The organism is Mesobaculum littorinae, from assembly GCF_004011175.1.
Classification (GTDB): Bacteria; Pseudomonadota; Alphaproteobacteria; order Rhodobacterales; family Rhodobacteraceae; genus Tranquillimonas; species Tranquillimonas littorinae.
Map to the genome: position 1 here is coordinate 1 of NZ_RQXX01000006.1, position 57,671 is coordinate 57,671.

Here is a 57,671-nt window from a genome sequence, read left to right on the forward strand (position 1 = left end):
CGCCACCGGCGCGCCCGACATCGAAGTCACCTCGCCCGAGGGCGATGATGTTGCAGATGGCGGCACCGACGGCTTGGGTACAAGTTCCGCGGCGGGCCAACCCGCGAGCATAACCTACACCATCACCAACTCCGGTAGCGTTCCGCTGATGCTTGCCCCACCAAGTGTCGCGGGGAACGTGGCCAATGCCAGCAACGTCACCGTCGACAGCCTGGTTCTCGGCACGACCAACATCGCGCCAGCATCCTCGACGACGCTGACCGTCAGCTACACCCCGACGATGGCCGGAGATTACGGGTTCGATCTGTCCTTGACCGATCCCGGAGGCACACAGATCATCCGCTTCAGCGCGTCTGGCCGTGCCGCTGGCAGCCCCGAGATCGCCGTTTCCTCTTCCGAGGGCGGAGCGGTCGCGAATGGCGGGACCGACAGCTTTGGCTCGACGCCAGCCGCGGGCACGTCGGCGCGCGTAACCTACACCATCACCAACTCCGGCACCGACACGCTGTCCCTCTCGACGCCCACCGCGGCGAACGAAAGCAACGTCACCATCGACAGCCTGACCCTCGGGTCCACCGGCGTCGCGCCCTCGGAATCAACGACACTCGTGGTGACCTACACGCCGACCACGGCGGGCGCCTTCGGCTTTGATCTGTCGCTCGGCAACAACGACCCGGACGAAGGACCGTATGAAATCGCCGCCTCGGGCACGGCAGCGGGGCGGCCGACGGTCGTGCTTTCGGGGGCGCCCGGGGAATTCGCTGGCACGGCCACGTTCCGCGTTACCGCCACCTTCAGCGAAACCATGACCGGGTTCGATGCGTCGGACGTGGCGGTCAGGGGCGGCTCTGCCAAGCGCGTCGCAGGCACGGGCGCGGTCTACACGCTGACCATCGCCCCAGACGGCAACGACCTCGTGTCGGTCTCGATCCCGGAGGGCGGCGCTATGGGCCGGTCGGGCCTGACCAACCTCGCCTCGAACGTCGTGACGGTGGAAAACATGACCGCCGAGATCACGCGGGCCGAAATCGCCGAGTTCATGGGCCAGCGCGCCAGTCTTCTGATCGCCAGCCAGCCGGACCTGCATCGGCTTGTCTTCGGGAAAAGCCGCGGCTCCTTCTCCGTGTCCACACGGGGCGACACGAGATCGCTGGATTTCCACACCGGGTCCGAGCGGCCGGTCTGGATGTCGCTGCAGGGTTCCTGGGCGACCGCCGATGGCGCGGAAAGCGACTATGTATTCGGCGCCGTTGGGGGGCACACCTGGCTTGATGACAACACCGCCCTGGGCGCGATGGTCGAGTTGGACAGCATCACCCGAGAGGATGACGACGTGCGGATCGAAGGCCAAGGGTGGCTGGCCGGCCCCTACCTGGCGTTCAAGCTGCCCGACCGCCCGCTGTACCTGCAGCACTACGTTCTCTACGGGCGGACCTACAACGAGATCTCGCCTTTCGGGACCTACACCGATGACTTCGAAACCGAGCGGTTCCTGGTGCATGCCGAGCTGACGGGAGAGTACGAGCGCGAGCGCATGACGTGGTACCCCAGCCTCGCAGCCTCCTATACCTCTGACAGGCAGCTGGACTACACCGACAGCCTGGGCAACGACATCGACAGCCAGCGGATCGAGCTCGGTTCCCTCGCCCTGGGGCTCGATTTCGACCGTGCGCTTGGGCAGGGGATCACGCCGTGGTCCCTGGATGGCGGGGTTCAGGCGTCCTACACCTACAGCTACGGGGCGAACGGGTCGTCCACGACGCTTGAAACCTTCGAGGGCGCCCGCGCCCGGGTCGAGCTGGGCGTAACGCGCGCCACCGAGAACGCGAACCTGAGGCTCTCCGGCTTCTATGACGGCTTGGGCGCCTCGGACCTCGAATTCTTCGGTCTGGCATTCACCTACGACCTGGACTTCTGAGGCCTGAAGCCGCGCGGTCCAGGCACCGCGCGGCTTCAAATTCGAACAACCTAAAAGCGTGTATTGCGACAAGTAACTCACTTATATGTTGAAACTCCTTTCGGTTGACGCAAAGGTAGCGGGATAACGATCGTACGCTCCCACCGCCCAGCCGCGGGCCGCCATCCAGCGACCGCATTTCAACAGGAGGCAACAGTGTCCGACCCTTTCCTTGCTGAAATCCGCATGTTCGGCTTTGATTTCGCGCCACGGGGCTGGGCGTTTCTCGACGGCACCATGCTGCCGATCGATCAGAACCAGTCCCTCTTTAAGCTTCTGGGGACCGCCTATGGTGGCGACGGACAGAACAACTTTGCCTTACCAGACCTCCGGGGCAGGACACCGATGCATGTCGGAAACGGGCTCGCACGCGGCGAGAGAGCCGGGATCGAAAACGTCACCCTGACCACACCCGAGATTCCGGCCCATATCCACATGGCCTTTGCCTCGACCCAGACCGGCAATAAGAGCCAGCCGGAGGGAAACATTCTGGCTGCCGAGGCCGCGCCGGACATGGCCTATGGCACCTACGCCGACACGTCGCTGCAGGCCGGCACCGTGGGCCAAACCGGCTCGGGCATGGCACACTCCAACATGCAGCCCTTTCAGACGGTGAATTTCTGTATCGCGATCCAGGGCATTTTCCCGCCGCACGAATGAGAGATCGGAGGCACGTCCATGTCGGAACCATTCATCGGAGAAATCCGAATGTTCGCAGGCAACTTCGCGCCCAAGGGCTGGGCCTTTTGCGAAGGCCAACTGCTTCCCGTATACACGTACCAGGCATTGTTTTCGCTGATCGGTACGACTTATGGCGGCGACGGCAGAAGCAGCTTCGGCCTTCCCGACATGCGGGGGCGCCTGCCTGTCGATCAGGGGTCAGGCCCCGCCCTTACCCAACGTACCATCGGTGAAAGATCGGGGTCGGAAACCGTGACGCTGGGCGTGGAAAATATCCCTCCGCACATCCACGCCTTCCGGGCAAGCACCTCGGACGCGACGCTGACCGAGCCACAGAATGCGCTGCCCGCCAAGGGCGTCGGGGTCCAGTTCTACCGCGAAGAGTCAGCTGACGTTCCGATGGCGGACTCGGCGATCGGCGTCGCGGGCGGCAATCACGCTCATTACAACATGATGCCTGCGCTTTGCGTGACCTTCATCATCTCGCTTATCGGGATCTATCCCAGCCGTTCGTAGGAGGCGAAGCCATGTCCGACCCATTTGTTGCCGAGATACGGATCTTCGCAGGCGATTATGCCCCCCGCGGCTGGGCCTTCTGTGACGGCCAGATCCTGCCGATCAGCGATAATATGACGCTGTTTTCGCTGATCGGCACGACCTATGGCGGCGACGGCATGACCACGACCGCCCTGCCCGATCTGCGTGGTCGCGCGCCAATGCACCACGGGAAAGGTCCTGGCCTTTCCCAGCGCCAGCTGGGCGAGCAAAGCGGCACTCCCTCGGTGACGCTGACCGAAGCCGAGCTTCCGCAGCACAGGCACCCTATGCGCGCTACAGTGGACACGGGCAATGTGGCGGCCCCCGGCGTAACGACGTCCCTGGCGAACTCAGGCTTCGGCGATCGGCTGTATCAGAGCGACTCGTCGCAAGATCTGACAAACCTGAGTGTCCAGACAGTGTCTTCCACTGGTGGGGGCCAGCCACATGATAACATGCAGCCCTATCTCGCGATGAATTTCATCATCGCATTATACGGGATCTACCCTCCCCGCCCCTGACCGGCGACCGTCGTGACGCGCTCGCGATCTCCCGGTCATCAGGACCACTTGATGAAAGACCACCCGATCCGTGGCGATGCCGACGCCCTCCCCGCCCTCGGCCACGCGCGGCGGGCAGGAATCGTCTATCGCCCGATGACCGACGCGGACCTGCCCTTCCTTACCGCGCTTTACCGATCAACGCGCGAGGCCGAGCTGGCCCGCACCCCGTGGGATGCGGCCGAAAAGCTGGCCTTCATCGAGATGCAGTTCCGGGCGCAGCACCTCCATTACCGGGCGCACTACCCCCAGGCTCTATGGCTGATCGTCATGAAAGACGGCGACGCGATCGGCCGGCTCTACCTGGACCGTCAGGCCCGCGAACACCGGATCATCGACATCGCCCTGCTGCCGCAGCACCGCGGCGCGGGCATCGGCGGCGCCATCCTGCGCGACCTGATGGACGAGGCCGCAGCGGCCGCCAGACCGGTCACGATCCATGTGGAAACCATGAACCCGGCCATGACGCTCTATCGTCGACTGGGCTTTGTCACCGTCGCGGACAAGGGCGTCTATCACCTTCTGCAATGGCCCGCGCCCGATTGACGGGCTACTCAAAGGCCCCTTAGGTCAGGTAAAGACAGCCTCGTACTGGATCCCTGCCGCGGTCCGCGCCACTGGCACCAGGAACATGTCGTGCGCCCCGACCGTCCGATGCTCAACCCGATAAGTGGCCTGCGTCAGCCGCGGTTCGGGCGGCCCATGGAACAGCAGGCTGAAGCCCCCGCCCCTACGCAACCCCGAGCCGAGCGGCAGGACCTCGATCAGCCTGGCCTCGAGCTCACCCCCCTCCCAGCCAACGGTGACGGGATCGCCCTCAAGCGACGCGAAATCATCCAATGTCAGGGTCTTCGGGTCGCCCATGCGGTCCCTCACTCTGGCCGGAGATAAAACGCACGGCGATTGATGGCCGTATTCGAGCCTATAGTTCCGCAGGTTACCAAGCGCCCCGGAACCATTCAATGAAAACCGGGGACGCATCCAGAGAGATTTGAATGACCGTGAGGGTCACGAGCTAACCCTCGCAGATGACGTTTGCCGCCCCAGGCGATAGACGACACGGGACCTGTGATCGCCGGTCACGGCGGATTGCCGAGCTCGGCGGACCAAGCCGCCCCACGGGGGTGGCTGGCCTAGGGGTCGCAGGATCAGGCGTCTGATCAGCTTGATTTTCGTCCCGATCAGCTTTCTCAGACCTTGGCAACAGCGACGATGTTCGAAAACGGCCGCCATGCCGGCCTGCGCCGGCCGCGCCTGAGCTAGGGTCAGGACCGATATTGGGAAACTCGTTAAGGGTACAATCAGAACTGTTGCCAGGCGTCAGAAGTCGCCGCCGCGCCGGCGGATGCCGCCTTTTGCATCGTGGGGTGAGGCGTTCCGAGCTCAGATTGCTTCCGCGACTGCTTCAGCGACACGACCTTTCCGCCCTCTCCGCCTTTGAAGTGGGAAACCGTTCCGGTCAGAGTTTGCGCCTCGTCACGCATCGCCTGTGACGCCGCTGTCGTTTCCTCGAACATCGCAGCGTTCTGCTGGGTCGAGCGGTCCAGGTCGCTCATCGCGGTGTTGATTTCGGCGATGCCGCTCGATTGCTGCTTGGTTGCGTCGGCGATGTCATTCACTCGCTCCCCGACCGCATTGATGGCGGTCAGGATCCGCTCGAGAGCATCCCGGCTTTTGTTCACCGAGGCCGATCCGGCTTCGACCTGGCGTTGGCTTCCGGAGACGATTGCGTTGATCTCGCGGGCAGCTTCCGATGATCGCTGAGCAAGGCCGCGCACTTCCGACGCGACGACGGCGAACCCGCGGCCTGCGTCGCCGGCGCGCGCGGCCTCCACCCCAGCGTTCAGCGCCAAGAGATTGGTCTGGAAGGCAATGTCGTCGATGACATCGATGATCCTTGAGATCTGCTTGGCCGAGTCTTCGATGCCCTTCATCGCCTCTACGGTTTCGCCGGCGATCTCAAAACTCTCGGCGGCCTCGGAACGAGCGTCGGAGGCAGCTTTCTGTACGGTCTGTGCGCCATCGGCGGTCGACTTGACCGAGGCTGACAGTTCCTCCAATGCCGCGGCGGTTTCCTCCAATGATGCGGCCGATTGCTCTGTCCGGCGCGCGATATCGCCCATCGCGTCGGCGATCTCGTTGGAAGAGGCGTCGATCGTTCCGCTGCTGCTGATGATCTGCAACACGATCGCGGCCAATTTCTCCGTTGTCACGTTCAACTGCGCTGCGATCTTCGCGAAGACGCCGCGGTGAGTGTTGGACACGCGACCTGAAAGGTCACCGTCTGCGAGTTTGTCGAGCACCGCCGCGATGCCGGCAAGACCCTCCTCAGTCGCGCTGCCGATGTCATTGATGCCCTGGCAAAGTTCGGCAAGGACACCATCCTTGTCGTCGGTTCTCAGGCGCTGGCTGAAATCACCATTGGCGCAAGATGCCACGACAGCCGCGATTTCCTGCGCAATTTTCTGTTCTCGCGCTCGCTGTGCTTCTATCTGCCGACGCTCGCTCTCCGCCTCTTCGTCAGCGGCCCGTTGCGCGGCCAGCTCCGCCTGGCGTTGACGTTCCTGTTCTGCCTTTTCCCGTGCGCGGGCTTCGGCCTCCCGGGACTGGGCCGTGATGATCGACTGCCTGAATTGGTCGAGCGCCCCGGCAATCTGCCCCAGTTCGTTTCCTTTCGACTTCGGCAGAGCCACGTCCAGGTCACCGGCTGCCATTGCGGTGGCTGCGCCCGTGACGTCAGTCATGTCGCTGCGGATGGTCCGGGCAATCAGTATGGCCATTCCAAGGCTGAGACCGATAACCGCGATCAGGCCGAGCACGCTGAGAGCGACGACGACACGCGCCGCAAAGGTTCGCTTGTCCAGAAGAGTGAGGAGATCACGCGCGAAGGCGTCCTCCAGATCTTTCAGCAGATCGATCTTCTGTGTTTGCGCGGTAAAGAAGCTGTCGCCGGACACGCCTTGCAAATCGCCCCCGGGGCCCGCATCAAATGCGATGTCACGCATGCGCTGGACGTTCTTCGCCGCCTCTGAGTTCATGATTGTTTCAAAGTCTTGAGCCGCCTCAACCGGGGCATCGGCAAGGAAAAACGAGTAGTAGGCCTCTTGCGAACTGATCAGTTCCTTCAGGCGCAGCAGCGTGGCGAGCGTGAACTCGCCCGTGCTGAAGGCGCTGGATCCGATCGCGCGCTCTATGCCGGCGAGGTCTTTTCCGCTTAGAAAGCTCGCGAATGCGTCAATGGATGAGATTACCGCGCTATCGTCGCTCAAGCGACCGAACTGAAGGATCGCCCCGATGATCCGGTTGTTCAGGCCGGTGTAAAAGGCGACGGCTTCGGCGGGGCTTATTTCGAGCCGGTCGACCTGGGCACGGACCTCCCCGAGGCGGGCCAGTTCCGTCGCGACGCCCTCAAGCGCGCGAGCGACCTCTGCATGTGCCTCGCCACCCGAGATCCGTTCGAGATAAGCAGACAAATCGGAGACCACCAAGCCCCTCCGTGTCTCGGTTACCTTTCGCTGTTCTCTCAACTCCGCGCCGTAGCTCTCACCGGACGTGGTCAGATAGACTGCGGTAGCTCCGCGCTCCTTCTGCTGTTCGTGGACGAGGCTGGACATCAAGGTCGCCAGCTCCGTGGCATCGGATATTTCGCTATATACGAGCGCCTCTTTCACCTTGGGAACTACGATCCAGACCGACAGCGCAAGGAGTCCGACCAGAGGAACGGCAGCGACGTACTTCATCGCTGCACCGATCGAGCTTTCGCGGACAAAGTTGAGAGCCATGGGCACAAGATCCAAAAGAGGTAGCGTTGCAACCATGAGTCCTAGTGGCGGGGAATTACCCTTTCCTGAACGGGCATCGGCCTCTCAGGGACGGGACCCCGGCACAGGCGGATAGCGCAGCCACATCGGGTTAGCTCACGGTGTCGTCCCGGGCGCCCCGCCCATCACTTGGCAAGGATCGTATTCTTGTCGGGCCTTGGGCCACGCACTTGCCCCTAGACCCCGAAAGCACCGATTGGCCGGACCTGTTGACCTGCTCCCTTTGGAGTCCACATTTTATAGTACGCTCTGTTCAGGGTTTGGCCCCCTGTTGACTGTTGGTGTTACTCCCACGGGGTGAGCCCGTCGAGGCTCGTGTGGGGGCGGTGATGGTTGTAGTCGTTGCGCCAGTCGGCGCTCAACTCCCTGGCGTAGCGCAGGTTGGCGAACAGGTGCTCATTGAGGCATTCGTCACGCAGGCGGCCATTGAAGCTCTCGACGAAGCCGTGTCTCACATCGGCTTTCCAGGCGCGATGCAGTGCCACTCGACCTGCCGATCTTCCTGCCATCTCAGAATGGCATTCGATGTCAGCTCCATCCCATTGTCGCTGACAACCATGCATGGATAACCGCGCACCCGAGCGATGCTGTCGAGTTCACGGCCAATGCGCTGCCCCGACAGCGAGGTGTCCACGACCGCGGCCAGGCATTCCCGGCTGTAGTCGTCGATGACGCACATCACACGGAACCGGCGCCCATCCGACAGGCTGTCTTAGACGAAGTCCAGGGACCATCGCAGGTCCGGCCCCTGAGGGATCGCCATCTGCGCCCTCGTTCCGATCGCGCGCTTGCGACTGCCATGCTTGCGCACTGTCAGACCTTCTTCACGGTAGATCCGGTAGATCTTCTTCCAGTTCACCTTCCAGCCTTCGCGGCCCGGCAGGAGGTGCAGCCGCCGATAGCCAAAGCGCCGACCTGCACTGGAAAGCGCCTTGCGCCCTTCTCGCCGCTAGGTATCCGCAGGACTGGCTGAACCACGTCGATACACACGCGGATCGATCCCAGCCAGGGCACAGGCCCGTCGCCGGTTGTAACTTCTCTCGGTCATGGGCCAGTCCACGGCTTTCCGCCTTGCACCGGGCTTCAGAAGTTTTAACCAGCATCTCCTTCAGCGTGGCCACATTCAGCATATGCTCCGCGAGCATCTTCTTCAGCTTCGCGTTCTCGGCTTCGAGCGCCTTCAATCGTTTGACTTCCGACACCTCCATGCCGCCACACTTAGAGCGCCACTTGTAGAACGTGCCATCGCTGACGCCGTGCTTCCGACAGAGCTCCTTGGCGCCTATTCCGGCTTGGTGCTCCTTCGGGATGCCAATGATCTGCTCTTCGCTGACCGGCTTTTCCGCATCGTCTGTCTCCTCGTTTGAGGAACAGGCTAATGTCAAAACGCGGACATTTCAGGGGAGCAGGTCACATCGTCATACCACGGAACGAACAGAACCGAGCGCAATCGAAGTGAAACGAACGCAAATAAGCGTATAAGTCCATGGACTTATACGCTAGCAAGCGCCCCAAGGCCATTCAATGAAAATGGTGGGTGGCGGAGACGAAGGGATTCGAACCCTCGAGACCCTTCCGGGCCTACTCCCTTAGCAGGGGAGCGCCTTCGACCACTCGGCCACGTCTCCGCCGACCCGTGTAGTGATCGCGGGAGAGGGAAACAAGGCAAAAATGCCGTGCCTTCCGCAGCGACCGCCACCATCGCGCCGCGGGCATGGCGCCAGCCGCCCGGGGTACTGGCACCGACCGGCGCCCCCCGGGGTACGCACTCTGCCCCGCGGTTCGCCCCATGCCCGCCAACCGGTGGCGCGGCAAGCATCGGTACAGGCGACAAGGCGCCGTCGCACACGCCTTGATGCGCAGCATGCCGCGCCGCTCCGTCTGCTTCTCGACCGCGACACCCACGCAAAGCTCGAACGACATCGACCGCCTCCTCGGCGTGTCGCGCAGGAACAACGCCCGCGACGGCATCACAGGCCTGCCGACCTACCGCGATCACGGGTTCTTTCAGGTGCTCGAGGGGCCCGACGCGGACGTCGACCTTTGCTTGACGCGGATCGAGACCGATCCGACCCATGGAGATATCCAGCAGCTGTTCGACGATACGGTCGGGGATCGCGGGAGGCCGGGGTGGAAGATGTGGCATGCCCGGCCGGCCACCCCTGCCCTCCGACGTCACCGGCAAGTTGTCGCCCTGGCCGACCCGCGGTGCGGCGGTGAAATCCCCGGCGGCCCGCTGATCCGACCGGTGATCGACGGCGTCTCTCGAAGCCTGCGGATCGGGGAGGCACGCGCCTGACGCCACGCGCGCGGGCGGCTTTTGCAACCGCACAAAGCATGCCAGACTGCCAGCCATGACACATCAGATCCACAGCCCCGACGGCACCCCGATCTCGCCCTTCTGCTTCGGCACCATGCAGTTCGGGGGCGGCGCCGATGCTTCGGAGAGCGAGGCGATGTTCCGCGCCTGCCGCGAGGCGGGGATCACCTTCTTCGACACCGCTTACGTCTATACCGACGGCGCCTCGGAAACGCTTCTGGGCCGGTTCGCCGCGCCGGAACGCGAACGGCTGTGCATCGCCACGAAATGCGACTTTCGGGGCGGATCCTCGGCCGCCCGGATCAGGTCCAGCTTCGACGAAAGCCGCATCAGGCTGGGCATGGACCGGGTGGAGGTGCTCTACCTGCACACATGGGACCCCGACACCCCGCTCGAGGAAAGCTTCGAGGCGCTGGCAGCGATGCAGCAGGAGGGGCTTTTCGACCATATCGGCGTGTCGAACTTCGCCGCGTGGCAGGTGATGAAGGCGCAGGCCGTGGCCGCCCGTTTCGATACCCGCATCGCGATGCTGCAGCCGATGTACAACCTGGTCAAACGGCAGGCCGAGGTCGAACTTCTGCCGATGGCCGCGGCCGAGGGGATCGCCGTGGCCCCCTATTCGCCGCTGGGTGGCGGGCTTCTGACGGGCAAGTATCACCGGGGCGAGACCGGGCGGCTGAAGACCGATGCGCGCTATGCCAAACGCTACGGTCCCGACTGGATGCACGACGCGGCCGGTGCCCTGACCGGGATCGCGCAGGAGGTCGGCGCCGATCCGGCGACGCTGGCCGTGGCCTGGGCCGCCGCGCATCCGGCGGTCACGGCGCCCATCATCTCGGCCCGCTCGGTCGAGCAGCTGAGCCCGTCCCTGGCGGCGATGGACTACACGTTGCCCCAGGCCCTGCGCGACCGCTTGACGGCGCTCACGCCCGCTCCGCCGCCCGCGACGGACCGGCTGGATGACGTGTGACCGGGTTTCCGGCAGGATGATGGAACGAAGGCCCCGCAACTGTCTTGTAGGCACGGGAGGCTGAATCCGTCGCGACCGGCCCCGTCCCGTTTCGAATATATGATGGAACCGAAAAGAGGCGTTCTTGGCCGATACAGACACTGAGTTCGGACCCAAGAGCTTCGGTCCGGTTCTGATCCTCCGCGGCATGTCACGCGACGCCCAAGGTGGCGGCGCGGGACAACTGCGCATCGCAGCCCTGGTCGGACGTCCCTCGGGCGACGCGCCGCCCGAGGTCGAGTCAGACGGGACGACCGTCGCGCCCGTGCGGCTGGCCGAGGGCGCGGGATTTGCGATCTATCGATATGATCTGTCCCTGCCCGCGACCGAGGACGCCTGGTACCGCGTGGGCGACGAGCGGCACAGGCTGAACCTTGCCATCGGCGGCGATGCCCGCATCGCCTTCGTCTCCTGCAACGGGCAGGAAGAGGGCGACCTGGGCCGAGATTTCGAAGAGCGCAACAGGATGTGGCGCCGTCTGGCCGACGAGCACGACGACGCCCCCTTTCAGCTGCTTCTCGAAGGCGGCGACCAGATCTACGCGGACGAGGTCACGAAGGCGCATCCGCTGTCGGAAAACTGGCCGGAGGACTATCCCGACCTCGACGACGCCCAGGCAACCAAGGTGCGCGACGCCTTGCGCGAGGCGTTTTTCGTCCGCTACGCCACGCTTTATGCCGCAGGCGACTTTTCGCGCCTGGCCGCCCGGGTACCGGCCCTGCCGATCTGGGACGACCACGACATCTGCGACGGCTGGGGGTCGCTTCCCGAACCGGCGCTCGATTCACGTCTGGGCCGGACGCTTTTCGACGTGGCGCGCGAAACCTACCTGCTGTTCCAGTTCGCACTGCGCCCCGAAGAGGCGGGCGAGGTCTTTCCCGATGCCACCGGCACCTCGCTGTCGTGGTCGGTCGCCCTGCCGGGTGTCACAATCCTGGGCCCCGACCTCAGGTCGGAACGGCGGCTGGACCGGGTGATGGGCGACACCGGCTGGCGCGTTTTCCGCGACATGGTGCGCAAGATCGAGACCGAGCGCGTGATCCTCGTCTCCTCGGTGCCGCTGTTGGGCCCGCGCCTGTCGTTGCTGGAGCGGACGATGCGCTTTACCGGCTGGATGAAGGATTACGAGGATGACCTGCGCGACCAGTGGCAAAGCTATGCCCACCGGGCGGAATGGCAGGACATGCTGCGCGAGATGGTGGGCCTGATCGAGGGCCGAGGCATCGACGTGACCGTGATCTCGGGCGAAATCCACCTCGCAACCCGCGGCGAGATGACGACGGCGCGCGGCCCGATGCACCAGCTCGTGGCCTCGGGGATTTCGCATCCCGCGCCGACCGAAGCCTATCCGCTGGCCCTGGGGTCGCTGGCGCGGCTGGGAGAGGCCCCGCTCAAGGGTCACAAGATCCGGCTGAAACCCCTGCCCGGCAAACGCAGCATCTACACAGCCGAGCGCAACTTTCTGGTGCTGACGCGCCGCGAGGGCGCGTGGTCGGCAGAGTGGGAGCTTGAGGAGAGCGGACGCACGGCGCCCCTGCCCCTCTGACGCACCCCCTCTGGGCCGCGACCCTCAGGGCGGGACGCCGTCGTGCGCACGGCAAGCAGACTGCAACGGATGCGCGGCGCCGGCCCCCTCCGGCCACCGTCACCGCCAGGCAAGTGGGCTATCCCTTGCAGTAGGCCTGCAAGGTGGCGCGCACGCCATCGGACCACAGGCGGCCCAGCTGCATCGCGAAGGCTTCGGTGAACCGCGAATTACGCGCCAGGGGGCCGAAGACCTCGCCCAGGGCGAGGAAGGCCTGCGGATCGCTGCGGGCCTTCTGTCCCGCGGGGTGCAGGACCTCGGCCCGGTCGTCGGCGATCTCGATGGGATTGCCTGCCTCGTCCTCGCCCGCGCAGTAACGGGCCCAGAGCGCGACTTCGAGCGCGAGGCCCTGGATCGGGCGATCGGCCTTCAGCGCATCTTCCAGCGTCGGCAGAACGAACTTGGGCTGCCGGTTCCAGCCGTCCAGACAAAGCCGGGTGATGGTGTCGCCGACCTCGGGGTTTCCGAACCGCTCCTGGATCTTGGCAAGGTAGGCCTCGTAATCCACACCGGGGATCGGGGCCAGCGTCGGCATGATCTCGCGCCGCTCCAGCGCGTCCAGCCAGGCGGCGACATCCGGGTCGGCCATCGCGTCATGCGCATAGGTCAGGCCCAGCAGGGCCGAGGGATAGGCGATGGCCGCGTGCCCGCCGTTCAGGATGCGCAGCTTCATCAGCTCGTAGGGCACGACATCGGCGACGAATTCGACGCCGACCTCCTCAAGCGCCGGGCGCCCCTGGGGGAAGTTGTCCTCCAGCACCCACTGTCGGAAGGGTTCGCAGACCACCGGCGCGGCGTCGGTGATGCCGAACTTGTCGGCCACCATCGCGCGTTCGCGGTCCGAGGTGGCGGGCGTAATGCAGTCGACCATGCCGTTGGGAAACGCGACCTGCGTCCCGATGCGGTCGGCGAAGGCGCCGTCGTGCAGGCGGGCCAGCCCCACCGTCGCCTGCTGCGCGGCGTGGCCGTTGCCCGGCAGGTTGTCGCAGGACATCACCGTGAAGGGCGGCGTGCCCGCCTCGAACCGGCGGCGCAGGGCAAGGCCGAGGATGCCGAAGACCGATTTCGGATCGTCCGGCGTCGCCGCATCGGCCTGCATATCTGGGTGTTTCGCGTCGAAGCCGCCGGTGTCGGCATCGACGAAATAGCCGCCCTCGGTGATGGTCAGCGACACGATGCGGATCGCGGGGTCGCTCAGCCGGTCGACAAGCTTGAGCGGCGCGACCTCGCAAAAATCGATCATCGAGCCCACGACCTGCGCCGACAGCCCCTCGGGGTCGAGCTCGACCACCGTGTAAAGCCAGTCCTGCGCCGCGAGGCGGTCGCGCATCGCGGTGTCGCCCGGGCGCACGCCGGCGCCGACAAGCGCCCAGTCGTGGTCGCGGCCCGTCTCGAACAGGCGCTGCAGGTAGACGGCCTGGTGCGCGCGGTGAAAGTTCCCGATGCCGATATGCAGGATGCCGGGGGTCAGCGCCGCACGGTCGTAGCCCGGGCGCGTGACGTCCGAAGGCAGGTCGGCCAGGGCGGAGGTGTCGAGTTTGGTTGCCATGTCTCAGCTCATCCAGTTGCCGCCGTCGACGTTGTACGTCTGCGCGACGATGTAATCGGCCTCGTCCGAGGCGAGGAAAACGGCCATGCCCGTCAGGTCGGCGGCGGTGCCCATGCGGCCTGCCGGCACGGCGCGGCCCACCTGGATCTTCTTTTCACCGGGCGCGAGGCCTTCGTATTTCGCGAAGAAGGCATCGACGCCGTCCCAGTGTTCGCCGTCGACCACGCCGGGGGCGATGGCGTTCACGTTGATGCCGTGTTCGATCAGGTTCAGCCCCGCCGACTGCGTCAGGCTGATCACCGCGGCCTTGGAGGCGCAGTAGACCGCGACCAGCGGCTCGCCCCGCCGGCCCGCCTGGCTGGCCATGTTGATGATCTTGCCGCGGGTGCCGGTCTCGATCATCCGCCGCGCCACCGCCTGCATGGTAAAGAGCGTGCCCGAGACGTTGATCGCGAAGACACGATCGTAATCCTCGCGCTCGATCTCGACCAGCGGCGCGGCGGTGAAGATCGCGGCATTGTTGACCAGGATGTCTGGGCAGCCCATGTGCTGCTCGACCTCGGCCACCGCGCTTTCGATCGAGGCGGCATCGGTCACGTCCATCGCCACGGCCATGGCGCCCTGCCCGATCTCGGCCGCTGCGGCCTCGGCCCGCGCGACGTCGATGTCGGCCAGCGCCACGCGGGCGCCTTCGCGCGCATAAGCCTCGGCAAAGGCGCGGCCGATGCCGCGCGCGGCGCCGGTGATCAGCGCGGTTTTCCCCTCGAGCCGCGTCATGCCAGCCGCAGCCCGTTTTCGCCGAAGCGGTGCAGCTTGTCGGCCTGCGGCGTCAGGAACACCCTGTCGCCGTGCCGCAGCTCGACCTCGCCGCTGGCCCGGACGGTGACGATGTCGGCCAGCCCGGTGTCGTGGACATGCAGGAAGGTGTCGGACCCGAGATGTTCGGACACCCCCACCACACCCGACCACTCACCGCTTTCGCGCGACAGGTCGAGGTGTTCGGGACGGATGCCGATGGTATGGGCCCCGTGCGCCTGCGCCGCCCGCCCCTCGAGCAGGTTCATGGTGGGCGAGCCGATGAAACCCGCGACGAACAGGTTGCGCGGGCTGCGGTAAAGGTCGAGGGGCGAGCCCACCTGTTCGATGTTCCCCGCCCGCAGCACGACGATCTTGTCGGCCATGGTCATCGCCTCGACCTGGTCGTGGGTGACGTAGATCATTGTTGTCTTCAGCCGCTCGTGCAGTTCCGAGATTTCAAGCCGCATGCCCACGCGCAGCGCCGCGTCGAGGTTCGACAGCGGCTCGTCGAAGAGAAAGGCCGCCGGTTCGCGCACGATGGCGCGGCCGATGGCCACCCGCTGGCGCTGACCGCCCGACAGCTGCCCGGGCCGCCGTTCGAGGTAGTCGGTCAGGTTCAGAACCTTGGCCGCACTCTCGATCCGCCGGTCTTGTTCGGCCTTGTCCATGTTGGCCATGCGCAGCGGAAAGGCGATGTTCTTGCGCACCGACATGTGCGGGTAAAGCGCGTAGGACTGAAACACCATGGCCAGCCCCCTCTTGGCCGGCGGCACCTCGGTGGCGTCGCGGCCGTCGATGCGGATCTCGCCGCCCGAGACATCCTCAAGCCCCGCGATCAGCCGCAAAAGCGTGGACTTGCCGCAGCCCGAGGGGCCGACGAAGACGACGAATTCGCCATCCTCGATGGTCAGGTCCAGCGGCGGAATGACCTCGACCTCGCCGAAGCGTTTGGTGACCTTGTCTAGCGTGATGCGTCCCATGTGTCTGTGGTCCTTACTTGACGGCGCCGAAGGTGAGGCCGCGGACGAGCTGCTTCTGGCTGAACCAGCCGAGGATCAGGATCGGCGCGATGGCCATGGTCGAGGCGGCAGAGAGCTTGGCGTAGAACAGCCCCTCGGGGCTGGAATAGCTGGCGATGAAGGCGGTGAGAGGGGCCGAGTTCGCGGCGGTGAGGTTCAGCGTCCAGAACGCCTCGTTCCACGCCAGGATGACGTTCAGAAGCAGGGTCGAGGCGATGCCCGGCACGGCCATCGGCGTCAGGATATAGAGGATCTCGTTGCGCAGGGCGGCCCCGTCCATCCGCGCGGCTTCAAGGATGTCGACCGGGATTTCGCGGAAGTAGGTGTAGAGCATCCAGACGATGATCGGCAGGTTGATCAGCGTCAGCACGATGATCAGGCCCAGCCGGCTGTCGAGAAGCCCCACGTCGCGGAAGATCAGGTAGATCGGCACCAGAACCCCCACCGGCGGCAGCATCTTGGTGCTGAGCATCCACATCAGCACGTTCTTGGTCTGCTTGCCCGGCACGAAGGCCATGGCCCAGGCGGCGGGGATGGCGATGATCAACCCGATCACCGTCGAGCCGATCGAGATCACGACCGAGTTCCAGAAGTGGCGGAAGTAGTTCGACCGCTCCTGCACGGTGCCGTAGTTTTCGGTCGTCCAGTCGAAGAACAGGAAGGACGGCGGCGTCGAAATCGCCTCGGCCTCGGTCTTGAAGCTGGTGAGGATAATCCAGAGGATCGGGAAGAAGATCAGCAGCGCCAGCGCCCAGGCGACGACGGTGGTGATCCATTTGCGGCGGGTGGAAACGGCGCGGGCCATGGGCGTCCCTCCTCAGGCGTCGAGGTTCTTGCCGATCATCCGCATCAGGAAGATCGCGACGATGTTGGCGAGGATGACGGCCACGATGCCGCCGGCGGAGCCCGTTCCGACGTCGAAGCGCAGAAGGCTTTCGGCGTAGACCAGGTATGTCAGGTTGGTCGAGGCCGTGCCCGGACCGCCATTGGTGGTCACCAGGATTTCGGCAAAGATCGACAGAAGGAAGATCGTCTGGATCAGCACCACGACCGTGATCGCGCGTGCCAGGTGCGGCAGCATGATGTGGAAAAAGCGCGACAGCGCGCCGGCCCCGTCCATCTCGGCCGCCTCAAGCTGGTCCTGGTCCAGCGACTGGAACGCGGTCAGCAGGATCAGCGTGGCAAAGGGCAGCCATTGCCAGGCCACGATGACGACGATGGAAAACAGCGGATATTCCGACAGCCAGTCCACCGGCTGCGCCCCGAAGAACCGCCAGAGCGACGCCAGCAGCCCCGAAACGGGGTTCATGAACATGTTCTTCCAGACCAGCGCCGACACGGTGGGCATCACGAAGAAGGGCGAGATCACGAGGATCCGCACGATCCCCTGCCCGAACATCGGCTGGTCGAGCAGCAGGGCGAAGAGGACGCCGCCGATCGTGGTGATCGCCAGCACCCCGCCGACGAGGATCAGCGTGTTGACGATGGCCGAGCTGAACGCCGGGTCGGTCAGGAAGTAATAGTAGTTGTCCCAGCCGGTGAAGCTCTCCGTGCCGGGCATCAACAGGTTGTAGCGCAGGAACGAGAAGTAGAGCGTCATGCCCAGCGGGATCAGCATCCAGCCTAGCAGCAGGATGACGGCCGGTGAGATCATGACGCGGGCGGCGGCGCGGGAATGTTGGGTGGCCATCGGATCAACCTCGGCAGCGGTGGGATGACGCGCCGCATCGCGCGGCAGGTCGGTTGTGGCGGTGGGGCCATGGAGAAGGCGGGTGCCGGACCACTGGCCGCAGAGCGACCGCGTGGCAGCAGAACGGCGGCAGCCGGGGTCGCGCCGCGCGGACGCGGCGGATCAAGAGGATAATCGCCTTCGGAACGCCCCCCGGGGAAGGGTCGGCGGAACACGGGGCCGCCGACCCCGGGGGAGAGGACGCGGCGCCCAAAGGCGGACGCCGCGCAAGGACCTCAGCCCCGGATCACTCGCCGTAGCCGGCGCGGTCGATTTCGCGCTGGGTCGAGGTCTGGGCGTTCTGCAGTGCCTGTTCGGCCGAAACCTGGCCCGCAAGCGCGGCCGAGAACTGCTGACCCACGGCGGTCCCGATGCCCTGGAACTCGGGGATCGCGACGAACTGGGCGCCGGTATAGGGGATCTCCTGAACCGACGGCGCATTCGTGTCGACCGCGTTGATCGAGTTCAGCGTCATCTCGGCGAAGGGCGCGGCCTTCTGGTATTCCTCGTTCTCGTAAAGCGAGGTGCGGGTACCCGGAGGTGCGGCGGCCCAGCCTTCCTCCTCGGCGACCATGTCGGTGTAGGCCTGGCTGGTCGCCCAGGCGACAAAGGCCTTCGCGGCCTCGGGCGCGTCGGTCGAGGACGGGATGGCCAGGTTCCACGACCACAGCCAGTTGCCGTGGTTGTCGACGCCGTCCTTGTTGGGGAACTGGGCGAAACCCACGCTGTCGGCGACGGTCGAATCCTCGGGGTCGGTCACGAAGGACGCGGCGACCGTGGCGTCGATCCACATGCCGCACTTGCCCTGCTGGAACAGCGACAGGTTCTCGTTGAACCCGTTCGAGGACGCGCCCGGAGGGCCGTATTCGTTCATCATGGTCAGGTAGTCGTTGACCGCCTCGGTCCATTCGGGGCTGTCGAACTGGGCCTGCCACTCCGTGTCGAACCAGCGCGCGCCGTAGCTGTTGGCCATCGCCGTCAGGAACGCCATGTTCTCGCCCCAGCCGGCCTTGCCGCGCAGGCAGATGCCGTAGATGCCGGCGTCCTGATCGGTCATCGCCTCGGCGGCGGTACGGATGTCGTCCCATGTGGGCTGATCGGGGATCTCGACCCCGGCCTCGTCGGCCAGGTCGGTGCGGTACATCACCATCGCCGATTCACCGTAGAACGGCGCCGCGTAGAGCGTGTCGTCGACCGACAGGCCACCCGCGATCGCCGGAAGGATGTCGTCGGCGTTGTAGTCCTCGGGCATGCCTTCAAGCGGCAGCAGCCAGTCCTGGTTGGCCCAGATCGGCACCTCGTAATTGCCGATGGTCAGCACGTCGAACTGGCCGCCCTGCGTTGCGATGTCCTGCGTCACGCGGCTGCGCAGCACGTTCTCTTCCAGCGTCACCCACTCGAGCGCGATGTCGGGATGCTGTTCGGTGAAGTCATCGGTCAGACCCTGCATCCGGATCATGTCGCCGTTGTTCACGGTAGCGATGGTCAGGGTGGTGTCCTGAGCATGGGCCGCGACGGCCGCGCTGCACAGGGCCGATGCGCCCAGAAGGGCGCGCATGGTGCGTGTCATAGAATCCTCCCAATGCCCTTTATGGGCAATTGTCCTTACGGTGAGCAAATATTCAACATGCTCTGGTCGTAAGTCAATCCCGTTTTCGCCCATCCTTTGATCGCAGGGGTTAACGACGGGTCGAAAATCGCGCAGACAGCCGGCGACCGCAGCCGCGGCGCCGGTCTCGCTTGGGGCGAGCGGGCAGGATCGGAGGGTGTCCGGGGTCGTGCCGTCAGGCGGCGGGTCAGCCGAGGCTCAGCACCCGCTCGGCGGTGGCCTCGTTGGTGACGAGCCCGTTGATCAGGCGTCCGCGCAGGGCGGCCAGCATGGCGGGCACCTTGGGCTCGCCCACCGCGACGCCCAGAACCATGCCGCCCGTGTCGGGCGCGGGATGCAGCGGCGCGCTCAGCACCCGGTCGTGGAACGGGCCCGGCACCAGCCGCCCCTCGGCATCGTAGGGCCAGCTGGTGATCTCGCCCACTGCGCCGGCATCCATCAGCGCCTGCATCTTGTCGCGCGACACGAATCCGTCGACCACCAGCGGCGCGGACTGGTCCATCTGGCCGATGCCCACCACGGTCAGATCCGCCTTTGCGCACAGATCGAAGGTCGCCCGCACGGGCTCCAGCGCCTGCAGGATGCGCAGCTCTTCGGGGTCGCGGGCCAGCACCGGCAGCGGAAACGGATATTGCCGCGCGCCGATGCGTTCCGACATCCGCACCACGGCGTTGTAGGGCGAGGCCGAGCCGTCGGACATCATGTTGCCGAGGCGCGAAACGATGCGGTGCTGCGGACAGGTCATCGCCGGCAGCTGTGCCACGCAGGCCGACAGCGCCCGCCCGGTTCCAAGCGCGACGATCCGCGGCTCGGGTGATTTCAGCAGACGCTCCAGCTCGGCCGCGGCGGCGATTGCGACCCCGGTCAGAAGATCCGGCGCCGCGGGATCGCTTGGCACGATCTCGCACAGGCGCAGGCCGAACCGGTCGCGCATCGCGCGGGACAGCTCCATGCACTGCCCGATCGGATGGTCGAGCCGCACCTTGATCAGCCGCTCGGTCACCGCCAACGACACCAGACGCTGCGCCGATTGCCGCGACACGCCCAGCTTGCGGGCGATTTCGTCCTGCGTGTTGCCGGCGACGTAGTAGAGCCACCCGGCGCGGGCGGCATCGTCGAGCCTTGTGGCGTCGAAGCCCTGTCGTGCGGTCATTCTTCGTATCCGGTCAACACATGAGGCGCGTCGTTTGGTCTGTCGCACTCGCACCGGTTTGTCAAAACCTTGTGGCCGGCGGGCGGGCCCAAGGGCATGGCCGGTGGGTGGACCCGAAAGGCACGGGCGGGTCGTCGCTACAAGGCGCGACCTGCGGTGCCCTGCGCGTCCGTCATCGCGGTTTCGATCTGGTGCCCCATCGTCATGCCGACCACGGCATGCCCGGGTGCCTGTCCGGGCTCGGATGCGGCGGGGCCTGTTTCCGAGGGCAGGACCTGCGCGGGCCGCCGCGGGTCGGACCAGCCCAGCCGGTCGGGCGTGCCGATGGCGGTCCAGCCCAGGACATGGGCACGCGGCCCATCGCCCCCCGCACCCTTTGGACCGTCGCCCGCCCGTATGACCGGTGCGGCGCCTGCGGCCAGGGCGAAGCGCCGCCCCTCGTCGTTCGTGCGCGCAAGCCATATGGACGCACCTCGATGGCCACGCGCGGCAAGCCCGGACAGCACGGCCCCCAGAACCTGCCGGCCCAGCCCCCTGCCCCTGTCGGACGGCGCGATCCAGAGCGTCGTCACCTCGCCCTGGTAGCCGAGGGATCGCAGCCAGGGCGCCCGCTGGGTCGCCCCGGCGCCAAAGCCCACGACATGGTCACCCAGTTCGCAGACCGAAACGCACAGGTTGCCGTAGAATGCCGGCCGTCGCAGCATCTGCGCCCAACCCGCGGCCAGCTCGGCCTCGGGCTCGCCCGGCAGGCCAGCCGACGCCTGCACCCGGGCCAGGGCCCCGGCGTCGCCGGGACCGGCGCTACGGATCCTCGGGGTGTCCCTGTCGCTCATGCCAGCCCTGCCTTCGCTTGGTTCCATACCTCGCCGCAACATAGCGCGCGGCGGCGGCGCGTCGCCTGCCCCGCGGCGCCCGGGCGGCAGACGTCGGAGCTGCCGCGCGCCGCTGCCCCCGAACCTGCCCTCTGCGGAAGGGCCACCGCAGGAAAAGCGCAGACGTTGCGCGCGGGTTTGGGCGAGGTCCGTTGCATCCCGATGCAAGCGGCGGCATAACCACGCAACGCTGGCCATGGCCGAAGGACCGACCCGATGACCCACTACCTCGAATTCGAAAAGCAACTTGCCGAGATCGAGGGCAAGGCCGAGGAACTGCGCGCGATGGCGCAGAAGTCCGAGGCCATGGACGTGCAGAAAGAGGCTGCCGCGCTCGACAAGAAAAGCTCGGACATGCTCAAGGGCATCTATGCCAGCCTCACCCCCTGGCAGAAATGCCAGGTCGCGCGGCATCCCGACCGGCCGCATTGCAAGGATTACATCGCCCAGCTCTTCACCGACTGGACGCCGCTGGCGGGCGATCGCAACTTTGCCGACGACGCCGCCGTCATGGGCGGTCTCGCCCGGCTGAACGACCGCCCGGTGATGGTGATCGGCCACGAGAAGGGGCACGACACCACGAGCCGGATCGAGCATAATTTCGGCATGGCCCGTCCCGAAGGCTATCGCAAGGCGATTCGCCTGATGGAAATGGCCGACCGCTTCGGCCTGCCGGTGATCACGCTGGTCGACACGCCCGGCGCCTATCCCGGCAAGGGCGCGGAAGAGCGCGGCCAGTCCGAGGCCATCGCACGGTCGACCCAGACCTGCCTGCGCCTGCGGGTGCCGCTGGTCACGGTCGTCATCGGCGAGGGCGGATCGGGCGGCGCCGTGGCCTTTGCCTCGGCCAACCGCGTGGCGATGCTGGAGCATTCGATCTATTCGGTCATCTCGCCCGAAGGCTGCGCCTCGATCCTGTGGCGCGACGCCGACAAGATGCGCGAAGCCGCCGAGGCGCTGCGCCTGACCGCGCAGGACCTTCTGAAGCTGGGCGTGATCGACAAGATCGTGCCCGAACCCGTGGGCGGCGCCCAGCGCGACGCCAAGGCCGCGATCACCGCCGTGGGCGAGGCGATCGACACGATGCTGAAAGAGCTCGGCCGCAAGAAGCCCGACGCGCTGATCAAGGATCGCCGTCAGAAGTTCCTCGGGATGGGGGCCAAGGGCCTCGCCGCCTGAGCGGCGGCTCCGTGGCCCCTTCGGATCGGGCCACCTTCGGATCGGACCACGGTCGCCCCACCCTGCGCCCTGCACGACGCGCGCCCGGCCCGTGATCGCGACATCATTCGGCATCCCGTCTCCGCACGGGGCCCAACCGGATGTGCGGCCGCGGTCTAACCGCGCGCGACGCCGAAGCCCGCTTCGGCCAGCAACCTGTCCGAGGCGGTTTCAACCTCGTCATGCAGGCGCGACATGAAGGCGCCCTGGTCGAGGCCGGGACGGATCGGCGGCAGGAACTCGACCACGCCCAGCCCCGGCTTGCGCATCAAACCCGCCCGCGGCCAGAACAGCCCCACGTTGGTGGCAGCGGGCACGCAGGACTGCCCGGTTTCCCGATAAAGCACGTAGGTCCCGACCTTGTAAGGCTTGATCACCCCGGGGGCGAGACGGGTGCCCTGCGGGTAGATGATCAGCTGCCCCGGCGCCGCGCGCCCCCGCTCGACATCCGCGATCATCCGGCGCACGGCGGCGCCGCGCTTGCCACGGTCGACCGGCACGCAGCCGATGCGCATCGCGAACCAGCCCAGGATCGGCGCCCGGCGCAGCGACGACTTCATGATGAACTTGGGCTTTGGCACGACGGAGACGATCATGATGATATCGAGGAACGACTGGTGCTTGGACCCGATCAGCACCTCGCCCCGCGGGATCTCTCCGCGCACCTCGGTGCGCAGCCCGACCATCCAGCGCGCGCTCCACCGCACGTAACGGCAATAGGTGCGCACCGCGGCATAGGCGGCATCCCGGGTGATGATGGCGGGGATGATGTAGATCACCGCCAGCACCGCCATCGCCAGGTACATCTGCACCACGAAAACCAGCGAACGGATCCATTGCAGGGCCTTTGCCATCACGTCACGTCCTTCAATGCCCGGAACGCCGCACCGCGCGTGGCCCAGAAGGCCACACCGCCGGCAAGAAGAGGGATCGGCAGCGGCGCCAGCCACCCCGCCCCGGCAAAGCCCAGCCCGGTCAGGAATCCGCTGGCCTCTTCGGCCGAGGGCAAGGCCCAGATCGCCGCCATCCCGGCAAGCGTTCCCGCGACCGCCCCGGTCAGCGCACGGATCGTGAAGCGGCGCACGAAGGCGCGGGCGATGTAGGTGTCGCGCGCGCCGACCAGACGCAGCACGCCGATCACCTGCGCATTGGCAGCCAGCGCCGCGTTGGCCGCCAGCGTGATCATCGCCGCCGTGGTCAGCGTGATCAGCGCGATCGACACCCAGCCCAGCGACCGCAGCCGCCCCGCCGCGCGCACCAGCGGACGGCGCCAGCGGGTGTGATCGTCGAAGACCGCGCCCGGAACCTCGGCCCGCAACCGCAGGCGCAGGCCCTCGGCAGCGAAGCCGCGCCGCGCCTCGATCACCTCGATCAGTTGCGGGATAGGCAGGCTGTCGACCGGCAGGTCGGCGCCGAACCACGGTTCCAGCAGCGCGCGCTGCTCGTCGGGGCTGAGCGCCCGCGCTTCGGCGACGCCCGGCGTCTGCGACAGGATGCGCAGCGCCGCCTCGGTCTGCCGCTCCATCTGTTCGGCCGGCGCCGAGATGCGGATCGTCGCGCTTTGCGCCAGCTCCGACGCCCAGCGGTCGGCCAGCCGCCCCGTCGCCAGCGACAGCGCCAGTGCGAAGACCGCAAGGAACGCCATCGCCCCCGCCGTGAAAAGCGTCAGCCAGGCGGTAAAGCCGGTGGGCGGCACCACCCGGTCGGCCCGCGGATCGCCCTTGATCAGCGCCCAGACCAGCCGCCAGAGGCGCTGCGCACGACGCGTCAGGCGGGTCACAGGTCGGCCCCCGCGGCAACCAGGTGGCGGTTGCGGATTCGCAGCACCCGGGCGGCCACCTGCGTCTTGGCCTGCCGGATCAGGTTCAGGTCGTGCGTCGCGATCAGCACCGACTTGCCCAGGCGGTTCAGCTCGGTCAGCAGGGTCAGCAGCCGCAGCGACATCTCCCAGTCCAGGTTGCCCGTGGGCTCGTCGGCCAGGATCACGTCGGGCGACATCACGATGGCCCGCGCCAGCGCCGCCCGCTGCCGTTCGCCGCCCGAAAGCTCGGGCGGAAGTGCGCGGGCCCGCGCCTCGAGACCGACCCAAGCCAAGAGCTCGCCCAGTTCCTCGCGGTGCGCTTCGGGCGGGTGGCCCGCAACCGTCAGCGGCAGGGCGATGTTGTCGAGCACCGGCAGGTGGTCGAGGAACCGGCAATCCTGGTGCACGACGCCGATGCGGCGGCGGATCCGGGCGATGCCGTCGCGGCCGATCTCCTGCGCGGGGCGCCCGAACAGCGTGACCTGACCCGAGGTGGACTTGAGCTCGAGGTAGCAGAGTTTCAGCAGCGTGGTCTTGCCCGCCCCCGAGGGCCCGGTCAGGAAATGAAAGGACCCGGGCGCCAGCGTCAAGGAGATGTCGGACAGAAGCGCGTCGCCGCTGTAGGAATATCCGACACCCCGAAGCTCGATCACACGCGATTACCCCCTGCCGCCCCGCGCCCCCGTCACGCGGCCTTCGTCACGCACCTGCAAACGCGCCCGGCGGGGCCGCGGGCGCGCGACCCTTTTGCCTCAGGTCGGGTGCGGGTTCAATCGTCACCCCCCGCGAATGCTTTGATATTCCCCCATAGCTTGCTACCACTGCAGGATCGACGGAAGAGCGAGGCCGGCGTCCGCCTCCTAGGCCAGGGAAGAGCGGCGCGGGGTGGAACAAGATGACGGGACCGCGATGAGGCTGATCTGCCCGAATTGTAATGCGCAGTACGAAGTTGACGCCGCGCTGATCCCCGAGGACGGGCGCGACGTTCAATGCTCGGACTGCGGGCACACGTGGTTCCAGCCCAAGGACGGCCCGGCGCGTCCCGCCGCCTCTGCCGATGTCAGCGCCGGGGCCGAAGCCTCCAAGTCTCGGCCCGCGCCTGCCTCGGAAACCGGGGCCCCGCCTGCGGAGTGGGGCGACACCTTGCCGGAGACGGGGTCCGGGGCGATGGCGGGACCGGCGTCCGACATGTCGGCAGAGGGTCCGACCGGCGGCCCGTCCGCCACGCGCCGCAAGCGGGACGAGATGGCCCTGTCGATCCTGCGCGAAGAGGCGCAGCGCGAAGCCGCGGCGCGGCGGCGCGAGGCCGGATCGCTGGAAACGCAGGGCGATCTGGGATTGAACGACCTGCCCCTGCGCGATGGCGGCGGCAGCGAGGCCGCCGAAAGCGCACTTGGCCGCGCCCGGGCCAAGGCGGACCGGCTGAACGCGAATCAGACCCCCGACACACCGCGCCAAGACGACGAAGCGCCCCGTCCGGCGGATCCCGATCCGTTCGACCCGGCCGACGAGGCGCCGGGCTTTGGCCCCGCCGCCCCCGTTCCTTCGGCCCCCGTTCCTTCCTCGTCTGTCCCCGCAGCCTCCGTTTCGTCTGCGTCCACGTCAGCGGCATCGCCGGACGCCGGGGATCACGCGGCGCCCGCGCATGACTGGCCGCCCCAGGCGCCCGAAGGCCCCGACGTGCAGGCCGCCGGGCCTGCCGGCGACTTCGCTCCCGCGGATCCGACGCCCTCTGACGCGCCCGGGTCCCACGCCGGGCCCTCTGCCTCGGCGCCGACCGCCGAAACGGACCCGTCGGACCCGCCCGCTCCCTCCCGGCCGGTTCCCGCGCGTCCGACCACACCGCGCCCCGGCGCGGGGGCCGCGGATGGCTCCGCGCTCGACGACGGCGCGCCCCGGCCCCTGCTGCCGGCCGAGGCTCCCGACCGGCACAGCACAGATCCCGAGGCGCCGGAAGAGGCGACCGAGACGGGATCGCGCCGCGACCTGCTGCCGGATATCGAAGAGATCAACTCGACCCTCACGCCCTCGGGCGAACGCCGGCCACAGGCCGACCCCGAGACCGACGTCGCCGGTCGCGAAACCCGCTCGCGCCGCGGGTTCCGGATGGGGTTTTCGCTGATCGTGCTGATCGTGGCAGCGCTGCTGCTGGTCTACACCTACGCGCCGCTGCTGGCCGACCGCTTTCCCGGATGGTCCGAGCCGATCAGCCTTTACGTGACATGGGCCAACGGCATCCGCACCGCCGTCGAGGGCGTGCTCGTCCGTGCGGGCACCTTCCTGACGGCACTGGCCGAGTAGACGGCGGGGCCCGCACCGGCGCACCCGGCGACGCACACCGGTGCCCCCACCGACGCCCGCAGGGCGCGTAGCCTCGGTGGTCATGGGGGCGATGGCCCCGCGAAGGCGCGGGGTCAGAACCGGTCCAGCAGGCGGCGTAGGTAGTCGAGTTCCTCGTCCGGCCGCGACTGGTCGCCGGAGCGGCGACGCAGCTCTTCCAGCAGCTCCTCGGCCCGGCGGTAGACATCTCCGCCCTGCTGGAACTCGCCCTCGGATTCGCTGCCCGATCCGCCCGGCGTGCGGCCCAGCGGATCGCGGCGCTTGCCTTCGGCAGAGCTCTCGCCGTCGGAGCCTCCCTCCTGGCCGGGCTGTTGCTGCTGCTGGTCGCGGGCCAGCGCCTCGCCCAAGTTGCGCATGCCTTCGCGCAGACGCTCCATCGCCTGGCTCTGCTCGTCCAGCGCCCCGGCGTAATCACGGTCGCGCAGCGCCTCTTCGGCCCGGTCCATGGCCTCGCCCGCCTCGTCCAGCGACCGCCGCGCCGCGTCGCCCTCGGGGCTGTCTCCGCCGGGCAGGGACTGCTGCTGCCGGTCGAGTTCGCGGCGCAGCTCCTGCTGCCGCTGGGCAAGGGACTGACCGGGATCTTCGGAGCCGGGGCCGCCGTCTTCGCCGCCGTTTTCGCCGCCCTGCTGCCCCTCGCCCGGCTGACCCGGCTGCCGCCCCGACCGACGCCGCGGCTGGCCGTCGAAGGGTTGGGAGGGCTGGCCATATTGCTCCTGCAGATCGCCGAAGGTGTCGTCGGACAGGCCCTGCTGATCGCGCAGCATGTCCTGCAACCCCTCCATTGCCTGACCGCCCTGACCCTGCTGGCCCTCCCCGCCCTCGCCGCGGGTGACGCGCATGTTCTCCATCATCTGCGCAAGCTGGTCGAGCAGGGCCTGCGCCTCGGCCATCCGGCCCTGCTCCATCAGCTCCTGGATGCGGTCCATCATCTGCTGCAGCTGGTCGCCGGTGATCTTTTGCGTTTCGCCCTGCGCCTGCTGCTGGTCCTCGGCGCCCTCGGACTGTTCGGCCAGCTGGCGAATGTAGTCCTGCGTCGCCTCGCGCAGCTCCTCCATCAGCTCGGCGATCTCTTCCTCGCTGGCGCCGTTGCGCATCGCCTCGGACAGACGCTCCTGCGCGCGGCGCAGACGCTCCAGCGCATCCGACAGCTCGCCGTACTCGATCTCGTTGGCGATGTCCCACAGCGCCGCGGCAATCTCGTCCCGCTGTTCGTCCGACAGATCGCCCTCGTCGATCCCGGCCTCGAGCCGGCGGATCGCGGTCCTGAGCCGGAGGTAGATCGCACGCGAGGCGAACACATCCTCGGGCCGGTACGAGGCTGCGCGCAGCACCTGCGCGACCCGCGGCGCGTTGGCGCGGTTCCACAGCAGGTCGCGGCGCTGCTCGGCCACGGCGGCGGCCAGCGGCTGGAAGAAGCGGAGGCCGGGCAGATCGCCCTCCAGCGGATCGGTGCGGCCGGTCTGGCCGGTGGCGTCCGAGACCTCGAAGGTGGCGACGACCGGCAGGTTCGCCCAGGGGTGCTGCGAAAAATTCTCGATCACCACCTCCTCGAACTCGGACCGGCTGCCCGAGATCGGCATCGGCAGGTCGACGATGATCGGCTCCTGGTCCTCGGGCGCGACGGCCAGCCCATAGCGGCGGTCGATCGCGTCGAGGTCAAGCTCGACGATGGCGCGGCCCGAGACCACGCCGAAATCGTCGCGCGCGCGGAAGGGCACGCGCACTTCGCCGTCGGCGGCGCGCTCGGGCTCGGCGGTGATCTCGACCTCCGGCGCCGCGTCGGGCAGCAGTGCCAGATCCCAGCCACGTCCGCCGGGGCCGTCGATCTCAAGCCGTCCGGCCTGCGCGATGTCGAAGCTTTGCTGCGGGTCCGCGGCGCTGCCGATGTCGCCGGTGCGGCCCGACACGGTTTCGTCGACGGTCAGCGCGCCCGGATCGCCGTAAAGCCGCAGGGTGACGCGGCTGCCCTCGGGCGCGGTCAGCCGACCGGCGGCCACGTCAGGCAGGTAGATCGAGGGCTTGCCGGTATGGGCGGGCGGCTCGATCCAGCCTTCCCATGCGGGGCCCGCCGCCACCGCCGCGCCACCGCCGCCGGGGGCCATGCCGCCGACGCTCGCCACCCGCCAGACCGACCCGAACAGCAGCGCCATGACAAAGGCCAGAAGCGCCACGTAGCGCAGTGCGAAGGGATCGCGGTCCGCCAGCTGCAGGTCGGGCCGTTGCGCGCGCGCCGCGTCCAGCCGGTCGGTCATGCGCAGAAGATGGGCCTGCCACACCGCCTGCGAGGCGGCATCGCCCGCGCCCACCGCCTGACTGTCGCCGATGGCCGAGATCGGGCGCCCGGGAAGGCTGCGGTCCAGCCGGTCCAGCGCCTCGGCCCGTGTGGGCCAGCGGAACCGCCACAGGCCAAAGCCTGCAAGCGCGACACCGCCCAGCACCGCCACGACGCCCACGGCCCAGACCGCTTCGAGCGGGGCGTGATCCTGCGCACCGGTCATCAGGAGGGCGAGCACCACCAGCAAAAGGGTCCAGAGCGGCCAGAACGCGCGCGCCGCACGCTCGGCCAAGAGGCCAGCGCGGGTCAGCGCCAGGGGTCTGGCGAGACGCCGCCGTGCGGCATCCGGAAGACTGTCGGTTTCGGTCATGACCCCCGGCCCGGGTCGGCCCGATGCGGCGGAGTCCGCGTTAGAGCCACTCGGGAACCGTATCGCGGTTTATGATCTCGTCAAAGTCCGGCCGCCTGCGGATGACGGCGAAGTGATCGCCAGACACCATGACCTCGGGGATCAGGGGGCGGGTATTGTACTCCGACGACATCACCGCGCCGTAGGCCCCGGCCGAACGGAAGCCCACGAGATCGCCTTCGCCCACCGGCGGCATCGGTCGCGCGCGGGCGAAGGTGTCGCTGCTCTCGCAGACCGGGCCCACCACGTCGTGCGGCGTCATCTCGACCCCCGGCGCGGGCTCGACCACCGGCACCAGGTCGTGCCAGGCGCCGTACATCGCGGGTCGGATCAGGTCGTTCATCGCCGCGTCGAGGATCAGGAACCGGCGACCTTCGCCCTCTTTCACCCAGATCACCGACGCCACCAGCAGGCCGGCATTCCCGGCGACCAGCCGGCCGGGCTCGATCTCGATCTCGCAGCCCAGGTGGCCCACGGTGTCGCGCACCACTTGCCCGTAGTCCAGCGGCAGGGGCGGCGCGGCGTTCGAGCGTTCGTAGGGAATGCCCAGACCGCCGCCCAGGTCCAGCCGACGGATCGCGTGACCCTGTGCGCGCAGCGTTTCGACCAGATCCGCAACCAGCGTGTAGGCCGCGCGGTAGGGTTCGAGATCGGTCAGCTGCGAGCCGATATGCACGTCGACGCCCACGACCTCGAGCCCCGGAAGCTGCGCCGCCTCAGCATAGACCTCGGGCGCGCGGGCGATGGGGATGCCGAACTTGTCCTCCTTGCGCCCGGTCGAGATCTTCTCGTGCGTGCGCGCGTCGACGTCGGGGTTGATGCGCACGGCCACGGGCGCACGTGTGCCCATCTCGACGGCGACCTCGCTGAGTGCGCGCATCTCGGGCAAGCTTTCCACGTTGAACTGGCGGATGCCCCCGGCCAGAGCGGCGCGCATCTCGTCCCGGGTCTTGCCGACGCCCGAGAACACGATGCGCTCGCCCGGCACGCCCGCGGCCCGGGCGCGCGCGTATTCGCCGCCCGACACCACGTCCATGCCGGCGCCCAGCCGCCCCAGCAGCGTCAGCACCGCCTGGTTCGAGTTCGCCTTGACCGAGTAGCAGATCAGGTGGTCCATCCCAGCCAGCGCCTCTTCGAAGAGGTGGAAGTGGCGGGTCAGCGTCGCGGCCGAGTAGCAGTAGAACGGCGTGCCCACGGCGCGCGCGATCTCGTCGATCGACACGTCCTCGGCGTGAAGCTGGCCGTTGCGGTAAAGAAAATGATCCATCGGTACGCCCCCTGCTGCGGGCAGCGTCATACCCCGAGCCCTCGCGCGGGACAATGGCGGGCCACCGCGGGAGATGCGGCAGGGATCCCGGGGGAACGCGGTTCAGCTTTCGCAGCCGGCATGCCGCGACCGCGTCAGGATCGGGGTGAGGACCGCGGCAGCCGGGGGGCAGCCGGGGGGCAGCAGGCCGAGGCGGGACCGAGGCCCCCTCCGTCAGAAGCTGCCGGCGATTCCGACCGAGGCGGTGCCGCTGACCGAAACGCCGCTGCGCGGCACCGGGTCGCCCACGGGCTCGGGCGCGCCGGGCGCACCGCAGCCCGCAACCATCGCCGTCAGCGCGGCCAGCATCATCGCCCGGATACGGGCGGTCGTCGCATCGCTCATGGTCTGTATCCCAAGGAAAGCCCCTGCCCCAGCGCCACGCCAAGCCGCGGCGACACGTCGACCTGCCCGTCGCGCGCCCGCAGCCGCGCATCGGCCGACACGTCGCCGCAGGCGGACAGAAGCGTCAGGCCGCAGACGAGGCCGCAGAGAAGCGGAGCGAGAGAGCGGGATCGGCGGGTCATCGTCGTCTCCTTGGGGCGTGGGGATCGGAGAGATCAGGCCGCATCGTCCACCGTTGCAGGACCGCAGTCAAGCTACGCTCCGCGTACCCGGCACTGCGCCGCCGCCCCGCGCGCGGGCCTGCCCGAACGGGGGCCCGCGACGCTGACGAGGGGGTCGGTCAAAGCCCCAGGACGTCGCTCATGTCGTATTCGCCGGGCTTCTGATCCATCGCCCAGAGCGCGGCGCGCAGCGCCCCGCGGGCAAAGAGCGACCGGTCCGAGGCATCGTGGCTCAGCGTGATACGTTCGCCGTCGCCCGCAAAGATCACCTGGTGCGAGCCGATGATGTCGCCGCCGCGCACCGCGGCAAAGCCGATGTGCCCAGGCTCGCGCGCGCCGGTCAGCCCGTCGCGTCCGCGGTCAGACATCGCCGACAGGCTGATGCCACGCCCCTCGGCCGCGGCTTCGCCCAGCATCAGCGCGGTGCCCGACGGCGCATCGACCTTGTGGCGGTGGTGCGCCTCGACGATCTCGATGTCGTAGCTGTCGTCGAGCGAGGCCGCGACCTGCCGGACCACGCCCAGTAGCATGTTCAGCCCAAGGCTCATGTTCCCCGCCCGCATGATCGCCGCATGCCGGGCCGCGGCCGAGATCGCCGCCAGGTCCGTGTCCGAAAGGCCGGTGGTGCCGATGATATGCGCCAGCCGTGCCTGCGCGGCATAGCCTGCGTATTCCACTGTGGCCGCGGGCGCGGTGAAGTCGATCACCGCCCGGGCGCGGGCGAAGCTTTCCAGCGGATCGCTTTCCACCGTGACGCCAAGCCCCGCGCCGCCCATCGCCTCGCCCACGTCGCGACCGACCCAAGGGTGATCCGGACGCTCGATCGCGCCGGTCAGATGGACCCGTTCGCTTTCGGCGACCATGCGCACCAGCATCTGGCCCATCCGGCCCGACACCCCCGTCACCACGACACCCGGCAGATCGCTCATGCTCCGTCACTCCTTGCTGCGCGTTGCCCCCTCCTCTACCCGCCGCGCGGGGGAGTGGCAAAGGCCCCCGCAGCCCGCTCGCGTCGCCTGCGCGCCCCGTCCGGGTTCCCGACCGACTGCAGGGCCGGCTGCAGGATCGGCGCGTCGCAACGCCGCGGCGCCCGCCAAAGCCTGTCAAAGCACAGCAAAGCCCGTTGCGCAGAGCGCCGCGCGGGCTTAGATCACCGGTATGGCCAAAGCACGACATTCTGACCGATCCGGCCCCTCGCAGCGGCAGCTGCGGGTCGCCGAACTGATCCGCCGCACGTTGTCGGACGTGCTGTTGAGGGGCGAGGTTCACGACCCCGACCTCAACCGCATGTCGATCACGGTGGGCGAGGTCCGCACCTCGCCCGACCTGCGCGTGGCGACGGCCTATGTCCTGCCTCTGGGCGGCAACGAACCGCAGGCCGCGCTGGATGCGCTGCGGCGCAACCGGTCCGAGCTGCGCCGCGCGCTTTCAAAGGAGCTGACGCTCAAGTTCTCGCCCGAGCTGCGGTTCGTGATCGACGACACCTTCGACCGCATGGACGAAACCCGCGAGCTGTTTGCACGGGACGAGGTTCGCCGCGACCTCGACGATACGTGACGCGGATCTTCGCGCTGGCCCTGGCCGCGCTGGGCTGGACGGCCACGCCCGACCCGGGCCGCGCCGCGGCCTGCGAAAAGATCGACTTCGACGGCGCGCCCTTCACCTACTGCGTCGTCGACCTTGATCGCGAAGAGCTGCGGCTGTGGCTCCGCGACGGAGAGGGCAAGCCCTTCGGCAGTTTCCGCAACCTCGATGCCGCGCTGGCCGCGCAGGGCGCCGCGCTGGGCGTGGCGATGAACGCCGGCATGTATCACCCCGACCGCGCGCCGGTAGGCCTTTATATCGAGGACGGGGTCGAGGAGATGCGCATCGTCACCTCGGAAGGGCCCGGCAATTTCGGGCTGCTGCCGAATGGGGTGTTCTGCCTTGCGGGCGACCGTGCCCGTGTGATCGAAAGCCGCAGCTTCGCCGAGACGCCGCCCGCCTGCGACTATGCCACGCAGTCCGGCCCGATGCTGGTGATCGACGGCGCGCTGCACCCCCGGTTCCTGCCCGACAGCGACAGCCGCTATGTCCGCAACGGGATCGGCGTGCGCGCGGACGGGCGCGAGGTCGTGATGGCGATCTCGGACCGCGCGGTAAATTTCCACCATTTCGCCCGGCTTTTCCGCGACCGGCTGGACGTGCCCGATGCGCTTTACTTCGACGGCAACGTGTCGCGCCTGCACGCGCCGGGACTTGGGCGAATCGACGGCGGGTTTCCCATGGGGCCGATCATCGGCACGGTCGTCCCCGCCGGTGACGACGCGGGCCCGGCCAAGCCCTGACGCCGCGGGACGTCTTCGCCCCCCGGACCCGGGCGCGCGGGGGCGCTGATCAGATCAGGACGCCGCCATCCATATCGTCGCCGGTTTCGTTCAGCAGGCGGTCGAAGTCGGGGATCTGCACGGTGCGCTTGCCCTCCAGCACGATCACGCCGTCGCGACGCAGGGCCGAAATCTGCCGGCTGACCGTCTCGATCGTCAGGCCGAGGTAGTCGGCCATCGATTCGCGGGTCAGGGGCAGCTCCATCCGCGTGACCGACCGGCCGGGATCGAGGTTCAGCAGCGCCTCGCGCCGGGCGATGATGGCCAGAAGGCTCGCGATCTTTTCGCGCGCCGTCTTGCGGCCGAGGACCAGCATCCATTCCCGCGCCGCGTCCAGTTCGTCGAGCGTCATCTCCAGAAGCCGCTGCGCCACGTGCGGCGTGCTCCGGATCATCTCCTCGAACGGTTTGCGCCGGAAGCAGCACAGGGTGACGTTCGACACCGCGGTCACGTCGTAGGACGCCGTGCTGCGCCCCGGCCGACCCAGGAAATCGGACGGCAGCAAAAGCCCAACCATCTGGGTGCGGCCGTCCTCCATCGTCTGGCTGAGCGTCGCGACCCCCGATACAACCGACGCGACAAAGTCCAGCTTGTCCCCGGCCCAGACAACGGGCTGCCCGGCCTCGTAGGTGCGGTAGTACTTGATCTGCTCGAGATGCTCGAGCTCGTCCGCCTCGCACCGGGCGCACACGGCGCGATGGCGGATCGGGCAGCTCTGGCAATCGCGTGCGTCAAGGTCGATTTCAGGAAGAAGCGCCGGCATGCTTTGATCCAAATCAATGCTGTAGTGTCATGTTTCCCCAATAGCTAATTGCATGACAGAGCAATCGCAACTCAGGCGGCTGGGGCTATTTGACACCCGTGTCCCGCGTTACACAAGCTACCCGACGGCGCCGCATTTCGGCGCCGGGGTCACCGCCGACACGGTCGCGGGCTGGATGCGCGCGATCCCCGAAAACGGAGAGGTGTCGGTCTATGTCCACATACCTTTCTGCCGAAGGTTGTGCTGGTTCTGCGCCTGCCGCACGCAGGGCACGGCCACCGGCAGCCCGATCGAGGGGTATCTGGACAGCCTTCGCGCCGAGCTTCAGCTTCTGCGCCGCAACCTCGCCCCCGGGGTCCGGCTGTCGCGGCTGCATTTCGGCGGAGGCACGCCGACGCTGCTGTCGCCCGAACAGTTCCTGCGCCTGACGCGCGACATCGAGGCGATCACCCCTCGCGCGCCGGGCAGCGAGATCTCGGTCGAGGTCGACCCTAACGAACTGGACGACGCGCGGCTGGACGCCCTGGCCGAGGCGGGCATGACCCGCGCCTCGATCGGCGTGCAGGATTTCGATCCCGAGATTCAGGATTGCATCGGTCGCCGCCAAAGCTGGGAGGTGACGAAGAGCGCCGTCGACGGTCTCCGGGCCCGCGGCATCACCAGCCTGAACGCCGACATCCTCTACGGCCTGCCGCACCAGACGCCCGAGCGCATTGCCGCCAGCGTGCAGAAGCTTCTGTCGCTGTCGCCAGACCGGGTGGCGCTCTTTGGCTATGCCCACGTGCCATGGATGGCGCGGCGACAGTCGCTGATCCCGACCGACGCCCTGCCCGGCCCCGAATCGCGGCTGAAGCTCTACGAGGTTGCACGACAGCTTTTCGTCTGGGACGGCTATGCCGAGATCGGCATCGACCATTTCGCGCGGCCCGACGACGGGCTGGAGATCGCGCGCCGCACCGGCGGGCTGCGCCGCAACTTCCAGGGCTATACCGACGACCGGGTCGACACGCTGATCGGTCTCGGCGCCTCCTCGATCTCGCGCTATCCGCAGGGCTATGCGCAGAACGCGACCTCGACCGGGGCCTATCAGAAGGTGCTGGCGGCCCACATGCTGCCGATCCAGAAGGGCCACGCCCTGTCGGACGAGGATCGGCTGCGCGGCGCCGCGATCGAGGCCTTGATGTGCGACTTCTCCGCCGATGCGGCCACGCTGGCGCAGCGCACCGGGCTGCCGCAGGCGCGGGCCGCGGCGATCCTTGCCACCCTGCCCGAGCTGTGTCCCGAGATCGTCAGCCATGCCCCCGGGCGGGTGTGGCTGGAGCCGGGGATGCGTCCGCTCGTGCGGATCGCGGCGCGCGCGCTCGACGCCTACGCGATGAACCCCTCGGGGCATTCGCTGGCTGTCTGATCTTCGCCCCGGCCACGCGGGCCGGGTCTCCCCCCATCCGCCCTGCGCCAGCGCAATCCGCCCGCGCAGGGGGCGGGTCGGGTGCGCGGAGCGGCAGGGAAAAGCCGGGCATTGCATTCAGGGGCGCGCGGCGGGCACACTTCTCTGCGTGTGCCACCAGGACCGATCTTTCGTGACCGACACCGCCCCGACGCGCCGCCCCTGCGCCCCGTCCACAGAAGTTATCCACACCCCCGGGACAGGGGTGTTTTGCCCAGTGTCCCCCGGGGCTTGTCGCCCGTCCCTCACGTCCCTGCGACCTCTGCAGGCGCCGACAACCGCCGACCGGCGCGCCCGCGGACGCCCGTCCTTCCAAGACGGGCCGCCCGGACGCCGGGCCAGAGCGCGCAATCGCGACCGTCTTTCCAAAGCCACCCGTCACGGCAGAATTGCCGAGCAAAACAGGGTTATCATTCGAAACGTCGCGCTGTGCGGGTGCAGCGCCCTGCGCCACCGCGAGCGTCCGTGCGCACCCGCACCGCTTCACCGCAATGACGCCGCCCGGACGGGCGCCACGCCCGTGCGGGCGCGGGCACATCTGCGGCGCGTCGGCCCTGCCCCGATGCAGGAGCATTGGCCACCGTCCTGCGATGTCCCCAGCCCGCCCACAGTTTTTCGCGACTTCTCCCACAAACTTATCCACAGACTTGTGCAAAGGTCCCCGGCATGAAAAGCGACCTCGCCATCTACTCGCTCGAAACCGGTCAGGTGACGTCGGTCCTGCAAAGCGACCGCCATATCGAGGCCCCGAACTGGTTCCCCAACGACCGGGAGCTTCTGGTCAACGCCGAGGGGCAGCTCTACCGCGTGCCGCTGGAGCAGCCCGAGCTTCGGCCCGTCGACACCGGCGGCATGGCGCGGCTGAACAACGATCACGGGATATGCCCGGGCGGCGATCGCTTCGCCTTTTGCGACAAGACCGAGACCGAGGCCGCCTGCATCTACCTCGCCGCGTTCGAGGGCGGCACGCCCAGGCGGGTGACCGGGAACGTGCCCTCGTGGTTTCATGCGTTTTCCCCCGACGGTGGGCGGATCGCCTATGTCGGGGCGCGCGACAGGCAGATGGATATCTACACCATCTCGACCGCTGGCGGGACCGAGCTGCGCCTGACCGAGGGGTTTGAAACCTGCGACGGCCCCGACTACGCCCCCACCGGCGCCCATATCTGGTTCAACGGGCAAAAGGACGGGCGCATGCAGCTGTGGCGCATCCCCACCACGGGCGGCACGCCCGAGCAGATGACAGACGACGACCGCGTGAACTGGTTCCCCCACCCCTCGCCCGACGGGCGTCACGTGCTCTACCTCTCCTATCCGCCGGGGACGACCGGTCACCCCGGCGGGGTCGAGGTCGAGCTGCGGCTGATGCCCGCCTCCGGCGGCGAGCCCGAGACGCTGCTGCACCTGCACGGCGGCCAGGGCACGCTGAACGTGCCCTGCTGGGCGCCGGATTCCCGGCGCTTTGCCTTCGTCCGGTATCCCCGGCAGGACGGCTCGCTGTGACCGGCGGTGCCCCTTTGGAGAACGCGGCGGCCAACGTGGCGGCGCCCCGCCAGCGGCGTGGCGATTCGGCGCTGTCCGCCCCCGCGCCCGCCCGCCTCGGGCGCGCCGCCCGCAGGCTGTCCGCCGCGCTGGCGACCGGCGCCGCGGTCATTGCCTCTGCAGGGATGGCGGGCGATGGGCCGGACCTGCCGCGCCCTGTCAGCGATGCCGATTTCGCGACGCACGGAGCCGAGGAGATCGCGCTGGGGCAACTTCTGTTCTACGACCCGATCCTGTCGGGCAACCGCAACATTTCCTGCGCGACCTGCCACCATCCCCGTTTCGCAACCTCGGACGGGCTGGCGCTGGGGGTGGGCGAAGGCGGCGTGGGCCTCGGTCCCGACCGGCGCATCGACCCCGCGAACCCGCCCGAGGACCGGATCCCCCGCAATGCGCCCGCGCTCTTCAACCTCGGCGCCCACGAGTTCACCGTGCTGTTCCACGACGGGCGGGTGGAAACCGACGCCAGCCGCCCCTCGGGCCTGCGCACCCCGATGGAGGACGAGATGCTTCTGGGGTTCTCCGGGGTCCTCTCGGCGCAGACTATGTTCCCGGTGCTGAGCGCTGACGAGATGGCCGGGCATTACTCGGAAAACGACGTCTCGCAGGCGGTGCGGCAGGGCATCGTGACGGGCCCCGGCGGCGCATGGGACAGGCTGTCGCGCCGCGTGTCCGCGATCCCCGACTATGCCGACCGCTTTGCCCGCGCCTACCCGGACATCGCCGAGGGGCGGGAGATCGGGTTCACCGACATCTCGAACGCCATCGCGGCCTTCGTGGCGCATGAATGGCGCTCGGACGACAGTCCCTTCGACGCGCATCTGCGGGGCGAGGCTATGCTCGCCGGGCCCGCGTCCCGCGGAATGGAGCTGTTTTACGGGCCCGCCCGCTGCGCCAGCTGCCATGCGGGGCCGTTCCAGACGGACCATCAGTTCCACCCCATGGGCGTGCCGCAGATAGGCCCCGGCAAGGCGCTGAGCTTCGAATCGCACAGCCGCGACGAAGGGCGTTTCCGGGTGACCGGCGATCCGCGGGATCTCTATGCCTTTCGCACCCCGCCCCTGCGCAACGTGACGCGAACCGGGCCGTGGGGGCATGATGGGGCCTTCGCCGACCTCTCGGCCTTTCTGCGCCACCACGCCGATCCCAAAGCCGGGGATGCGGAATATGCCCCCGACGTGACCCTTCCCGCGGGGATCCCGGGCGACGACTTCGCCCCGCTGGCCGACGCCACGGCGCGCGCCGCGGTCCTAGGCGCGGTTCGCACGCCGCCGGTGGGCTTGAGCGACGCGGAGATCGCCGATCTCGTGGCGTTCCTTGCCGCGCTCGAGGATCCGGTGGCCCTGTCGGGGCGGCTGGGGATCCCCGACAGCGTGCCCTCGGGCCTGCCCGTGGACAGGTAGGAGCGCCGATGGTTTCCGGGCGCGCGGGTGCGACAGGTGATCCTGCGGGCCGTCGGGGCGATCCGGCGCGGCCCGGGCCGCCGGCCGTCAGGGCGCCGGGCGGACCATTCCCTTGCCGAGGTCGAGCATCACCGGCGCGTCGGCCTGCACCTCGACCCAGGGACCAATGTCCCACGCGCCGGGGCGGGGTCCGGGGCGCACGGCACGCAGGCGGGCGGTCCGCGCCTCTCCCAGCCCGAAATGCAGCGGCAGCGCCGCGCCCCCGGCATGGCCGCCACCGACGGTCAGTTCGCGCGTCTGGCGCCGCCCGTCCGACGTTTCCAGTTCGACAAAGCTGCCGAGGCCGCCGGTATTGGGCGGCGGCGCCGTCACCGCGACCGACAGCCAGTGCCCGGCCCGGGTCGCGTTCTCCCAAAGCTCCATCGGTGCCCGGCGGTTGACCACGACAAGGTCGAGCCGCCCGTCGCGGTTCAGATCCGCCAGCGCCGCGCCGCGACTGCGGTCGGTGGTGGCAATGCCCGCGCGATCCGCCGCCTCGGCAAAACGCCCGTCGGGGCGCTGCATCAGCAGGTTGTTGGGGTCCTTTGCCGCGTTCGACGGCATCTGGTCCACGTTGCCCTTGGCGATGAACAGGTCGTCGCGCCCGTCATTGTCGATGTCCCCGAACTCGGCATGCCACCCGGTCGAGGGGCGCCCGTCGTCACCGAACCAGGGACGCTGCGCGTAGGTCCCGATCTCGTAGGGCGCGTTGCGGTAGCCGCCGCCGGGCTCGGCCAGTTGCAGAAGCTGGTCGCCCATCGACGTCGTCATCACCTCGGCCCAGCCGTCGCCGTCGAGGTCGCGCGAGGCGATCCCCATGCCCCAAAGCGACACCTGCGGCCAGCCATCTTCGGGCCCTGCCAGGCGCAGCGGCGCCATCTGCCACAACTGCTCGGCCCCGCCGCGGACGTAGTAGTGCCGGTCGTTCGACACGCGCAGCGCCGCCCGACCCTGGCGCCGCCAGTCGGTGAACAGCATAGACAGCGCGCAGAACCCGGGCGACAGATCGTGCGGCGCGGCATAGCGCCCGCCCGCGCCGCGATAGAGATGATTGACGTCGCAGGTGCCGAACGGACCCTCGGGGTCGTCGCGGTCGACGTAGTTGCCGAAGGCCAGCGTCGGCATATCACGCCCGGGCTCGAAAGTGGCGGCAAAGGCGGTGGTCCAGCGATCCGACCCGTCAAAGCCCCACGTCGAACCCGCATCGCGAAAGCGGCAGTCGCCCTGCCCCTGCAACAAGAGGTTCGCGCCGACGCGCAGGACCGCGAGGTCTAGGATCGCGTCGCCGTCGATGTCGAGCGGGTAGAGCCCGGTGACCCCGTCGATCCGCGGAAACTCGCCCGCGCGGAACGCGAGCGGGGCGCCGGGGCTGGCGGTCGCATTGACGAACAGCCGCGCCGGGTTGCTGCCCCCGGCGGCGGCGAGGTCGGGAAAGCCGTCGCCGTTGCAGTCGAAGGCCGCGACACCGCCACCCACGAAATGCTCCCACCCGCCGGCGTAGACATGCGGACCGGGCAGCGCGGCGGACCGGTCGAGAAAGAGCGGCCCGTCATCGCCCGTGGGGGGCGGTTCGGCCGGGGTTTCGGGGGCCGTCCCGGCGCGCGCCCCGGGGGACCCGAGCGCATCCGTCCCGGGCCCGCCGGTCGCGCCGCCCGTGCCGTGGACCAGCGCGGCAAAGACCACGGTGGCGATCAGGGCCGCGCGCCCCGGCCGGGCACGCCGTGGGACATCTACCGGACCGCACCGGGCCGCCATCCTGGTCCCCCCTCGACAGGTGTCGGAGGCGTGACTGGGGGCTGCGCGGCAAGGGAACCGGCCCTGCGCCCGGTCAAGCGGCGTGCGCCCGCGAGACCCCCTCCAGCGCACCACGAGGCGGCGCCAGAGGCGCATCTTGCGTCCCGACCCGCGTGTCATGTTGCCGCCTCGAGCGTCGCGGTCAGCCGGTCCGGCGTCGCCTCGGCCAAGGCCAGCGCGGCGGCGCCGCGGGCCCAGATCAGATCGCCCCAAGCGTGGATCTCGACCCGCGGCACGGGCCGGTCGGCGCGGATCGCGGCACTCTCCAGTTCGGCCATTACCTCGTCGGCATAAAGATAGTCATAGCGCATGCGCTCGCCGCTCAGGATCACCACGTCGGGGTCGAAAAGGTTGATCACGTTTGCGATCCCCACGGCAAGGTAACGCCCTGCCCGACGAAAGATCGACCGGGCCGCCTTGTTCCCCGCCTTGGCCTCGGCATAGAGCTGCTCCAGCAGCACCGCCGGGGCGATCCCGTCCAGCGGGCTCCAGTCCAGCGCGGTCGAGGCTTCGCGCACCAACGCATAGTCGGCGACATAGGCTTCGAGACAGCCGCGCTGGCCGCAGCGGCACAGCGCCCCGTCCAGCTGCACCTTGGTATGGCCCAGCTCGGTGCCGATCCCGCGCGACCCCCGGAACAGACGGTTGTTCAGCACGAGCCCCATGCCGATGCCGTGCTCGATGGTGACGACGGCGAAGTTCGACACCCCGCGTCCATCGCCGAACCACAACTCGGCCAGGGTGACGAGGTTGGCGTCGTTGTCGAGATGCACCGGCAACCCCAGGTGCCGGGCGGCGGCGTCACGCAGGGCGAAGCCCTCGACCGTCATGATCGGCGACCAGTGCACCAGCCCATGCGCGCTGTCGATGAACCCCGGCAGGCCCAGTCCCACCCCCAGCAGCACGGACCGGTCCAGCCCCGCGCGGTCGAGCGCGACGTCGAGCAGCCGCGCGGCTTCGTCCAGCAGGGCGTCCGGCGCGATGCGGTGGTCGGGCGCAGGGATCGAGGCCTCGGCCACCAGCCCGCCCGCAAAATCCAGGATCACCGCGGTGTGGAAGGCATTCGCCATCTTCACCCCCGCGACATAGCCCGCGTCGGGCCGCACAGCCAGCGCCACCGGCGGCCGCCCCCGACCGGTGTCGCCATCGCGGGGGGCCTCGATTTCCTCGACGACGCCGGCGGCGATCAGTTCGGTCGTCGCCGCGGTGACCGAGGCGGGACTGACACCCAAGAGCCGCGCCGCCTCGGCCCGCGACACCCGCCCGTGGGCGCGCACAGCGTCGAAAACCTGCTGGCGCAGGGGCACCGCGTCCGTGGCCGGGCGCATCGGCGTCAGCGGGCCGCAGCCTGTCAGCCGCGCCGTGTCCACCGGTTCCGACACGACATCAATAACTTCGCCAACCATATCAAATAACCCCGGCCAGACCGACAGCGCGCAATATTTCGGCACATCCTGCGGTCTCGGCGCAGATTACGGACCGGAACGGCTTAGGCAAAGCATTTTTTATTTTGACAGCTGAATTAAGTCCCGCCATGGTGGAGCAGTGTTGCAATAGACTGCCGTCAGTAGAAACGGCGGCAGCGCGCATTTGGGAGGAAACCATGCGTCTTACACTTCTGGCAGCCGCTGCGCTGTCCACGGGGCTCGTGTCGGCCGCCGTCGCCCAGGACAGCCTGACGGTCGGCGTCAGCTGGTCGAACTTTCAGGAAGAACGCTGGAAGACCGACGAGGCCGCGATCCAGTCGGCGCTCGAGGAAGCCGGCGCCGAGTACATCTCGACCGACGCGCAGTCGTCCTCGTCGAAGCAGCTGTCTGACATCGAATCGCTGATCGCCCAGGGCGCCGACGCGCTGATCATCCTCGCGCAGGACAGCCAGGCCGTGATCCCCGCCGTGCAGGCCGCCGCCGACGAAGGCATCCCCGTCGTGGGCTACGACCGCCTGATCGAAGATGACCGCGCCTTCTACCTGACCTTCGACAACGTCGAGGTCGGCCGCATGCAGGCCCGCGCCGTCATGGAGGCGCAGCCCACCGGCAACTACGTGATGATCAAGGGCTCGCCCACCGATCCCAACGCCGACTTCCTGCGCGGCGGCCAGCAAGAGGTTCTGCAAGAGGCGATCGACGCGGGCGACATCACCATCGTGGGCGAGGCCTATACCGACCAGTGGCTGCCCGCCAACGCCCAGCGCAACATGGAGCAGATCCTGACCCAGGCCGGGAACGAGGTCGACGCGGTCGTCGCCTCGAACGACGGCACGGCGGGCGGCGCGGTGGCCGCGCTGACGGCGCAGGGCATGGATGGCATCCCCGTCTCGGGGCAGGATGCCGATTTCGCCGCGCTGAACCGCATCGCCAAGGGCACCCAGACCGTCAGCGTCTGGAAGGACAGCCGCGACCTGGGCAAGCGCGCCGCCGAGATCGCCCTGTCAATGGCCGAGGGCACCGAGATGAGCGACCTCGAAGGCGCCGAGGAATGGACCTCGCCGTCGGGCACCACCCTGTGGGCCGAGTTCCTCGAGCCGATCCCGGTGACGCAGGACAACCTCGACGTCGTCGTCGAGGCGGGCTGGATCGAAAAGGACGCGCTGTGCCAGGGCGTGACCGACGGCCCCGCCGCCTGCAACTGATCCCCGCGCGTGTCGCGCCGCCTGCCCCGGGGTTCCGGGCGGGCGGCGTGGCCTGATCCTGACCTGAAATAGGGCGACATGACCGACACCTCCTCTTCCCCCAGCCCGTCCGCGGGCGGGACCGGCTCGGACGCGCGTCCGGGCGCGACCCCGACGAAACGTGGCCTGTTCTCGCAGCTTGAACTCGACGCCCGCCTTCTGGGGATGGTCGGGGCCTTCGTGCTGGTGTGCATTGCCTTCAACGTGGTGACGGGCGGACAATTCCTGACACCGCGCAACATCTTCAACCTGACGATCCAGACCGTCTCCGTCGCCATCATGGCCACAGGGATGGTCTTCGTCATCGTCACCCGCCACATCGACCTGTCGGTGGGCTCGCTTCTGGCGACCTGTTCCGCGGTCATGGCGATGACCCAGACGTTGGTCACGCCGGAATGGCTGGGGCTGGGCCTGAACCACCCGCTGACGGCCCCGATCACGATCGTCGTTGGCATCGCCGCGGGGCTGCTGATCGGCGCCTTCCACGGCTGGCTGGTGGGGTACCTGTCGATCCCGGCCTTCATCGTCACGCTGGGCGGGCTGCTCGTCTGGCGCAACGTGGCCTGGTACCTGACCAATGGCCAGACCATCGGCCCGCTCGATTCGACCTTTCTCAAGCTCGGGGGGATCGGCGGCACGCTGGGCGAAACCTGGAGCTGGATCGTCGGCATCATCGCCGTGCTGGCGACGCTCTTCGCGCTGTGGCAGGCCCGCCGTGCCAAGATCGCACACGACTTCCCCGTGAAACCCGTCTGGGCCGAGGTCCTGATGGGCGTGGTGTTCACGGGCATGATCCTGGCCTTCGTCGCCATCCTCAACGCCTACCAGGTGCCGTCGCGCCGGCTGGAGCGCGCCTTCGAAGCGCAGGGCCTGACCATGCCCGAAGGCTATACCGCCGGCTACGGCATGCCGATCTCGGTCCTCGTGCTGATCGCGGTCGCCGTGGTGATGACGCTGATCGCCCGCCGCACCCGGCTGGGGCGCTACATCTTCGCGACCGGCGGCAACCCCGACGCGGCCGAGCTTTCGGGGATCAACACCCGGCTGCTGACGGTCAAGGTCTTCGCCATCATGGGCGTGCTCTGCGCGCTGGCGGGCATGGTCGCCTCGGCCCGGCTGTCGTTCCATTCCAACGACATCGGCACGCTGGACGAATTGCGCGTCATCGCCGCGGCCGTCATCGGCGGCACCGCCCTGTCGGGCGGGATCGGCACCATCTACGGCGCGATCCTGGGTGCGCTGATCATGCAATCGCTGCAATCGGGGATGGCCATGGTCGGCGTCGATGCGCCGTTGCAGAACATCGTCGTGGGCGCGGTGCTGGTCTTCGCCGTCCTGATCGACATCATCTACCGCAAACGCCTGGGGGCGAAGTGATGGCTGACAATATCGACCGCAGCGGCACCCCGCTTGTCGAGATGCGCGACATCTGCGTGAGCTTCGGCGGCATCCATGCCGTCGACCATGTCAGCGTCGATCTCTACCCGGGCGAGGTCGTGGGCCTGCTGGGCCACAACGGCGCGGGCAAGTCGACGCTGATCAAGGTTCTGTCGGGCGCCTACCAGGCCGATTCCGGCGACATCTACGTCGACGGAGAACGGGCAACGATCGCCAACCCCCGCGACGCGCGGAAATACAACATCGAGACGATCTACCAGACGCTCGCGCTGGCCGATAACCTCGATGCGTCGTCGAACCTGTTCCTGGGGCGCGAGATCACGACGCCGCTCGGCTTCGTCAACGACGCCGCCATGGAGGCCGAGACCCGCAAGATCATGGGGCGCCTCAACCCCAACTTCCGCAAGTTCGCCGACCCCGTCTCGGCCCTCTCGGGCGGGCAGCGGCAGTCGGTCGCCATCGCGCGGGCGGTCTATTTCAATGCCCGCATCCTGATCATGGACGAACCCACCGCGGCGCTCGGACCGCAGGAGACCAAGATGGTCGCCGAACTGATCCAGGAGCTGCGCAAGGACGGCATCGGGATCTTCCTCATCAGCCACGACATCCACGACGTGATGGACCTGTGCGACCGCGTCAGCGTGATGAAGAACGGCGAACTGGTGGGGACGGAACTGGTGGGCGATGTCACCGACGACGACATCCTCGGGATGATCATCCTCGGTAAGAAACCCGCCCGCGCGGCCTGAGGCGATTGCCCGGGACCCGGGCATTTGCCCCCTGCCCCGGCGAAGGCTAGGCAGGGGGCGATGGCCCGGACCGCAGGAGGCGGCGGGCGCAAGCGACAGGACTTCTTATGTATATCGGACTGGACCTAGGCACCTCGGGCCTCAAGGCGTTGCTGATCGACGCGGACCAGCGGGTGCTGGGCGAGACCACGGCGCCGCTGACCGTCACCCGCCCCCACGAAGGCTGGTCGGAGCAGGCGCCCGAGGACTGGATCACCGCGGCCGAAACGGCGATGGAGGCGCTGCGGGCGGCGCATGACCTGTCAGGCGTCCGCGGCATCGGCCTGTCGGGCCACATGCACGGCGCCACGCTTCTGGACGGGGGCGACCAGGTGCTGCGCCCCTGCATCCTGTGGAACGACACCCGCAGCCATGCCGAGGCGGCCGATCTCGACGCCGATCCGCAGTTCCGCGAGATCACCGGCAACATCGTCTTTCCGGGCTTCACCGCCCCGAAACTGGCCTGGGTGCGCAAGCACGAGCCCGAGATCTTCGACCGCGTGGCCAAGGTGCTGCTGCCCAAGGACTACCTGCGGCTTTGGCTGACCGGCGACCACGTGGCCGAGATGTCGGACGCCGCGGGCACCGCGTGGCTCGACACCGGGAAACGCGACTGGTCGGATGCGCTGCTGGCGGCCACGGGCCTGTCCCGGGATCACATGCCCCGGCTGGTCGAAGGGTCCGAAGCCTCGGGCAGCCTGCGCCCCGAACTGGCGCAGCGCTGGGGCATCGACGGCACGCCGGTCGTCGCGGGCGGTGGCGGCGACAACGCGGCCTCGGCCATCGGCGCGGGCGTGGTCGAGGATGGCACCGCCTTTCTTTCGCTCGGCACCTCGGGCGTGCTCTTTGCCGCGAATGACGGCTATCGGCCCGACCCTGCGAGCGCGGTGCATACCTTCTGCCACGCCCTGCCCGGCACCTGGCACCAGATGGGCGTGATCCTTGCCGCCACCGACACGCTGAACTGGTTCGGCCGCTTCACCGGCACCGATCCCGCCACCCTGACGGGCGAGCTGGGGGATCTGCAGGCCCCGGGCCGCACGCTGTTCCTGCCCTACCTGGGCGGCGAGCGCACGCCGCTGAACGACGCCTCCGTACGCGGCGCCTTCGTGGGGCTCGACCACGCGACCGATCGGGCCGCGGCCACCCGCGCGGTGCTGGAAGGCGTGGCCTTTGCCTTCCGCGACTGCCGCGACGCGCTGGCCGCGACGGGCACGACGATTACCGGCGCGCTGGCGCTGGGCGGTGGCACGCGGTCGGACTACTGGCTGGCCTGCATCGCCACCGCGCTCGACACGCCGCTGCACCTGCCGGCGGCGGGCGAATTCGGCGCGGCGCTGGGGGCCGCGCGGCTGGGCCTCATGGCGGCCGAGGGTCGCGGGGCCGAGGTGGCCGCCCCGGCCGAGATCGCGCGCAGCATCGAGCCCGTGGCCGAGTTGCGCGACGCATTCGACGCGGGTCATGCCCGCCACAAGGACGCCTATCAGGCAGTGAAGGACTTCTGAGATGACAAGCTATTTCGAGGGCATTGCCCCCGTCCGTTTCGAGGGGCCCGAGACGGGCCGCGAGCTGGCCTATCGCCACTACGACCCCGACGAGACCGTGATGGGCCGGCGCATGGAGGATCACCTGCGGTTCTCGGTCGCCTGGTGGCACAGCTTTGCCTGGCCCGGCGGCGACCCTTTCGGCGGTCAGACCTTCCAGCGCCCGTGGTTCAAGGACGACATGGGGGCGGCGAAACTCAAGGCCGACGCCGCCTTTGACCTTTTCGCGATCCTGGGCCAGCCGTTCTTCTGCTTCCATGACGTCGATATCCGCCCCGAGGGCGAGAGCTTTGCCGACTGCGAGCGGAACCTTTTCGAGGTCGTCGACTACATCGGCCAGAAGATGGAGGCCGGCGGGCCGCGGCTGCTCTGGGGCACGGCGAACCTCTTTTCGCACCGTCGCTTCATGGCGGGCGCGGCCAGCAACCCCGACCCCGAGGTCTTTGCCTGGTCGGCGGCAACGGTGAAGTCCTGCATGGACGCCACCCACCGCCTGGGCGGCGAGAACTACGTGCTCTGGGGCGGGCGCGAGGGGTACGAGACGCTGCTCAACACCGATCTGGGCCGCGAGGCCGAGCAGATGGGCGCGTTCCTGTCGAAGGTCGTGGACTACAAGCACAAGATCGGCTTCGAAGGCCAGATCCTGCTTGAACCCAAGCCGCAGGAGCCGACCAAGCACCAGTACGACTACGACGTCGCCACGGTCTATGGCTTCCTCCAGCGGTTCGGGTTGGAGAACGAGGTGAAGCTGAACCTCGAACAGGGCCACGCGATCCTGGCCGGGCACAGCTTCGAACACGAGCTTGCGCTTGCCGGGTCGCTCGGGCTTCTGGGGTCGATCGACATGAACCGCAACGACTACCAATCGGGCTGGGACACCGACCAGTTCCCCGACAACCCGCGCGAGGTCGCGCTGGCCTATTACGAGGTTCTGCGCGCGGGGGGCTTCACCCGCGGCGGCACCAATTTCGACGCCAAGCTTCGGCGGCAATCGCTGGACCCGGTCGACCTGGTCGCGGCGCATGTCGGCGCGATGGACATCTGCGCCCGCGGTTTCAAGGCGGCGGCGCGGATGTATGAGGACGGCGTGCTCGAAGAGCTTCGCGCCGACCGCTATGCCGGGTGGGACGCCGAGGCGGCCCGGACCATGCTGTCGACGCAGGCGCTGGACGAGATCCACGCCGCGGTACTGGCGGACGACACCCGACCCGAACCCCGGTCGGGGCGGCAGGAAATCCTGGAAAACCTGGTGTCGCGCTACGTCTGACCCACCTCCCCCCGAACAACCCCGGCACGCCCCGGTCAACGGGCCGTGTCGGCCCTGTTTGGGGGGCCACCCTTTGCGTGGGCCCGGGCGCCCGGTACCCCCATGCTTTTCGAAATCTCTCGCATCCGGCTCCGGGCCATCCGCGGGCGCTCCGAGTCTATCCGCACACCGGGGCAGTCCACGCCCCCCGACCATCCGCGCCCCTGACAGTCAGGCGCGACCGCGCCGCTCAGAGATTGGCAGGCGCCGCCTCGGATGACAGGGCGATCATTCTCTGGGCGACCTCGGCATAGGCCGCGCCCCATGCCGCGCGCATCTCGGGCGTCAGGCGATCGCCCAGGATGTCATCCAGCGTGCCCAGGAACGCGATCCCGACCGCATTGTAATGCGCCGGCACCGCGCCATAGGCCGCGTGACGCAACGCAAGGGGCCGCAGCAGCCCGCGCAGCTTTTCCTCGTCATCCGCGGCGCGCAGGATCGCCGTGACCATCGTCACCAGCATTTCGACCTGCGGCGCGATGTCTTCGCCGAACATCGGGCGCACCTGCGGCGCCATCGCGAAAAGCCGGGAATAAAGAAGCGTGCCCGCCTGCCGTTTGCGGCGGTAGATCGTGGAGAAACTGGCCTTCACCAGCTGCATCTGTTCGGGTGTCATGGCTGTACCTCCGGGTCGCGCCTGACTAGCGCAACAGGGTGAACCCGGGGTTAACCTCGTGGTGCCGCCCCCCTTTTTCCGACCCTCACATGGGCCATGGAAAGGGGGGCTGCTGATCAGAGCGGTTGCGGCGGGCGTCGCAGGTCCAGCGTTGCGGGAAACTCGGGGTGGGGCATCTCGGGCACCGGCCGGTAGGACCCCGGCGTATGCCCGTGCGCCTGGAACCGCGCGAGGCGCCGCGCCTCGGCCTCGTTTCCATTGACCGGGAAGGTGTCGTAGTTCCGCCCGCCGGGATGGGCCACGTGGTAGACACAGCCGCCCAGCGCCCGCCCGGTCCAGGTGTCGAAGACATCGAAGGTCAGCGGCGCGTCGACAGGCAGCGTGGGATGCAGCGCCAGCGGCGGCTGCCACGCCTTGTAGCGCACCCCCGCCACCCGCGCCCCGCCCGGAACGGACGTCAGCGGCACGGTTCGGCGGTTGCAGGTGACGGCATAGCGGTCGGGGTCGGCGGCTTTGAGCTTGACCTGAACCCGCTCGACCGAGCTGTCGGTGTAACGCACCGTGCCGCCGATGGCGCCGGTTTCGCCCAGCACGTGCCATGGCTCCAGCGCCTGACGCAGCTCGAGCGTCGCGCCCTCGACCTCGATCTCGCCGCAGAAGGGAAAGCGGAACTCGGCCTGCGCCGCGAACCACTCGGGCCGCAGGTCGAAACCGTGGTCGCGCAGGTCGGCCAGCACCTCGAGGAAATCTGTCCAGATATGTTCGGGCAGCATGAAGCGGTCGTGCAGCGCGGTCCCCCATCGGCTGGGACGCCCCTGCAGCGGCGCGTTCCAGAACCGCGCGATCAGGGCACGCAGCAAAAGCTGTTGCGCCAGGCTCATCCGCGGGTCGGGCGGCATCTCGAAACCGCGAAACTCGACAAGACCCAGCCGACCGGTGGGGCCGTCGGGCGAATAAAGCTTGTCGATGCAGATCTCGGCGCGGTGGGTGTTGCCGGTGACGTCGATCAGGATGTTGCGCAGAAGCCGGTCGGTCAGCCACGGCGCAGGCGCGTCGCCCTGCCCCGGCGCGGGGATCTGCGCCAGCGCGATCTCGAGCTCGTAGAGGCTGTCGTGTCGCGCCTCGTCGATCCGCGGCGCCTGGGATGTGGGCCCGATGAAGAGCCCGGCAAAGAGGTAGGACAACGACGGATGCCGGTTCCACTGCAGGATCAGCGATTTCAGCAGGTCGGGCCGCCGCAGGAAGGGACTGTCGTCCGGGGTCGCCCCGCCGACGACGACGTGGTTGCCGCCGCCGGTGCCCGTATGCCGCCCGTCGATCATGAACTTGTCGGCGCCCAGCCGGGTCTGGCGGGCCTCTTCATAGATCGCCTCGGTCGTGGCGACGCACTCCTCCCAGTCGTGTGCGGGATGGATGTTGACCTCGATCACCCCGGGGTCGGGCGCCACCCGGATGACATTCAGCCGGGGATCGTCGGGCGGCGCGTAGCCCTCGATATGCACGGGCAGACCAAGGTCCTTCGCCGTCGCCTCGGCCACGGCCAGAAGCTCGAGATAGGCGTCGGCCGATTCCACCGGGGGCATGAAGACGCACAGCCGCCCGTCGCGCGGCTCGACCGAAATCGCGGTGCGCACCGGGTCGGCGCCGCTGCCGATCTGCTGGGCGACGACCTCCTGCACCGGCCCGGAAGCGGTGAAGCGCGCGGCGTGCTGCGCCGATCCGGGCGCGGCACCGGCCGGGGCCTCCGGCGCGCCATGGCCCGGAACGCGCCGCGGCGCGAGGTCGGGCAGCGGGCCACGGGGGGCGCTGGGGTCGGTCACGTAGGTATAGGGGTACTCGGCCTCGGGCAGGTGCGGCAGCGATTCCAGAGGCAGGCGATAGCCCACGGGGCTGTCGCCGGGGATCAGGAACAGGTGGTCGCGCCGCAGGCTCCACCTTTCGCTCAGCCACCCGGGCCGGGCCGCCGCCTGCGCCTGCTGCACCCGCTGGTCCAGCTTGATCGGCAGCACGTGGCCCGAGGGATCTGTCAGCCCGCGGCCAAAGACGCGGGCGATGCGGTGCCGCTCCTCGGGATCGCGCAGCTTGGGGTTCTCGGGCGTGACGTTGTCGGGCAGATTGCCCTCTTTCAGAACCCACTGCGCCGGATCCTCGTAGGCGGGCAGCACGTTCTCGGGGGGCACGCCCAACCGCTCGGCCATGCCGCGCATGAAGGCGTCGGACTGCGCCGGGCCCGCGCCGGTGTCGGCGCCTTCCTCGGCCACCAGTCCGGCATCGGCCCACACCGGCTTTCCGTCTCGCCGCCAGTAAAGCGAGAAGGTCCAGCGCGGCAGCGTCTCGCCCGGGTACCACTTGCCCTGACCGTAGTGCAGGAACCCGCCCGGGGCGAAACGGTCGCGCAGGCGACGGATCAGGGTATCGGCCAGCTCGCGCTTGGTGGGCCCAACGGCGGCGGTGTTCCACTCGGCCGCCTCGAAATCGTCGATCGACACGAAGGTGGGCTCGCCCCCCATGGTCAGCCGCACGTCGCCCGCCTCGAGCGCCGCGTCGACCTTGCGGCCCAGCGCGTTCAGCGCGTCCCAGCTTTCGTCCGAAAAGGGCTTCGTGATGCGCGGATGCTCGGCCATGCGCCGCACCTGCATGTCGAAGTCGAAATCGACCTCGGCAAAGCTCGCCACGCCCGAAATCGGGGCGGCGTTGGCGTAGTGCGGGGTCGCGGCGAGGGGGATGTGGCTTTCCCCGGTCAGAAGCCCGCTGGTCGGATCGAAGCCGACCCACCCCGCGCCGGGCAGGTAGACCTCGACCCAGGCGTGCAGGTCGGTGAAATCGACATCCGTCCCCGAGGGCCCGTCCAGCGCCTCGAGGTCGGGTTTCAGCTGGATCAGGTAGCCCGAGGTGAAGCGCGCGGCGAAGCCCAGGTTGCGCAGGATCTGGACCAGCAGCCACGAACTGTCGCGGCACGAGGCGGTGCCGCGTTCGAACGTCTGCTCGGGCGTCTGCACGCCGGGCTCCATCCGGATAACATAGCCGATCTCCTGCGACAGCCGGGCATTCAGACCGACAAGGAAATCGACGGTGCCCTGCGTGTCGCGCGGGATCGTATCGAGAAAGGCGCGCAACCGCGGTCCCGCCGGCTCGGGCGTGCGATAGATCGACAAATCCGGCGCCAGGTCGGCGGGATAGTCGAAGGGCCACTCCTGCGCCGTCTCCTCGACGAAGAAATCGAAGGGGTTGTAGACCGACATGTCGGCGACGAGGTCGACCTCGATCTTCAACTCGCGCACAGGCTCGGGGAAGACGAAGCGCGCCAGCCAGTTGCCGTAGGGGTCCTGCTGGTGGTTGACGAAGTGCCCGCCCGGGCTGACCTTCAGCGAATGCGAGATGACGCGGGTGCGCGATTGCGGCGCCGGACGCAGCCGGATCACCTGCGGGCCCAGCGTCACGGGCCGGTCGTAGCGATAGTGCGTCCGGTGGTAGATACTCGCGGTAATCGGCATTGGCGGTTCCGTTGCTTTCGTTTGACGCGACCGTTCCACAGTTTCCTTGCCTATACCAGCCACACATCCGCCCCGGGGCGCCGTAAACAGGGTCCATTTTCACGCTGAGATCACGGCAAACGTGATCGTATACGGATTGGAAATCTCTGAGGAGACAGGATGAATTCCGATTCGCCGCGGTTTGGCCCCACGCGACGCGACACACTGGTCGGCGATGCGCTCTCGCCCTTGCCGACCCTCACCGATCGCCAGGCCACCGCGGCCGAGGATCCTGCCTTCAAGGCTGCAAAGGGGCTGCCGCATGATTCCATGGGGCGGGTCGACCCCGAGATGATCCGTGCGATGCGTGAGAGGTTGAACGGATCGGGTGCCGCCCTCGACACCCGTCCCGAACGGCGGGTCGGCGCCGCCTGCACCGATGCGCCCGTCGCCACCCGCGTGGACGACAGGTGCGACGGCACATCGGCCGGGCCGTGGATGTACCATGTCCTTGACCGTGACGGACAGGTCCGCTCGCCGCACCGGCTTTGGCCCGGCGTCGACAGCCGGCTGACCAAGGACGGCGGGGTGCCGCTGGCCCCCGCCCTGCCGCCGCCCCCCGCCCCCGCAGGCGCCGAGGCCGAGGCCGAGATGGCCGAGCTTTACGCCATGGCGCTGGTGCGCGATGTGCCCTTCGCCGCGATGGGCGATCCGGGGCACCGGGTCGACCCCGACGGGCACACGCCCTTCGTGCTGTCGGACCTTTTGCGTGAAATGGCGCGGTTCGACTGGTTCGGCGGCGCGGCGACCGACGGACCGCTAAGCCGCCGCGCCGCGGCACGGCGCGCCGCCCGACGCGACGATGCGGGGCGGCTGCTGCCCGGACGGCTGTTCCAGGGCAGTGCAGGCGCCCGGCCCCGCCCCGCCCTGTCGCCGCTTCTGCACCTCGGGACCGAGGGCGACGGCACGGGCCGTGCGGCACTGGCGGGCTGTAGCTTCGACATGACCGTCGCCGCCCCTGCCTCGGGGCGGGAATACCTTTGCGACTGGTTCGAGTGGCTGGACGCGCAGGGCGGGGCGGCGCATGTCGCCCGCCACGAGCCGCGCCGCGTGCGGCTGCCACAGACCCCCCGCGATCTGGCCGGGCTGGTGCAGACCCGGCCGGCCGAGACGCCGATATCGGCCGCGGCACTGACGCTGCTTCGTGCAGGCGCGGGCTTCGACCCCGGACTGCCGGACCCCAGCGGCGCCACGCGGCTGGACGACGCGCTGGCCGAGCCTGCCGCGCTGGTCGCGCTGATCGCCGATGTCTGCGAAGAGGCGCGGCTGGCCGTGCTGCGCTCGCCGGGCCTGCTGGGCCTTCGCGCCCGGCCCGAGGCGACGGCAGCGCGGCTGCACACCGCGATCAACGGGCAAAGCCACCTGCTGGGGCCTGCGGCGGCGGCGCAGGTCCGGCTGGCGGATCACATCGCCCTTCGCGCGCCTGCGCTTGTCTGCTGGAGCGATGCGCTGACCCGGCGCCAGCGGCGCGACAGCGCGGTCGCCCGCGCGCTGGTCCCGAACCCGGCGGCGCCGCGCCCCGCCCTGCCGCGGGCGATCACCTGCATGATGCTGCCCGTGGCCTGGCCCGCGGGTGCCCCGCCGCACCCCGCCCACGCGCTGGCCTACGCCGCCGCGGCGGGGGCCGGGGTGACGCTGCTGAAGGCGCTGTTGCGCCTGCAGCGCGGTGATCGGGCGCTGCAGCTGCGGGACCTGTCCCTGCCGGACGGTCCGGCGCGCGGGGGGGCGGACGGGGGTGCGGATGGCGATGGCCCGACGACGTTGATCGACGATCTCGACACCCTTGCCGCCAACCTTGCCGACGGGATGCGCTTTGCCGGCGTCGGCTGGGCCAGTGACGCTTACGAAGGCCTGCGCTTCGGCGAGCGGGTCGCGACGGGGTTCATCGAAACCTGCCTGAGCGAGGCGCATCAGCCAGCGGTGCTGAGCTTTCCTGATTTCGACCATCGCCGGGTCGCCGTCGCGCACCTGGGACAGGGCCGGACCCGCACCGCGATCCAGGGCCTGGCCGGGCCGGACTGGTGGGACGCGGCAACGCGCGCCTATCCGGACCTTGTCGAACGCCCCGCCCGCGCCCGGCCACGGCACTGCCGACCGTAGAGCCGTGCGGTCGGCAGAGCGAACCTGACCACCGACACGGTCCGGCCCGGGACCCGGGGCGGCGCGGTGCCGGGCTGGCCATACCTCCGGCGTCATCCTATTGCTGGGGGCAGAAACGCTTCATTTGCGAGACATGGACATGCTGGGATCCGACCCAACCCTGATCGACGACGTGCGCGCGCGGTTCGCCCATGTCGACCGCTGCCCCTTTACCGGCGAGCGGATCTTCTTCGAGAACGCCGGCGGGGCCCTGACGTTGCAAAGCGTGGTCGACCGCAGCGCCGAACTTGCCGCAATTCCCGACAACCAGGGCCGCGACAACCCGGCCTCGGCCGCGCTGATGGAGATGATCGCCGAGGGCCGGGCCGATGCGGCGACCTTCTTCAACGCCCCCGAAAGCGGGCAGATCATCGTCGGCGAAAGCGGGACCGAGTTGCTGTTTCGCCTGATCTCGGTCGCGATCCTCGGCGCGGGGCCCGGCGGGCATGTCCTGGGATCCACGCTGGAACATCCGGCCTCGGCCTCGGCCTGCCGCCGCTGGGCCGAGGTCGCGGGCGTGCCCTATATCACCGTGCCGCACGACGATGCCACGGGCACCGTCACGGCCGAGGAGTATGCCGCCCATGCGACGCCCGAAACCCGCGTCGCCACGATCCTGCACACCTCGCCCGTGACGGGCATGGGCGTGGACGTGAGAGCGGTGGCCGCGGCGATCCGCAAGGTCGCGCCCGAGTGCCTGATCATCGTCGACGGGATCCAGCATGCCGCGCACGGGCATGTCGACGTCGCGGCCTATGGCATCGACGGCTACGTGATCTCGCCCTACAAGGCGTTTTCGCGCCATGGCTACGGGCTGGCTTGGCTGTCTGACCGGCTGACAGCCCTGCCCCACAACGCGCTGACCGGCGCGCCCGCCGGCCAGTGGGAGCTGGGCACCCGTGACACCGGCGCCTATGCGACGTTTTCGGAAGTCGTGCGCTATCTCGACTGGCTGGGCGAGCGGCTGGGCGAAACCGGCCCCCGCCGTGCCCGGATCGAGGCCGCCGCGACGGCGATCCACGACCACGAGGCCGACCTTTGCCGCGCGATGATCCACGGCACCGGCAACCAGGCCGGGCTGGCCGACCTGCCGGGGGTGGGCATTCTTGGCGGTGTCGAGAACCCGGCGCGCGAGGGGCTGGTGTCGATCACCGTCGAGGGGATGGGGGCCGTGGACGTGGTCTCGGCCCTGCGGGACCGCGGCATCCGGGTGCATGCGCGCAAGGCGGACCACTACTCGGGCAATATCCTGACGCCGCTGGGGCTGGAGACCTGCACGCGGGTGTCGATGTGCCATTACAACACCGAAGCCGAGGTGGCGACGTTTCTTGCCGCGATGCGGGAGATCGTGGGGGACTAGGACCCCCGTTGCGACGCGCGGGCGCGTCGCCCCAGGCAGGGGGTTCCACCCCCCGCACCCCCCGGGAGTATTTTGGAAGAGAAGAAGGAAGAAGAGTCGCGTTTCTGACGACAGTCAGCCTGCAAGGGCGAGCTCGGGGGCGCGGTCGTCGAGCGTGGTGGTGCGGCGCAGTTCGCGCGGTTCGTCGAGGTCGAAATGGCGACCGCGGTGCAGGGTCTGACGGTTGTCCCAGATGAGCGTGTCGCCCTCCTTCCACGTGTGGCGGTAGACGAAACGCGGGGCTGTCGCATGTTCGAGCAGATCCAGCAGGATCATCCGGCCTTCTGGCACGGTCATCCCCTCGATCCGGCGGGCGTGGACGCCGATGAAGAGATGCCGACGCCCCGTGCGCGGATTGGTGCGGACCACCGGCCACATCGCGGGATCGATCGCGGCGATCTGGTCGGCGTCGTAACTGTCGTCGCCCAGCAGGAAGCGCGAATGCAGCGCGAAGTGCTCGGCCATCCGGTCGTTGACCAGGTCCCTGATACGCGGGTCGAGTGCGTCGTAGGCCGCGCGCAGGTCGGCGAACTCGGTCTCTCCGCCCCATGAGGGGGTCCGCACCGAATGCAGCATGGAATACTTGGCTGCGGGCTTCTGGAACGAGCTGTCCGAGTGCCACAACTGGTTGGCGATGTTGTTGAGGATCCGCTTGTCGGTGCGCGCCGCCGGCTTTCCGTCCCGGCCTAGGTTCGAGATATCGCCGACCTCGGCCTCGGCGTTGCGGGCCTGCTTCATCACCACCTTCTTGAACCCGATGTCGAGGGGGCCGAACTGGCGGGTAAAGGCCAGCTGTTCCTCGGTCGTCATCGGCTGATCCCGGATCAGGACAAGCGCGTGTTCGTCCATCAGGCGGTCGATCTCCTCGACCGCCTCCGGAGAAAGCGGCGCGCGGACGTCGAGGCCGCCGGTGATCGCCACGCCGAAGGGACCGTCTAGCGGTCGGGTCGTGAACATGTGGGATCCTCCCCCCTTTGCGTCGGGCCGGGCTGCGGCACCTCCCTGCCGCGACCCCGCCCGGGATGGCCGCGTCAGGCGCGGTCGGCCTTCTTCGTCACCGTGATCGTGCCCGCGTCGGCGTCGACCTCGACCCAGTCGCCGGTTTCGATCGTCTCGAACGGATCGGCGTCGCAATCGGTCATCGCCGGCACCCGTGTCACCACGCAGCCCAGCGCCACCTTGGTCGTCAGCCGGGTGAAGATCATCGCCGCGGGGGCTACGCCATTCATCCGGCACATGTGGAAATAGGCCGACCAACCCGAAGACCCCTTGGCCCCCGGAAACACCAGCACCTTGCCCGCGAAGCTTTGCCCGCGCAGTTCATGGCGCAGCTCGATGATCGAGCCTTCGCGTTCGTTGATGCCGCCCCAGCCCGAGATCGTTTCGGTGGTGACCAGCGCCTCGCCGGAGGCCTTCCCGCCCACGACACGGCGGCCGCTGAGGGTGATCCTGTCCAGTGCCTTGTCCATCACGCGGCCCCCTTCCATTCGCCGTCGACCGCGGCATTGACGCAGTCGCGGACCGACCCGAACCAGCCCTGCACCTTGGTGATCGCGGGCAGGTAATGGGCCTGCTTGGCGCTGTCGGTGGCGATCACCCGCACCCCCTTGGGCATCCGACGCGAAATCGACGGGCAGGTGTCCGACATGACCACCCCGCCCGCGCGTTCGATGACCTCGACATAGCCCGACCGGCGGGCCATCTGGCGGATCGCGTGCGGCGTGTGGACCCAGAGCGCGGTGTCGGGGTGCACGCGCTTGCCCTCGAGCAGCTCGGCGATCAGCGCCATCTGGTCGAGCGAGTTGTGCG

The 57,671-nt window shown here is 68.5% G+C and carries 48 protein-coding genes, 1 tRNA gene and 1 pseudogene (1 of these 50 running past the window's edge); 22 read left to right on the forward strand and 28 right to left on the reverse strand.

Annotation, left to right across the window (positions count from 1 at the left end):
• From EKE94_RS15015 to EKE94_RS15035, 5 genes are all read left to right on the forward strand, one after another.
• A partial coding sequence (locus EKE94_RS15015) for a choice-of-anchor D domain-containing protein (RefSeq protein ID WP_127907455.1) occupies positions 1-1,918 on the forward strand: 1,918 nt, incomplete at its 5' end.
• A gap of 195 nt (positions 1,919-2,113) precedes the next feature.
• Positions 2,114-2,617, forward strand: a complete 504-nt coding sequence (locus EKE94_RS15020; protein WP_127907456.1) for a phage tail protein — start codon at positions 2,114-2,116, stop codon at positions 2,615-2,617.
• An 18-nt stretch (positions 2,618-2,635) separates the two neighbouring features.
• Positions 2,636-3,154 (forward strand): phage tail protein, encoded by a 519-nt coding sequence (locus EKE94_RS15025; protein WP_127907457.1) that lies wholly within the window; start codon positions 2,636-2,638, stop codon positions 3,152-3,154.
• Positions 3,155-3,165: 11 nt separating this feature from the next.
• The gene (locus tag EKE94_RS15030; protein WP_127907458.1) at positions 3,166-3,696 is read left to right on the forward strand and encodes a phage tail protein; all 531 of its coding nucleotides are present in this window, start codon (positions 3,166-3,168) and stop codon (positions 3,694-3,696) included.
• A 51-nt stretch (positions 3,697-3,747) separates the two neighbouring features.
• The gene (locus EKE94_RS15035) at positions 3,748-4,281 is read left to right on the forward strand and encodes a GNAT family N-acetyltransferase (RefSeq protein WP_206615095.1); all 534 of its coding nucleotides are present in this window, start codon (positions 3,748-3,750) and stop codon (positions 4,279-4,281) included.
• A 24-nt stretch (positions 4,282-4,305) separates the two neighbouring features.
• On the opposite strand, the gene EKE94_RS15040 is transcribed toward EKE94_RS15035, so the two are convergent.
• The 4 genes and pseudogenes from EKE94_RS15040 to EKE94_RS15055 form a co-directional block, all read right to left on the reverse strand.
• The gene (locus tag EKE94_RS15040; RefSeq protein WP_127907459.1) at positions 4,306-4,599 is read right to left on the reverse strand and encodes a DUF6916 family protein; all 294 of its coding nucleotides are present in this window, start codon (positions 4,597-4,599) and stop codon (positions 4,306-4,308) included.
• A gap of 437 nt (positions 4,600-5,036) precedes the next feature.
• Positions 5,037-7,517, reverse strand: a complete 2,481-nt coding sequence (locus EKE94_RS15045; protein WP_164870976.1) for a methyl-accepting chemotaxis protein — start codon at positions 7,515-7,517, stop codon at positions 5,037-5,039.
• Between the two features lie 323 nt (positions 7,518-7,840).
• Positions 7,841-8,904 (reverse strand): annotated as a pseudogene (locus tag EKE94_RS15050) (IS3 family transposase).
• A gap of 190 nt (positions 8,905-9,094) precedes the next feature.
• A tRNA-Ser gene (locus tag EKE94_RS15055) sits at positions 9,095-9,184 on the reverse strand.
• A 236-nt stretch (positions 9,185-9,420) separates the two neighbouring features.
• On the opposite strand from EKE94_RS15055, the gene EKE94_RS15060 reads away from it, so the two are divergent.
• From EKE94_RS15060 to EKE94_RS15070, 3 genes are all read left to right on the forward strand, one after another.
• Complete coding sequence (locus tag EKE94_RS15060) at positions 9,421-9,855, forward strand: BLUF domain-containing protein (RefSeq protein ID WP_164870978.1); 435 nt, start codon at positions 9,421-9,423, stop codon at positions 9,853-9,855.
• Between the two features lie 55 nt (positions 9,856-9,910).
• Positions 9,911-10,846, forward strand: a complete 936-nt coding sequence (locus EKE94_RS15065; RefSeq protein WP_127907462.1) for an aldo/keto reductase — start codon at positions 9,911-9,913, stop codon at positions 10,844-10,846.
• A gap of 124 nt (positions 10,847-10,970) precedes the next feature.
• Complete coding sequence (locus tag EKE94_RS15070) at positions 10,971-12,431, forward strand: alkaline phosphatase D family protein (protein ID WP_235856054.1); 1,461 nt, start codon at positions 10,971-10,973, stop codon at positions 12,429-12,431.
• Positions 12,432-12,549: 118 nt separating this feature from the next.
• On the opposite strand, the gene EKE94_RS15075 is transcribed toward EKE94_RS15070, so the two are convergent.
• From EKE94_RS15075 to EKE94_RS15110, 8 genes are all read right to left on the reverse strand, one after another.
• Positions 12,550-14,019: a mannitol dehydrogenase family protein gene (locus EKE94_RS15075; RefSeq protein WP_127907463.1), complete on the reverse strand. Its 1,470-nt coding sequence runs from the start codon at positions 14,017-14,019 to the stop codon at positions 12,550-12,552.
• Positions 14,020-14,022: 3 nt separating this feature from the next.
• The gene (locus EKE94_RS15080) at positions 14,023-14,796 is read right to left on the reverse strand and encodes an L-iditol 2-dehydrogenase (protein WP_127907464.1); all 774 of its coding nucleotides are present in this window, start codon (positions 14,794-14,796) and stop codon (positions 14,023-14,025) included.
• Entirely contained in the window at positions 14,793-15,797 is a 1,005-nt protein-coding gene (locus EKE94_RS15085; RefSeq protein ID WP_127907465.1) for an ABC transporter ATP-binding protein, read from the reverse strand. Before EKE94_RS15085 ends, EKE94_RS15080 begins: the two co-directional genes overlap by 4 nt.
• A 13-nt stretch (positions 15,798-15,810) precedes the next feature.
• A complete protein-coding gene (locus EKE94_RS15090; protein ID WP_127907466.1) occupies positions 15,811-16,641 on the reverse strand; it encodes a carbohydrate ABC transporter permease in 831 nt (276 codons plus the stop codon).
• A gap of 12 nt (positions 16,642-16,653) precedes the next feature.
• Positions 16,654-17,526 carry a carbohydrate ABC transporter permease gene (locus EKE94_RS15095; protein WP_127907467.1) on the reverse strand — a complete coding sequence of 291 codons (873 nt, stop codon included), beginning with the start codon at positions 17,524-17,526 and terminating at the stop codon, positions 16,654-16,656.
• Positions 17,527-17,812: 286 nt separating this feature from the next.
• Positions 17,813-19,135, reverse strand: a complete 1,323-nt coding sequence (locus tag EKE94_RS15100; protein WP_127907468.1) for an ABC transporter substrate-binding protein — start codon at positions 19,133-19,135, stop codon at positions 17,813-17,815.
• 226 nt (positions 19,136-19,361) lie between these two features.
• The gene (locus EKE94_RS15105) at positions 19,362-20,327 is read right to left on the reverse strand and encodes a sugar-binding transcriptional regulator (RefSeq protein WP_127907469.1); all 966 of its coding nucleotides are present in this window, start codon (positions 20,325-20,327) and stop codon (positions 19,362-19,364) included.
• A gap of 137 nt (positions 20,328-20,464) precedes the next feature.
• Positions 20,465-21,160 carry a GNAT family N-acetyltransferase gene (locus tag EKE94_RS15110; RefSeq protein WP_164870980.1) on the reverse strand — a complete coding sequence of 232 codons (696 nt, stop codon included), beginning with the start codon at positions 21,158-21,160 and terminating at the stop codon, positions 20,465-20,467.
• A 255-nt stretch (positions 21,161-21,415) separates the two neighbouring features.
• Here EKE94_RS15110 and EKE94_RS15115 point away from each other — a divergent pair, with 255 nt between their 5' ends.
• Entirely contained in the window at positions 21,416-22,378 is a 963-nt protein-coding gene (locus EKE94_RS15115; protein ID WP_127907471.1) for an acetyl-CoA carboxylase carboxyltransferase subunit alpha, read from the forward strand.
• A 155-nt stretch (positions 22,379-22,533) separates the two neighbouring features.
• On the opposite strand, the gene EKE94_RS15120 is transcribed toward EKE94_RS15115, so the two are convergent.
• Genes EKE94_RS15120 through EKE94_RS15130 form a run of 3 tightly spaced genes read right to left on the reverse strand, consistent with a single transcriptional unit; the run spans position 22,534 to position 24,871 of the window.
• Positions 22,534-23,271, reverse strand: a complete 738-nt coding sequence (locus EKE94_RS15120; protein ID WP_127907472.1) for a lysophospholipid acyltransferase family protein — start codon at positions 23,269-23,271, stop codon at positions 22,534-22,536.
• A complete protein-coding gene (locus tag EKE94_RS15125) occupies positions 23,271-24,188 on the reverse strand; it encodes a cell division protein FtsX (protein WP_407940925.1) in 918 nt (305 codons plus the stop codon). The genes EKE94_RS15120 and EKE94_RS15125 overlap by 1 nt, the downstream gene beginning before the upstream one ends.
• A 5-nt stretch (positions 24,189-24,193) precedes the next feature.
• Positions 24,194-24,871 (reverse strand): cell division ATP-binding protein FtsE, encoded by a 678-nt coding sequence (locus tag EKE94_RS15130; protein ID WP_127907473.1) that lies wholly within the window; start codon positions 24,869-24,871, stop codon positions 24,194-24,196.
• A 232-nt stretch (positions 24,872-25,103) separates the two neighbouring features.
• On the opposite strand from EKE94_RS15130, the gene EKE94_RS15135 reads away from it, so the two are divergent.
• Complete coding sequence (locus EKE94_RS15135; protein WP_164870982.1) at positions 25,104-26,519, forward strand: zinc-ribbon domain-containing protein; 1,416 nt, start codon at positions 25,104-25,106, stop codon at positions 26,517-26,519.
• Positions 26,520-26,632: 113 nt separating this feature from the next.
• Here the strand turns inward: EKE94_RS15135 and EKE94_RS15140 are convergent, their stop codons facing one another.
• The 5 genes from EKE94_RS15140 to dapB form a co-directional block, all read right to left on the reverse strand.
• A complete protein-coding gene (locus EKE94_RS15140) occupies positions 26,633-29,203 on the reverse strand; it encodes a DUF4175 domain-containing protein (RefSeq protein WP_127907475.1) in 2,571 nt (856 codons plus the stop codon).
• A gap of 40 nt (positions 29,204-29,243) precedes the next feature.
• Positions 29,244-30,509, reverse strand: coding sequence for a diaminopimelate decarboxylase (gene lysA / locus EKE94_RS15145; protein ID WP_127907476.1), 1,266 nt, complete (start codon positions 30,507-30,509; stop codon positions 29,244-29,246).
• Between the two features lie 213 nt (positions 30,510-30,722).
• A complete protein-coding gene (locus EKE94_RS18720) occupies positions 30,723-30,893 on the reverse strand; it encodes a hypothetical protein (RefSeq protein ID WP_164870983.1) in 171 nt (56 codons plus the stop codon).
• On the reverse strand, positions 30,890-31,075 hold the full coding sequence (locus EKE94_RS15150; protein WP_127907477.1) for a hypothetical protein: 186 nt from the start codon (positions 31,073-31,075) through the stop codon (positions 30,890-30,892). The genes EKE94_RS18720 and EKE94_RS15150 overlap by 4 nt, the downstream gene beginning before the upstream one ends.
• Before the next feature lie 158 nt (positions 31,076-31,233).
• Positions 31,234-32,043: a 4-hydroxy-tetrahydrodipicolinate reductase gene (gene dapB, locus EKE94_RS15155; RefSeq protein ID WP_127907478.1), complete on the reverse strand. Its 810-nt coding sequence runs from the start codon at positions 32,041-32,043 to the stop codon at positions 31,234-31,236.
• 229 nt (positions 32,044-32,272) lie between these two features.
• Here dapB and rbfA point away from each other — a divergent pair, with 229 nt between their 5' ends.
• Positions 32,273-32,671, forward strand: a complete 399-nt coding sequence (gene rbfA / locus EKE94_RS15160) for a 30S ribosome-binding factor RbfA (protein ID WP_127907479.1) — start codon at positions 32,273-32,275, stop codon at positions 32,669-32,671.
• A 5-nt stretch (positions 32,672-32,676) separates the two neighbouring features.
• A complete protein-coding gene (locus tag EKE94_RS15165) occupies positions 32,677-33,441 on the forward strand; it encodes a phosphodiester glycosidase family protein (RefSeq protein WP_235856063.1) in 765 nt (254 codons plus the stop codon).
• A 49-nt stretch (positions 33,442-33,490) separates the two neighbouring features.
• Here EKE94_RS15165 and fnrL read toward each other — a convergent pair whose 3' ends face one another.
• Complete coding sequence (gene fnrL, locus EKE94_RS15170; RefSeq protein WP_127907481.1) at positions 33,491-34,243, reverse strand: transcriptional regulator FnrL; 753 nt, start codon at positions 34,241-34,243, stop codon at positions 33,491-33,493.
• A gap of 52 nt (positions 34,244-34,295) precedes the next feature.
• Between fnrL and hemN the strand changes: the two genes are divergently transcribed.
• The 3 genes from hemN (at position 34,296) to EKE94_RS15185 (ending at position 38,635) form a co-directional block, all read left to right on the forward strand.
• Positions 34,296-35,651: an oxygen-independent coproporphyrinogen III oxidase gene (gene hemN, locus EKE94_RS15175; RefSeq protein ID WP_127907482.1), complete on the forward strand. Its 1,356-nt coding sequence runs from the start codon at positions 34,296-34,298 to the stop codon at positions 35,649-35,651.
• 705 nt (positions 35,652-36,356) lie between these two features.
• A complete protein-coding gene (locus EKE94_RS15180; protein ID WP_127907483.1) occupies positions 36,357-37,193 on the forward strand; it encodes a TolB family protein in 837 nt (278 codons plus the stop codon).
• Positions 37,194-37,357: 164 nt separating this feature from the next.
• Positions 37,358-38,635 carry a cytochrome-c peroxidase gene (locus tag EKE94_RS15185; protein WP_127907618.1) on the forward strand — a complete coding sequence of 426 codons (1,278 nt, stop codon included), beginning with the start codon at positions 37,358-37,360 and terminating at the stop codon, positions 38,633-38,635.
• Positions 38,636-38,722: 87 nt separating this feature from the next.
• On the opposite strand, the gene EKE94_RS15190 is transcribed toward EKE94_RS15185, so the two are convergent.
• Positions 38,723-40,429, reverse strand: a complete 1,707-nt coding sequence (locus EKE94_RS15190; protein ID WP_127907484.1) for an FG-GAP repeat domain-containing protein — start codon at positions 40,427-40,429, stop codon at positions 38,723-38,725.
• A 155-nt stretch (positions 40,430-40,584) separates the two neighbouring features.
• Positions 40,585-41,874: an ROK family transcriptional regulator gene (locus EKE94_RS15195; RefSeq protein WP_127907485.1), complete on the reverse strand. Its 1,290-nt coding sequence runs from the start codon at positions 41,872-41,874 to the stop codon at positions 40,585-40,587.
• 197 nt (positions 41,875-42,071) lie between these two features.
• Here EKE94_RS15195 and xylF point away from each other — a divergent pair, with 197 nt between their 5' ends.
• The 5 genes from xylF to xylA all read left to right on the forward strand — a co-directional run bounded on the left by xylF (position 42,072) and on the right by xylA (position 48,136).
• The gene (gene xylF, locus EKE94_RS15200) at positions 42,072-43,100 is read left to right on the forward strand and encodes a D-xylose ABC transporter substrate-binding protein (RefSeq protein WP_127907486.1); all 1,029 of its coding nucleotides are present in this window, start codon (positions 42,072-42,074) and stop codon (positions 43,098-43,100) included.
• Between the two features lie 78 nt (positions 43,101-43,178).
• Positions 43,179-44,516 (forward strand): sugar ABC transporter permease, encoded by a 1,338-nt coding sequence (locus EKE94_RS15205; RefSeq protein WP_127907487.1) that lies wholly within the window; start codon positions 43,179-43,181, stop codon positions 44,514-44,516.
• Positions 44,516-45,286: an ATP-binding cassette domain-containing protein gene (locus EKE94_RS15210; RefSeq protein WP_127907488.1), complete on the forward strand. Its 771-nt coding sequence runs from the start codon at positions 44,516-44,518 to the stop codon at positions 45,284-45,286. Before EKE94_RS15205 ends, EKE94_RS15210 begins: the two co-directional genes overlap by 1 nt.
• Positions 45,287-45,393: 107 nt before the next feature.
• Positions 45,394-46,830: a xylulokinase gene (gene xylB, locus EKE94_RS15215; RefSeq protein WP_127907489.1), complete on the forward strand. Its 1,437-nt coding sequence runs from the start codon at positions 45,394-45,396 to the stop codon at positions 46,828-46,830.
• A gap of 1 nt (position 46,831) precedes the next feature.
• The gene (gene xylA / locus EKE94_RS15220; RefSeq protein WP_127907490.1) at positions 46,832-48,136 is read left to right on the forward strand and encodes a xylose isomerase; all 1,305 of its coding nucleotides are present in this window, start codon (positions 46,832-46,834) and stop codon (positions 48,134-48,136) included.
• 229 nt (positions 48,137-48,365) lie between these two features.
• Here xylA and EKE94_RS15225 read toward each other — a convergent pair whose 3' ends face one another.
• Positions 48,366-48,791 (reverse strand): globin domain-containing protein, encoded by a 426-nt coding sequence (locus EKE94_RS15225; RefSeq protein WP_127907491.1) that lies wholly within the window; start codon positions 48,789-48,791, stop codon positions 48,366-48,368.
• A gap of 116 nt (positions 48,792-48,907) precedes the next feature.
• Positions 48,908-52,285, reverse strand: a complete 3,378-nt coding sequence (locus tag EKE94_RS15230; protein WP_127907492.1) for a transglutaminase family protein — start codon at positions 52,283-52,285, stop codon at positions 48,908-48,910.
• Between the two features lie 159 nt (positions 52,286-52,444).
• Between EKE94_RS15230 and EKE94_RS15235 the strand changes: the two genes are divergently transcribed.
• Entirely contained in the window at positions 52,445-54,424 is a 1,980-nt protein-coding gene (locus tag EKE94_RS15235) for a hypothetical protein (protein ID WP_127907493.1), read from the forward strand.
• Positions 54,425-54,563: 139 nt separating this feature from the next.
• The gene (locus tag EKE94_RS15240) at positions 54,564-55,823 is read left to right on the forward strand and encodes an aminotransferase class V-fold PLP-dependent enzyme (RefSeq protein ID WP_127907494.1); all 1,260 of its coding nucleotides are present in this window, start codon (positions 54,564-54,566) and stop codon (positions 55,821-55,823) included.
• Between the two features lie 114 nt (positions 55,824-55,937).
• Here EKE94_RS15240 and EKE94_RS15245 read toward each other — a convergent pair whose 3' ends face one another.
• The 3 genes from EKE94_RS15245 to EKE94_RS15255 all read right to left on the reverse strand — a co-directional run.
• Complete coding sequence (locus EKE94_RS15245) at positions 55,938-56,819, reverse strand: TauD/TfdA dioxygenase family protein (protein WP_127907495.1); 882 nt, start codon at positions 56,817-56,819, stop codon at positions 55,938-55,940.
• Between the two features lie 74 nt (positions 56,820-56,893).
• A complete protein-coding gene (locus tag EKE94_RS15250; RefSeq protein ID WP_127907496.1) occupies positions 56,894-57,331 on the reverse strand; it encodes an aconitase X swivel domain-containing protein in 438 nt (145 codons plus the stop codon).
• A protein-coding gene (locus EKE94_RS15255; protein WP_127907497.1) for an aconitase X crosses the window boundary here: on the reverse strand, positions 57,331-57,671 show its final stretch. Its footprint extends 931 nt past the window's final position; only the last 341 of its 1,272 coding nucleotides appear in the window; its start codon lies off the right edge, out of view; it ends in the stop codon at positions 57,331-57,333. The genes EKE94_RS15250 and EKE94_RS15255 overlap by 1 nt, the downstream gene beginning before the upstream one ends.

Excerpts from the sequence above, each read along its gene's own strand:
- EKE94_RS15085 (WP_127907465.1), bottom strand. The coding sequence starts at position 15,797 with ATGGGACGCATCACGCTAGACAAGGTCACCAAACGCTTCGGCGAGGTC.
- EKE94_RS15250 (WP_127907496.1), bottom strand. The coding sequence starts at position 57,331 with ATGGACAAGGCACTGGACAGGATCACCCTCAGCGGCCGCCGTGTCGTG.
- EKE94_RS15240 (WP_127907494.1), top strand. The coding sequence starts at position 54,564 with ATGCTGGGATCCGACCCAACCCTGATCGACGACGTGCGCGCGCGGTTC.
- EKE94_RS15035 (WP_206615095.1), top strand. The coding sequence starts at position 3,748 with ATGAAAGACCACCCGATCCGTGGCGATGCCGACGCCCTCCCCGCCCTC.
- EKE94_RS15040 (WP_127907459.1), bottom strand. The coding sequence starts at position 4,599 with ATGGGCGACCCGAAGACCCTGACATTGGATGATTTCGCGTCGCTTGAG.
- EKE94_RS15195 (WP_127907485.1), bottom strand. The coding sequence starts at position 41,874 with ATGGTTGGCGAAGTTATTGATGTCGTGTCGGAACCGGTGGACACGGCG.
- EKE94_RS15120 (WP_127907472.1), bottom strand. The coding sequence starts at position 23,271 with ATGGCAAAGGCCCTGCAATGGATCCGTTCGCTGGTTTTCGTGGTGCAG.
- fnrL (WP_127907481.1), bottom strand. The coding sequence starts at position 34,243 with ATGCCGGCGCTTCTTCCTGAAATCGACCTTGACGCACGCGATTGCCAG.
- EKE94_RS15100 (WP_127907468.1), bottom strand. The coding sequence starts at position 19,135 with ATGACACGCACCATGCGCGCCCTTCTGGGCGCATCGGCCCTGTGCAGC.
- xylA (WP_127907490.1), top strand. The coding sequence starts at position 46,832 with ATGACAAGCTATTTCGAGGGCATTGCCCCCGTCCGTTTCGAGGGGCCC.
- EKE94_RS15180 (WP_127907483.1), top strand. The coding sequence starts at position 36,357 with ATGAAAAGCGACCTCGCCATCTACTCGCTCGAAACCGGTCAGGTGACG.
- EKE94_RS15210 (WP_127907488.1), top strand. The coding sequence starts at position 44,516 with ATGGCTGACAATATCGACCGCAGCGGCACCCCGCTTGTCGAGATGCGC.
- EKE94_RS15230 (WP_127907492.1), bottom strand. The coding sequence starts at position 52,285 with ATGCCGATTACCGCGAGTATCTACCACCGGACGCACTATCGCTACGAC.
- EKE94_RS15245 (WP_127907495.1), bottom strand. The coding sequence starts at position 56,819 with ATGTTCACGACCCGACCGCTAGACGGTCCCTTCGGCGTGGCGATCACC.
- EKE94_RS15225 (WP_127907491.1), bottom strand. The coding sequence starts at position 48,791 with ATGACACCCGAACAGATGCAGCTGGTGAAGGCCAGTTTCTCCACGATC.
- EKE94_RS15185 (WP_127907618.1), top strand. The coding sequence starts at position 37,358 with ATGGCGGGCGATGGGCCGGACCTGCCGCGCCCTGTCAGCGATGCCGAT.
- EKE94_RS15095 (WP_127907467.1), bottom strand. The coding sequence starts at position 17,526 with ATGGCCACCCAACATTCCCGCGCCGCCGCCCGCGTCATGATCTCACCG.
- EKE94_RS18720 (WP_164870983.1), bottom strand. The coding sequence starts at position 30,893 with ATGAGCGATGCGACGACCGCCCGTATCCGGGCGATGATGCTGGCCGCG.
- xylF (WP_127907486.1), top strand. The coding sequence starts at position 42,072 with ATGCGTCTTACACTTCTGGCAGCCGCTGCGCTGTCCACGGGGCTCGTG.
- EKE94_RS15140 (WP_127907475.1), bottom strand. The coding sequence starts at position 29,203 with ATGACCGAAACCGACAGTCTTCCGGATGCCGCACGGCGGCGTCTCGCC.
- EKE94_RS15115 (WP_127907471.1), top strand. The coding sequence starts at position 21,416 with ATGACCCACTACCTCGAATTCGAAAAGCAACTTGCCGAGATCGAGGGC.
- xylB (WP_127907489.1), top strand. The coding sequence starts at position 45,394 with ATGTATATCGGACTGGACCTAGGCACCTCGGGCCTCAAGGCGTTGCTG.
- EKE94_RS15075 (WP_127907463.1), bottom strand. The coding sequence starts at position 14,019 with ATGGCAACCAAACTCGACACCTCCGCCCTGGCCGACCTGCCTTCGGAC.
- lysA (WP_127907476.1), bottom strand. The coding sequence starts at position 30,509 with ATGGATCATTTTCTTTACCGCAACGGCCAGCTTCACGCCGAGGACGTG.
- EKE94_RS15080 (WP_127907464.1), bottom strand. The coding sequence starts at position 14,796 with ATGACGCGGCTCGAGGGGAAAACCGCGCTGATCACCGGCGCCGCGCGC.
- EKE94_RS15030 (WP_127907458.1), top strand. The coding sequence starts at position 3,166 with ATGTCCGACCCATTTGTTGCCGAGATACGGATCTTCGCAGGCGATTAT.
- EKE94_RS15060 (WP_164870978.1), top strand. The coding sequence starts at position 9,421 with ATGCCGCGCCGCTCCGTCTGCTTCTCGACCGCGACACCCACGCAAAGC.
- EKE94_RS15065 (WP_127907462.1), top strand. The coding sequence starts at position 9,911 with ATGACACATCAGATCCACAGCCCCGACGGCACCCCGATCTCGCCCTTC.
- rbfA (WP_127907479.1), top strand. The coding sequence starts at position 32,273 with ATGGCCAAAGCACGACATTCTGACCGATCCGGCCCCTCGCAGCGGCAG.
- EKE94_RS15105 (WP_127907469.1), bottom strand. The coding sequence starts at position 20,327 with ATGACCGCACGACAGGGCTTCGACGCCACAAGGCTCGACGATGCCGCC.
- EKE94_RS15205 (WP_127907487.1), top strand. The coding sequence starts at position 43,179 with ATGACCGACACCTCCTCTTCCCCCAGCCCGTCCGCGGGCGGGACCGGC.
- hemN (WP_127907482.1), top strand. The coding sequence starts at position 34,296 with ATGACAGAGCAATCGCAACTCAGGCGGCTGGGGCTATTTGACACCCGT.
- dapB (WP_127907478.1), bottom strand. The coding sequence starts at position 32,043 with ATGAGCGATCTGCCGGGTGTCGTGGTGACGGGGGTGTCGGGCCGGATG.
- EKE94_RS15090 (WP_127907466.1), bottom strand. The coding sequence starts at position 16,641 with ATGGCCCGCGCCGTTTCCACCCGCCGCAAATGGATCACCACCGTCGTC.
- EKE94_RS15235 (WP_127907493.1), top strand. The coding sequence starts at position 52,445 with ATGAATTCCGATTCGCCGCGGTTTGGCCCCACGCGACGCGACACACTG.
- EKE94_RS15190 (WP_127907484.1), bottom strand. The coding sequence starts at position 40,429 with ATGGCGGCCCGGTGCGGTCCGGTAGATGTCCCACGGCGTGCCCGGCCG.
- EKE94_RS15025 (WP_127907457.1), top strand. The coding sequence starts at position 2,636 with ATGTCGGAACCATTCATCGGAGAAATCCGAATGTTCGCAGGCAACTTC.
- EKE94_RS15150 (WP_127907477.1), bottom strand. The coding sequence starts at position 31,075 with ATGACCCGCCGATCCCGCTCTCTCGCTCCGCTTCTCTGCGGCCTCGTC.
- EKE94_RS15045 (WP_164870976.1), bottom strand. The coding sequence starts at position 7,517 with ATGGCTCTCAACTTTGTCCGCGAAAGCTCGATCGGTGCAGCGATGAAG.
- EKE94_RS15110 (WP_164870980.1), bottom strand. The coding sequence starts at position 21,160 with ATGAGCGACAGGGACACCCCGAGGATCCGTAGCGCCGGTCCCGGCGAC.